Annotated in this window: 57 protein-coding genes and 8 pseudogenes (1 of these 65 cut by a window edge); 37 read left to right on the forward strand and 28 right to left on the reverse strand. The window is 69.9% G+C overall.

The features are described 5' to 3' along the window. Nucleotides 1–306 precede the first annotated feature (306 nt). The gene (locus ACFY0I_RS21615) at nt 307–993 is read right to left on the reverse strand and encodes an HAD-IA family hydrolase (RefSeq protein WP_388898121.1); all 687 of its coding nucleotides are present in this window, start codon (nt 991–993) and stop codon (nt 307–309) included. A gap of 333 nt (nt 994–1326) precedes the next feature. Between ACFY0I_RS21615 and ACFY0I_RS21620 the strand changes: the two genes are divergently transcribed. Beyond that, a complete protein-coding gene (locus ACFY0I_RS21620) occupies nt 1327–1476 on the forward strand; it encodes a hypothetical protein (protein WP_388898124.1) in 150 nt (49 codons plus the stop codon). 67 nt (nt 1477–1543) lie between these two features. Here ACFY0I_RS21620 and ACFY0I_RS21625 read toward each other — a convergent pair whose 3' ends face one another. The 3 genes and pseudogenes from ACFY0I_RS21625 to ACFY0I_RS21635 all read right to left on the reverse strand — a co-directional run. Beyond that, nucleotides 1544–1735: a hypothetical protein gene (locus ACFY0I_RS21625; protein ID WP_388898126.1), complete on the reverse strand. Its 192-nt coding sequence runs from the start codon at nt 1733–1735 to the stop codon at nt 1544–1546. A gap of 362 nt (nt 1736–2097) precedes the next feature. Then, nucleotides 2098–2487 carry a hypothetical protein gene (locus ACFY0I_RS21630; protein WP_388898129.1) on the reverse strand — a complete coding sequence of 130 codons (390 nt, stop codon included), beginning with the start codon at nt 2485–2487 and terminating at the stop codon, nt 2098–2100. A gap of 476 nt (nt 2488–2963) precedes the next feature. Further along, nucleotides 2964–3064, reverse strand: a pseudogene (locus ACFY0I_RS21635) (MerR family transcriptional regulator); the annotation flags it as partial. Between the two features lie 292 nt (nt 3065–3356). On the opposite strand from ACFY0I_RS21635, the gene ACFY0I_RS21640 reads away from it, so the two are divergent. Next, nucleotides 3357–3791 carry a DUF6892 domain-containing protein gene (locus ACFY0I_RS21640; RefSeq protein WP_388898132.1) on the forward strand — a complete coding sequence of 145 codons (435 nt, stop codon included), beginning with the start codon at nt 3357–3359 and terminating at the stop codon, nt 3789–3791. A 538-nt stretch (nt 3792–4329) separates the two neighbouring features. On the opposite strand, the gene ACFY0I_RS21645 is transcribed toward ACFY0I_RS21640, so the two are convergent. Beyond that, nucleotides 4330–4536 (reverse strand): hypothetical protein, encoded by a 207-nt coding sequence (locus ACFY0I_RS21645; protein WP_388898135.1) that lies wholly within the window; start codon nt 4534–4536, stop codon nt 4330–4332. A gap of 451 nt (nt 4537–4987) precedes the next feature. Between ACFY0I_RS21645 and ACFY0I_RS21650 the strand changes: the two genes are divergently transcribed. Further along, entirely contained in the window at nt 4988–5179 is a 192-nt protein-coding gene (locus ACFY0I_RS21650; protein WP_388898138.1) for a hypothetical protein, read from the forward strand. Between the two features lies 1 nt (nt 5180). Here ACFY0I_RS21650 and ACFY0I_RS21655 read toward each other — a convergent pair whose 3' ends face one another. After that, the gene (locus ACFY0I_RS21655) at nt 5181–5774 is read right to left on the reverse strand and encodes a TetR/AcrR family transcriptional regulator (protein ID WP_388898141.1); all 594 of its coding nucleotides are present in this window, start codon (nt 5772–5774) and stop codon (nt 5181–5183) included. A gap of 94 nt (nt 5775–5868) precedes the next feature. On the opposite strand from ACFY0I_RS21655, the gene ACFY0I_RS21660 reads away from it, so the two are divergent. After that, nucleotides 5869–6237, forward strand: coding sequence for an ester cyclase (locus ACFY0I_RS21660; RefSeq protein WP_388898143.1), 369 nt, complete (start codon nt 5869–5871; stop codon nt 6235–6237). Nucleotides 6238–6416: 179 nt separating this feature from the next. Next, entirely contained in the window at nt 6417–7106 is a 690-nt protein-coding gene (locus tag ACFY0I_RS21665; RefSeq protein ID WP_388898146.1) for a hypothetical protein, read from the forward strand. A gap of 415 nt (nt 7107–7521) precedes the next feature. On the opposite strand, the gene ACFY0I_RS21670 is transcribed toward ACFY0I_RS21665, so the two are convergent. Then, nucleotides 7522–8127, reverse strand: a complete 606-nt coding sequence (locus tag ACFY0I_RS21670; RefSeq protein WP_388898148.1) for a TetR/AcrR family transcriptional regulator — start codon at nt 8125–8127, stop codon at nt 7522–7524. A 148-nt stretch (nt 8128–8275) separates the two neighbouring features. Here ACFY0I_RS21670 and ACFY0I_RS21675 point away from each other — a divergent pair. The 3 genes and pseudogenes from ACFY0I_RS21675 to ACFY0I_RS21685 form a co-directional block, all read left to right on the forward strand. Further along, a pseudogene (locus tag ACFY0I_RS21675) lies at nt 8276–8491 on the forward strand (MFS transporter); the annotation flags it as partial. Nucleotides 8492–8800: 309 nt separating this feature from the next. Beyond that, nucleotides 8801–9934 (forward strand): FAD-dependent oxidoreductase, encoded by a 1134-nt coding sequence (locus tag ACFY0I_RS21680; protein WP_388898151.1) that lies wholly within the window; start codon nt 8801–8803, stop codon nt 9932–9934. 161 nt (nt 9935–10095) lie between these two features. Next, a pseudogene (locus ACFY0I_RS21685) lies at nt 10096–10332 on the forward strand (transposase); the annotation flags it as partial. Nucleotides 10333–10601: 269 nt separating this feature from the next. Here the strand turns inward: ACFY0I_RS21685 and ACFY0I_RS21690 are convergent. Continuing rightward, nucleotides 10602–11633, reverse strand: a complete 1032-nt coding sequence (locus ACFY0I_RS21690) for an alcohol dehydrogenase catalytic domain-containing protein (protein ID WP_388898153.1) — start codon at nt 11631–11633, stop codon at nt 10602–10604. Between the two features lie 401 nt (nt 11634–12034). On the opposite strand from ACFY0I_RS21690, the gene ACFY0I_RS21695 reads away from it, so the two are divergent. From ACFY0I_RS21695 to ACFY0I_RS21725, 7 genes are all read left to right on the forward strand, one after another. Further along, the gene (locus ACFY0I_RS21695) at nt 12035–13009 is read left to right on the forward strand and encodes a thymidylate synthase (RefSeq protein ID WP_388898156.1); all 975 of its coding nucleotides are present in this window, start codon (nt 12035–12037) and stop codon (nt 13007–13009) included. A 12-nt stretch (nt 13010–13021) separates the two neighbouring features. Then, nucleotides 13022–13765 carry a class I SAM-dependent methyltransferase gene (locus ACFY0I_RS21700; RefSeq protein ID WP_388898158.1) on the forward strand — a complete coding sequence of 248 codons (744 nt, stop codon included), beginning with the start codon at nt 13022–13024 and terminating at the stop codon, nt 13763–13765. Continuing rightward, nucleotides 13762–14262 (forward strand): nucleoside 2-deoxyribosyltransferase, encoded by a 501-nt coding sequence (locus tag ACFY0I_RS21705; RefSeq protein ID WP_388898160.1) that lies wholly within the window; start codon nt 13762–13764, stop codon nt 14260–14262. Before ACFY0I_RS21700 ends, ACFY0I_RS21705 begins: the two co-directional genes overlap by 4 nt. Nucleotides 14263–14673: 411 nt before the next feature. After that, nucleotides 14674–14856: a transposase gene (locus tag ACFY0I_RS21710; protein ID WP_388898465.1), complete on the forward strand. Its 183-nt coding sequence runs from the start codon at nt 14674–14676 to the stop codon at nt 14854–14856. A 69-nt stretch (nt 14857–14925) separates the two neighbouring features. Beyond that, nucleotides 14926–15471 (forward strand): hypothetical protein, encoded by a 546-nt coding sequence (locus tag ACFY0I_RS21715; RefSeq protein WP_388898163.1) that lies wholly within the window; start codon nt 14926–14928, stop codon nt 15469–15471. A 298-nt stretch (nt 15472–15769) separates the two neighbouring features. Beyond that, nucleotides 15770–17386 (forward strand): MFS transporter, encoded by a 1617-nt coding sequence (locus ACFY0I_RS21720; RefSeq protein WP_388898166.1) that lies wholly within the window; start codon nt 15770–15772, stop codon nt 17384–17386. Between the two features lie 247 nt (nt 17387–17633). Next, nucleotides 17634–18587, forward strand: coding sequence for a hypothetical protein (locus ACFY0I_RS21725; RefSeq protein WP_388898169.1), 954 nt, complete (start codon nt 17634–17636; stop codon nt 18585–18587). Nucleotides 18588–18602: 15 nt separating this feature from the next. Here ACFY0I_RS21725 and ACFY0I_RS21730 read toward each other — a convergent pair whose 3' ends face one another. Both ACFY0I_RS21730 and ACFY0I_RS21735 read right to left on the reverse strand, forming a co-directional pair. Then, nucleotides 18603–18788, reverse strand: a complete 186-nt coding sequence (locus tag ACFY0I_RS21730; RefSeq protein ID WP_388898171.1) for a hypothetical protein — start codon at nt 18786–18788, stop codon at nt 18603–18605. 374 nt (nt 18789–19162) lie between these two features. After that, the gene (locus tag ACFY0I_RS21735; RefSeq protein ID WP_388898174.1) at nt 19163–19702 is read right to left on the reverse strand and encodes an ABC transporter substrate-binding protein; all 540 of its coding nucleotides are present in this window, start codon (nt 19700–19702) and stop codon (nt 19163–19165) included. A 72-nt stretch (nt 19703–19774) separates the two neighbouring features. On the opposite strand from ACFY0I_RS21735, the pseudogene ACFY0I_RS21740 reads away from it, so the two are divergent. Next, nucleotides 19775–20103, forward strand: a pseudogene (locus ACFY0I_RS21740) (transposase); the annotation flags it as partial. Nucleotides 20104–20334: 231 nt separating this feature from the next. On the opposite strand, the gene ACFY0I_RS21745 reads toward ACFY0I_RS21740, so the two are convergent. After that, the gene (locus tag ACFY0I_RS21745) at nt 20335–20670 is read right to left on the reverse strand and encodes a MerR family transcriptional regulator (RefSeq protein ID WP_388898177.1); all 336 of its coding nucleotides are present in this window, start codon (nt 20668–20670) and stop codon (nt 20335–20337) included. A gap of 58 nt (nt 20671–20728) precedes the next feature. Between ACFY0I_RS21745 and ACFY0I_RS21750 the strand changes: the two genes are divergently transcribed. From ACFY0I_RS21750 to ACFY0I_RS21775, 6 genes and pseudogenes are all read left to right on the forward strand, one after another. After that, nucleotides 20729–21058 (forward strand): putative quinol monooxygenase, encoded by a 330-nt coding sequence (locus ACFY0I_RS21750; protein ID WP_388898180.1) that lies wholly within the window; start codon nt 20729–20731, stop codon nt 21056–21058. Nucleotides 21059–21263: 205 nt separating this feature from the next. Beyond that, nucleotides 21264–21510: pseudogene (locus ACFY0I_RS21755) on the forward strand (Tn3 family transposase); the annotation flags it as partial. A gap of 272 nt (nt 21511–21782) precedes the next feature. Beyond that, nucleotides 21783–22910 (forward strand): serine hydrolase domain-containing protein, encoded by a 1128-nt coding sequence (locus ACFY0I_RS21760; protein WP_388898183.1) that lies wholly within the window; start codon nt 21783–21785, stop codon nt 22908–22910. Nucleotides 22911–23242: 332 nt separating this feature from the next. Next, nucleotides 23243–23854, forward strand: a complete 612-nt coding sequence (locus ACFY0I_RS21765) for a hypothetical protein (protein WP_388898186.1) — start codon at nt 23243–23245, stop codon at nt 23852–23854. A gap of 446 nt (nt 23855–24300) precedes the next feature. After that, nucleotides 24301–25296, forward strand: coding sequence for a DUF4344 domain-containing metallopeptidase (locus ACFY0I_RS21770; RefSeq protein WP_388898188.1), 996 nt, complete (start codon nt 24301–24303; stop codon nt 25294–25296). Between the two features lie 274 nt (nt 25297–25570). After that, the gene (locus ACFY0I_RS21775; RefSeq protein WP_388898191.1) at nt 25571–26650 is read left to right on the forward strand and encodes a serine hydrolase domain-containing protein; all 1080 of its coding nucleotides are present in this window, start codon (nt 25571–25573) and stop codon (nt 26648–26650) included. A gap of 42 nt (nt 26651–26692) precedes the next feature. Here the strand turns inward: ACFY0I_RS21775 and ACFY0I_RS21780 are convergent. Continuing rightward, a pseudogene (locus ACFY0I_RS21780) lies at nt 26693–26949 on the reverse strand (IS5/IS1182 family transposase); the annotation flags it as partial. 119 nt (nt 26950–27068) lie between these two features. Continuing rightward, nucleotides 27069–27533 carry a DUF3592 domain-containing protein gene (locus ACFY0I_RS21785; protein ID WP_388898193.1) on the reverse strand — a complete coding sequence of 155 codons (465 nt, stop codon included), beginning with the start codon at nt 27531–27533 and terminating at the stop codon, nt 27069–27071. Between the two features lie 271 nt (nt 27534–27804). Here ACFY0I_RS21785 and ACFY0I_RS21790 point away from each other — a divergent pair, with 271 nt between their 5' ends. Beyond that, on the forward strand, nt 27805–29376 hold the full coding sequence (locus ACFY0I_RS21790) for an alpha/beta hydrolase (RefSeq protein ID WP_388898196.1): 1572 nt from the start codon (nt 27805–27807) through the stop codon (nt 29374–29376). A gap of 323 nt (nt 29377–29699) precedes the next feature. On the opposite strand, the gene ACFY0I_RS21795 is transcribed toward ACFY0I_RS21790, so the two are convergent. After that, nucleotides 29700–30557, reverse strand: coding sequence for an alpha/beta fold hydrolase (locus ACFY0I_RS21795; RefSeq protein WP_388898199.1), 858 nt, complete (start codon nt 30555–30557; stop codon nt 29700–29702). 62 nt (nt 30558–30619) lie between these two features. Here ACFY0I_RS21795 and ACFY0I_RS21800 point away from each other — a divergent pair, with 62 nt between their 5' ends. The 4 genes from ACFY0I_RS21800 to ACFY0I_RS21815 all read left to right on the forward strand — a co-directional run bounded on the left by ACFY0I_RS21800 (nt 30620) and on the right by ACFY0I_RS21815 (nt 34951). After that, nucleotides 30620–31210, forward strand: coding sequence for a TetR/AcrR family transcriptional regulator (locus tag ACFY0I_RS21800; protein WP_388898201.1), 591 nt, complete (start codon nt 30620–30622; stop codon nt 31208–31210). Between the two features lie 243 nt (nt 31211–31453). Beyond that, nucleotides 31454–32383 carry an alpha/beta fold hydrolase gene (locus tag ACFY0I_RS21805; protein ID WP_388898203.1) on the forward strand — a complete coding sequence of 310 codons (930 nt, stop codon included), beginning with the start codon at nt 31454–31456 and terminating at the stop codon, nt 32381–32383. A gap of 466 nt (nt 32384–32849) precedes the next feature. Further along, the gene (locus tag ACFY0I_RS21810; RefSeq protein ID WP_388898206.1) at nt 32850–33494 is read left to right on the forward strand and encodes a LysE family translocator; all 645 of its coding nucleotides are present in this window, start codon (nt 32850–32852) and stop codon (nt 33492–33494) included. Nucleotides 33495–33925: 431 nt separating this feature from the next. Then, complete coding sequence (locus ACFY0I_RS21815; protein WP_388898209.1) at nt 33926–34951, forward strand: LacI family DNA-binding transcriptional regulator; 1026 nt, start codon at nt 33926–33928, stop codon at nt 34949–34951. A gap of 189 nt (nt 34952–35140) precedes the next feature. Here the strand turns inward: ACFY0I_RS21815 and ACFY0I_RS21820 are convergent, their stop codons facing one another. From ACFY0I_RS21820 to ACFY0I_RS21840, 5 genes and pseudogenes are all read right to left on the reverse strand, one after another. Further along, on the reverse strand, nt 35141–37918 hold the full coding sequence (locus tag ACFY0I_RS21820) for a glycosyl hydrolase (RefSeq protein ID WP_388898212.1): 2778 nt from the start codon (nt 37916–37918) through the stop codon (nt 35141–35143). A gap of 399 nt (nt 37919–38317) precedes the next feature. Further along, nucleotides 38318–38446: a hypothetical protein gene (locus tag ACFY0I_RS21825; RefSeq protein WP_388898215.1), complete on the reverse strand. Its 129-nt coding sequence runs from the start codon at nt 38444–38446 to the stop codon at nt 38318–38320. A 42-nt stretch (nt 38447–38488) separates the two neighbouring features. Continuing rightward, nucleotides 38489–38920: a hypothetical protein gene (locus tag ACFY0I_RS21830; protein WP_388898218.1), complete on the reverse strand. Its 432-nt coding sequence runs from the start codon at nt 38918–38920 to the stop codon at nt 38489–38491. A gap of 86 nt (nt 38921–39006) precedes the next feature. Beyond that, entirely contained in the window at nt 39007–39510 is a 504-nt protein-coding gene (locus ACFY0I_RS21835; RefSeq protein ID WP_388898221.1) for an RICIN domain-containing protein, read from the reverse strand. 433 nt (nt 39511–39943) lie between these two features. Further along, nucleotides 39944–40153, reverse strand: a pseudogene (locus tag ACFY0I_RS21840) (spore-associated protein); the annotation flags it as partial. A gap of 169 nt (nt 40154–40322) precedes the next feature. On the opposite strand from ACFY0I_RS21840, the gene ACFY0I_RS21845 reads away from it, so the two are divergent. Together ACFY0I_RS21845 and ACFY0I_RS21850 are read left to right on the forward strand one after the other, a co-directional pair. Continuing rightward, a complete protein-coding gene (locus ACFY0I_RS21845; protein WP_388898224.1) occupies nt 40323–40733 on the forward strand; it encodes a RidA family protein in 411 nt (136 codons plus the stop codon). 599 nt (nt 40734–41332) lie between these two features. Beyond that, the gene (locus ACFY0I_RS21850) at nt 41333–41755 is read left to right on the forward strand and encodes a DUF6924 domain-containing protein (protein ID WP_388898227.1); all 423 of its coding nucleotides are present in this window, start codon (nt 41333–41335) and stop codon (nt 41753–41755) included. A 265-nt stretch (nt 41756–42020) separates the two neighbouring features. Here the strand turns inward: ACFY0I_RS21850 and ACFY0I_RS21855 are convergent, their stop codons facing one another. From ACFY0I_RS21855 to ACFY0I_RS21865, 3 genes and pseudogenes are all read right to left on the reverse strand, one after another. Further along, nucleotides 42021–42509 carry a hypothetical protein gene (locus ACFY0I_RS21855; RefSeq protein WP_388898230.1) on the reverse strand — a complete coding sequence of 163 codons (489 nt, stop codon included), beginning with the start codon at nt 42507–42509 and terminating at the stop codon, nt 42021–42023. A gap of 66 nt (nt 42510–42575) precedes the next feature. Then, nucleotides 42576–42824: pseudogene (locus ACFY0I_RS21860) on the reverse strand (transposase); the annotation flags it as partial. After that, nucleotides 42821–43207, reverse strand: a complete 387-nt coding sequence (locus tag ACFY0I_RS21865) for a VOC family protein (protein WP_388898233.1) — start codon at nt 43205–43207, stop codon at nt 42821–42823. The gene ACFY0I_RS21865 and the pseudogene ACFY0I_RS21860, both read right to left, overlap by 4 nt. Before the next feature lie 358 nt (nt 43208–43565). On the opposite strand from ACFY0I_RS21865, the gene ACFY0I_RS21870 reads away from it, so the two are divergent. Continuing rightward, nucleotides 43566–43769 carry a hypothetical protein gene (locus ACFY0I_RS21870; protein WP_388898235.1) on the forward strand — a complete coding sequence of 68 codons (204 nt, stop codon included), beginning with the start codon at nt 43566–43568 and terminating at the stop codon, nt 43767–43769. Nucleotides 43770–43959: 190 nt separating this feature from the next. After that, on the forward strand, nt 43960–44514 hold the full coding sequence (locus tag ACFY0I_RS21875; protein WP_388898238.1) for an ATP-binding protein: 555 nt from the start codon (nt 43960–43962) through the stop codon (nt 44512–44514). A 171-nt stretch (nt 44515–44685) separates the two neighbouring features. On the opposite strand, the gene ACFY0I_RS21880 is transcribed toward ACFY0I_RS21875, so the two are convergent. From ACFY0I_RS21880 to ACFY0I_RS21895, 4 genes are read right to left on the reverse strand one after another with little or no spacing between them, the layout of a single operon-like run. After that, nucleotides 44686–45537 carry an ABC transporter permease gene (locus ACFY0I_RS21880; protein ID WP_388898468.1) on the reverse strand — a complete coding sequence of 284 codons (852 nt, stop codon included), beginning with the start codon at nt 45535–45537 and terminating at the stop codon, nt 44686–44688. Nucleotides 45538–45548: 11 nt separating this feature from the next. Further along, nucleotides 45549–46481, reverse strand: coding sequence for an ABC transporter ATP-binding protein (locus tag ACFY0I_RS21885; protein ID WP_388898240.1), 933 nt, complete (start codon nt 46479–46481; stop codon nt 45549–45551). Then, nucleotides 46478–46822, reverse strand: a complete 345-nt coding sequence (locus ACFY0I_RS21890) for a transcriptional regulator (protein WP_388898243.1) — start codon at nt 46820–46822, stop codon at nt 46478–46480. The genes ACFY0I_RS21885 and ACFY0I_RS21890 overlap by 4 nt, the downstream gene beginning before the upstream one ends. Further along, nucleotides 46819–47328: a hypothetical protein gene (locus ACFY0I_RS21895; RefSeq protein WP_388898246.1), complete on the reverse strand. Its 510-nt coding sequence runs from the start codon at nt 47326–47328 to the stop codon at nt 46819–46821. Before ACFY0I_RS21895 ends, ACFY0I_RS21890 begins: the two co-directional genes overlap by 4 nt. 415 nt (nt 47329–47743) lie before the next feature. Here ACFY0I_RS21895 and ACFY0I_RS21900 point away from each other — a divergent pair, with 415 nt between their 5' ends. Both ACFY0I_RS21900 and ACFY0I_RS21905 read left to right on the forward strand, forming a co-directional pair. Continuing rightward, entirely contained in the window at nt 47744–48547 is an 804-nt protein-coding gene (locus tag ACFY0I_RS21900; RefSeq protein WP_388898249.1) for an alpha/beta fold hydrolase, read from the forward strand. Next, nucleotides 48547–49830 carry a PP2C family protein-serine/threonine phosphatase gene (locus ACFY0I_RS21905; RefSeq protein WP_388898252.1) on the forward strand — a complete coding sequence of 428 codons (1284 nt, stop codon included), beginning with the start codon at nt 48547–48549 and terminating at the stop codon, nt 49828–49830. The genes ACFY0I_RS21900 and ACFY0I_RS21905 overlap by 1 nt, the downstream gene beginning before the upstream one ends. A gap of 99 nt (nt 49831–49929) precedes the next feature. On the opposite strand, the gene ACFY0I_RS21910 is transcribed toward ACFY0I_RS21905, so the two are convergent. Both ACFY0I_RS21910 and ACFY0I_RS21915 read right to left on the reverse strand, forming a co-directional pair. After that, the gene (locus tag ACFY0I_RS21910; protein WP_388898255.1) at nt 49930–50475 is read right to left on the reverse strand and encodes a hypothetical protein; all 546 of its coding nucleotides are present in this window, start codon (nt 50473–50475) and stop codon (nt 49930–49932) included. 129 nt (nt 50476–50604) lie between these two features. Continuing rightward, entirely contained in the window at nt 50605–51288 is a 684-nt protein-coding gene (locus ACFY0I_RS21915) for a helix-turn-helix domain-containing protein (RefSeq protein WP_388898258.1), read from the reverse strand. A gap of 380 nt (nt 51289–51668) precedes the next feature. Between ACFY0I_RS21915 and ACFY0I_RS21920 the strand changes: the two genes are divergently transcribed. The 4 genes from ACFY0I_RS21920 to ACFY0I_RS21935 form a co-directional block, all read left to right on the forward strand. Beyond that, entirely contained in the window at nt 51669–52007 is a 339-nt protein-coding gene (locus ACFY0I_RS21920; RefSeq protein ID WP_388898261.1) for a hypothetical protein, read from the forward strand. Between the two features lie 450 nt (nt 52008–52457). Further along, nucleotides 52458–54014: a PP2C family protein-serine/threonine phosphatase gene (locus ACFY0I_RS21925; RefSeq protein ID WP_388898470.1), complete on the forward strand. Its 1557-nt coding sequence runs from the start codon at nt 52458–52460 to the stop codon at nt 54012–54014. Continuing rightward, nucleotides 54011–55084: a B12-binding domain-containing protein gene (locus ACFY0I_RS21930; RefSeq protein WP_388898264.1), complete on the forward strand. Its 1074-nt coding sequence runs from the start codon at nt 54011–54013 to the stop codon at nt 55082–55084. Before ACFY0I_RS21925 ends, ACFY0I_RS21930 begins: the two co-directional genes overlap by 4 nt. Next, nucleotides 55081–55174: the start of an STAS domain-containing protein gene (locus tag ACFY0I_RS21935; RefSeq protein WP_388898267.1), read on the forward strand. It continues 332 nt past the right edge of the window; the window shows 94 of its 426 coding nt (coding positions 1–94); the start codon lies at nt 55081–55083; the stop codon falls past the right edge of the window. The genes ACFY0I_RS21930 and ACFY0I_RS21935 overlap by 4 nt, the downstream gene beginning before the upstream one ends.

A 55174-nucleotide genomic window follows, 5' to 3' on the forward strand; every position in this document is an offset into this window, starting at 1 on the left:
GCAGCACACATTTCACCCGGGGGAAGCGCAGCCTCCAGTGGATAGTGGATCGATCCGCCCGGATCTGCGATCACTGCGGAGACGTGGGAAGCGGAGATGCATGCCCGGGGCTTGTGGAGCCGCCACGAGGCGGCCACCAGGGCCACGAGGGCGAGATCTGGGACCCGCGGGGCTACCGGCGGCCCGGCCGCGGGCCGGCGGCCACCCATCCGGGGAGAGGCGGCGCCGAAGCAGCGCGGGCTCAGCCCGGTGCACGGGACTATCCAGGACGGCTCCGACGCCGTGATCACACCAGCCACAGCAAGATCATTCCACTGCGGCTGTGCCCTCCAGCCGGTCAGGATGGGCCCCGGACGCGAAGGCGAGGATCTCTGGGGCTGCCTCCCGCAGACTGCCGAAGTGACGATGCACGCCATCGACTGCCGCGGGGGTGTTGACGCCCCACACCGTCATCCCGGCGCGCAGCCCGGACTGCACTCCGGAGGGGGCATCCTCGATGACCAGGCAGTCTTCCGGTTCGGCACCGAGTTGCGCGGCCGCCTGCAGATACGGCGCCGGCGACGGCTTGCCGTCCGCCACGGCGGCTGCGTCCACGACGACCTTCGGGACCGGCAAGCCCGTCCGTGCGAAGCGTCCACGTACCCGGTGCTCGTAGTTCGAGGTCACGAGGGCCCAACCCCCGGGCTCCAAGGCGTTCAATAGTTCCGAGGCACCGTCGAAGGCCTCATATGAGCCGGCTCGGACGTCCTCGTCCTCCAGCTCGTGCAGCGCGGCCAAGCACTCCTGAGGGTCCCGGTCCGGGGCAACCCGCGCGAACGTCTCCGTCGGCCTCGTCCGCAGCGCCACTCGGTAGACCTCATCAGGGTCGAGTCCGTACCGCTCTGCCCACGTGCGCCAGACCAGGCGCTGATTGTCCACGGCATCCATCAACGTGCCATCGACATCAAACAGGACATACCGCTTCGCACCGGGACGGCCGCGTTCACTGATCACGCCTCGATCATGCCATCGGGCCCTGAGCATGCAGTTTGCGGGACAAGCCTTGACTGGTGTCAGTGGCGCGACCCCCGAGGGGCGAACGCGCAGATCGTGCGGTGCGCCTGGCGACAACTACCTCGACCTCTCACACCTCCCGGCCGGGGGGGTGCCCAGGTGCGCTGGACGGGTGAAGGCCGGACCTGTGGCATACCTGAGCAGCCGGGCAGCGGGTGTGGGTTCAGCGGACCCATCGGACCGTGCGCGGATCACGTCTGCGAGGCGGAGCATGGGACGACACAAGCTGCACAAGCCGCGCGCGCCGCGTGGTGAAGGCAGGCAGCCAACGAAGTGGTTCGGCCCGCGTTCCGCTCCGTCCTGGCCGGGTTGTGCAGGCTGTGCGCCGACGGCACCACGCTCCGCTCGCTACGCCAGCCCGACGTCCCGGTCGACCCGGAGCAGCTCGTCGTCCTGGAGGCCGTCGCCGCCGAGATGTCGTAACCCGGCCCCTTGGGCAAGCCGCCTTGCGGGTGGCTTGCCCAAGGTCGCCTTGGGCTTGCCCAGGCGCTCAGGCTTGCCCGGCGGCCGGCTCCCACAGCGGGCGGGCACGGCCGGTGCCGTCGCAGTGGAAACACCGACCGCCCCTGGGCGTGCTGCGGGCCGCGATGGCGCCGGCGGCGTCGCGCAGGAGCCTGGTGAGGCCATCGACGTGGGCCGGGTGCAGGGCGAGTTCGTGGCGCTTGCCGACCAGGACCTCCAATGCGACCCCAGGCCCGGCGTAGCCCAGTTCCGTGGTGACGCGTGGGTGACCGTGCTCATGAGTTCGTGGAGGTGGCCCATCGTCTCCTTCCCGGACAGCTCCACCCGTGCGGTGAAGAGGAGGTCGTCCGGCTGGGTGAGGGAGAGCAGCGCCTCCGGTCGCTCGAACGGCACGAGGCGGCCGACCGGGTCGCGGTGCGCGGCGTGAAGGCGCGCGCCGGCGCCAGCCACATGTCGCCCGCATCGCTCTGTCCGAGCCCGGCTGGGGCTCGCCGCCATCGTCGAGCGCGGCGGTGAGCCGGAGCTCCCAGCTACCCGTAACGGGCGCTTCAAGGGGCGCGGTCATCCCAGAAGGCTGCGCGATCAGCGCCGGCCGCCGCCGATACGGCGGTCGTCGGCCAGTGCGGTCAGCGGGCCGAACTCGCGGGCGAGCTGGTTCCATGTCAGAACCTCGCCACAGCGGGCAGGGAACTCCTTCGGGTTGAACTCGGGCATGGTCCAGGTGCCAGTGCCCCGGTCCCGCAGCCACAGGTCCCCGTCACCGTCGACCACAGTCGGCGGGACCGGTACGGGCTCGGCCTGATCGACGGGCTCCCAGGTGACCCGGCCCGGGTGGGAAACGCGGCGCAGCTCGGTGGTGGCCAGCCGCGCGGCCAAGTCACGGGCGGACTCTTCGGCGTCCTTGACCGACGCGAGCCGATATGCGTCGTCAAGTACGGGCAGGGCTGGATTCTTGCTGCGCTTTGAGCTCATACGCTGACTACCTCCGGTGGGGGCGTCACATCCGTTATGGCACCCCGTAAAGGAACACGGTATCCGAGGCGGGAGCCAGGCCTGCGACGACGACTGTCCAGGTGGAGGCGCTGGCGCACCGGGCGATGGGGCCAGGCCGGGTCGTTTGGATCACCGAGCCAGGCTGGATTCCTTTTCGCTGCCGCGTCGGCGTCAGATGCTGCCGAAGGGTTCGGGGTGGATGAATTCGCCTTGTACGGACGGATCGCAGGCGGCCAGAGTCCGGCACGCCGGCAGCGGCGCAGCTTCCCGGGGTATGCCGAAGGGCCACCCCACGACGGGAGTGATGAGCGGTGTCGGAGACCGCGGCGCGCCCGCGTCCTTCCTCCTGCTTGCGGCACTGTTCGACCGGCTGGGGCTCCAGACCCGAGCCGGTGAGGTGGATCAGGCCGTAGCCGCCGGCGAGGACCACGGTGCGGGCGGACCGCCGAGGAGGCGACCAGCTCGCGGGCGCGGGCCGCGATCCGCAGCTGGTAGTGGAGTAACGCCGGTGACCGCCCGGCGAGCGAAGCGGGGTGATCAGGCGGGCCTCGCCGATCGCGCAGGGGAACTCCTGGCATACGCCCTGGCCGAGGTGGGCCGGCGACTGTCGGTCACTTCCTCCGGCCTCGGGGCTCATCACAGCGTGACCGCGAGGCCGCCGGTCTCACCTACACAGTCGGCCGCCTCCGTCCGACAGAGGTGTGGCAGAGCGGTCCAGGACAGTGACGTCCGACGAATGCGCTTCCGCAGGCCGCGGACCGACCGCCACGGCGACCTGAGCAGGGTCGGGTTCGGCCAGGGGCCGGGCGCTCCGGACCAGTGTCGTACCTTCGTGGTACTGATGTGCCATGAGCCAGTTCCACGACTTCAACCTCAAGCTGCTCGTCATCGAGGAGCTCATGTACGGCCCCGAGCCGCTCCTCCCGCTCTACGACCTGCCCGCGCGGCTGGCTGAGCGAGGAATCGGCGACCCCGCGTCCTACGCTCTGGACAACGGCCTCCACGCGGAGGTACTGCCGGAGTCCCTGGGTCACTTCGAGGCCCTGGAGATCCCGGACGAGCTGCTCGCCCGCGTCGTCGAACTGTCCTTCGACGCCGGGGCGGAAGCCTTCCGGCACTGCGCCCCCGCCTGGGACGGCGAGGACGATCTGTTCGACGTCCGCTCGCTCGACGACCTCGCCCTGCTGCCCAGCCTACGGAAGGTCACTTTCGTGGAAGACGGTGTCCTTGCCGTCCCTGACGCGGCGGAGGTCTTCGCCGCGCGCGGCATCGACACCGACTGAGCGCTGGCGCCCGTCCGTCGCGCGTCGCCCCGGCCGGGGCGACGTGAGGGACAGACCGGCGGCGCGGGCGCTCTCGGTAGTGGAGAGGGCGGCCCGCGTGCGAGCCACCGCTTCCAGGACGCGACCAGTGGGGCGGAACGGCTTGGTCGGACAGCTGCTGGCAGCGCTGCTCTGTCAGCTGTCGTCGGCCGGGATCGGATCGGACACGTGATGCGGGCAGGCACGGTCATGCCAAGTCATTGTCAGGGACTCGCCCTCAGCGCGCAGCGTCCGCACTCCACCAGTGGCCGCGCCGGCCCGGCACCAACCGCACCCGAGCAATCTTCAGCGGAAACAAGTCCGCCAAAGGGCGGGCGCGCGTCGTCGGTTCCACCGTTCTGCTCCCGAGTGCCGACACCGGCGATACGTCACAGGGCTTCAAGAAGAGCGCTTACCCCGCCGATGATCCCAGCACCGCCCAGCCCCAGGCCAAGAACAGCGAAAACCCCGGCACAGGATCCGGCGCGGCTTGGTTCTTCGCCTGTCGTGGGGGTCCGGGTCAGTGTGGAGTGTTGGCGCGGATGTGGGGGTGGCTGCGGAGGGTGATGTTGTGGTCGGTGACGGCCGAGAGGTCACCGGACGTACGGGCCAGTCGGCGTTGCTCGCCCGCTTCGGTGCAGATCTCGCATCCGGAAGAGGGGGCGGGGGGCCGCCAGTCGTGGTCGGGGAGATCGATCGGTGTTGGCTGAACGCTGTTGTGGTCCATGAACCTGCCCTTCGCCGGCCCCCTTCGGCAAGCTACCGCCGGTAGCGGATCTGACGGAGTGTGGTGTGCGGAACCGGCCATTTCTCCGGCCGAGATGCACAGATCCGGGGCCGTACGGGTTTGGGGCCGAAAGGCCGGGCGTGACCGGGTCGGTGCACTCGTCGGCGCACACCGGGGCGCCGAGACCCGGCGGCAGGCCGGCGCCGAGCGATACGTCGGGCTGCTCGACCTAAGCGGCACTGCCCGAAGGGAGCCCCTCACACGGATGCAGGCCGAGCGGGACCGGCTTCACGCGGACGGCCGTCACCGGATCAACCGGTGACCGTACGGGCCGGACAAGTCCTTGGCGGTATCGGTCCGTACGGCGGGGCCGGACTCACCGGCCGGCTGCGCGTCGCCCTGCCCGACCTGCTCGCGGTCCCGCTGACCGGCCGGCCCGCTGGCCCGCGGTGTGTGCTGGACGAGCCTGCCGCACGTCCAGGCCCTCGAAGCCTGGGCCGACCAGTGGGGCTGGGGCTCTGCCGGTCGACGGGCCATGACCGCCGAAGCCCTGGACGAACGCGCCCACCTCGCCGGCCAGGCCGTCACCACTGGGCAGATCATCCGCACCGCCCTGGAAAGCAGGCTCCACGGCCGCCCCTGACTCAGGAACGCCCGACCGCAGGGACGAGTTGCAGCGGTGGGCGGAGGCCGGCGGTGATGACCGCGAGCATGCGCTGCGCGGCCCCGCGGTCCTCCCCGGCGGCGCCGGCCACGGCGGTCACGAGGGCGAGGACCTCGGGCCAGGACAGTGCCGGGTCGACCAAGTCCTGCTGCTGCGCGCGGATGAAGAGCGGCTCGGCGGCCACACTGATGCGCTCGTGCCACTCGTCCACCTCCGCGGTCGACTCGTCGGGCGCGAGTGCGTAGGCGGCGATGAAGGTGTCACGCAGGCCCCGGCTGGCCAGCATGTGTTCCACGACGGCGCCGAACCAGACGAACAGGGCATCGGCGCCGCCCTCCTCGGCCCGTGTCAGGGACTCGGCGCAGAGCGCGTCGATGGTTCGGGCATAGACGGCGCTCACCAGCAGCCGGCGGGTCGGAAAGTGCCGGTACAACGTCGCGTTCGCGACGCCGGCACGTTCCGCGATCAGGTCGAGGGAGGCGTCGGCACCGGCTTCGTGGAAGACCTGGGACGCGGCGTCGAGCAGCCGCGCACGGTTGCGCTGGGCGTCCTGGCGAGGGGGTCGGCCTGTCATCTCACTCCCGTTGCTTATCCGGGGACTGTCCTCGTATTGTGGCACGGACAGACAACCGGGGACACTCCCCGTTTACTGGAAGGCAGGACTACGCATGTCAACTCCTGGCCCGACCGAGGTGGTTCACGCCATCAACGCCCTGCGCGCCCGCGGCGATTTCGACACCGCCCTGCAGTACATCGCGCCCCTGTCCCTCGACCAGGGAACCGAGAGCGACCGCACGCGGTGGCGCGACAAGTGGGAGAGCATCCTTGCGGGCGTACCCGACTTCGACATCGCCACGGTGCGCAGTGTCGAGGACGGCGAATGGGTGGCGAACCACTACCGGATCACCGGCACCCACACCGGGGACTTCTTCGGCCGTCCCCCGACGGGCCTGCGGTTCGAGGTGACGGGGATGGACATGGTGCGCGTCGTCGCCGGGCAACTGGTGGAGCACTGGGTCGTCGCCGAACCCTTCTGACCGACCACGTCACATCCGCCCCCGACATCTCGGTCCGCGCGTTCAACCACCTTGGTCCCCCACCCGCCCTGCCCGCCTTCCGGCAGGGACTGACACCATCGGGCCGCTCGTACCTCGACTCGGTCGCGGCCTGGCCGTTGTGCCGGGTGACGCACCGGGGACACAGTGTCGGACTCCTGATGCGCAGCGCCCCGTCCCGCATGTCGTGGCGGACTCCTGCGGGGACCACCAGGCTGCTCGAGTTCGGTTACCTCCTGCGGCCGCCCGGGGCGGGATTCCGTACTGCTCCGCAGCCCACGCCCGGGGAACGGCGCACGCTGGCCTTGTCCTTCGCGCGGGCCGTCCATTGGTTCCACACCTCGGGGATCGTTCTGGACGACATCTCTCATGCCAACGTGCTGTGGACCCTCGGTCCCGAGCCGGGCGTCCACTTCCTGGACTGCGACGGCTTCGGCTTCGCGGGCGGCCCGGCCACCCAGCCGCGCGCCGAGACCCCCGACTGGACCGATCCCCGGACGCCGCACACCCACGGCGCCGACATCGACAGCGACGCCTACAAGACGGCCCTCGCCATCGGACGGATCGTCAGCCAGGATCCGTACGTCGTCCCCGGGCAGCCGCTGGAGCCCGTGGCGGGCTGTCTGGACGACCGGTACGCGGCGACCGTGCGAAGGCCCTTCGCGGAGGCAGCAGGCGAGCGGGGCACGCGACCACCCGCGAGAAAATGGTGCGACGCCCTGCACGGCGACACTTTGACTCCGCCCGACGCGGGGCAGCCGCCCCTCGCCCGGCGGTTGACCGCCCGGTCCCGGACGGGTTCCGGGACCGGAAGCCGATCAACTTGCGGAGGTCGGGCCGGTGGCGCGTGAAGGTCGGGCCGGAGGCCGCCACCCTGCCCCTACCGAGGGCCCGCGCCACGTCACGAAGCGGTACGGCGCCTCCCCCGGCGGGATCCGCGCAGGGCGCCCACGGCGGCCCCCACGGGCGCGAGCTCGCGGCGCCCCGCAGCGTGGAGACCAGGGATCGGGACGGAGGTCAGGCAGTGCAGGGCTCTGCCCGACCAGAGGGCCGCGCCGGGAGACCTGTAGGAAGCGACGGCACGGGCCAAGGCCGCGCCGAGGGCCGTGGCCCCGGTGAGGACGAAGCGGAAGGTGGCGTTCATACGGCCACTTGCCACCGCATCCGCGGCTCGCGCGCCCCGGTACCACGCCCGTCCGCCCCGCCTCGCGGCGTCCTCATGAACCGCTGATGCCTTGTGCTACCCGGTGGGGCGCGGGGTGTGGCTCATCGGCCAGAGGCGAGGGTGTGCCAGCCGCTTTCGAGGAGGTCGAAGGCGCGGGTGATGGCCTGACGGGGGTCCTCGTGGCCGCGGGCGGCGCGGGGGGCTTCGAGGGCGAAGTGGGCCAGGGCGGTGCACGCGGGGTCGGCTTCGGGCAGGCCGCGGTCCTCCGCGATGGCCTGGGCCAGGGCGGAGGTGTGACGCAGCCACATGCTCTGGAGGTAGTCCCGTAGAGCCGGGGCGTTGTTCACCAGGTCGGCGAAGGCGGTGAAGCGGGCGTCGCTGTCGGCTGCGGCGATGCGATAGCGCAGCGCGTGTTCGCACAAGGCGGCGGGGATCGACTGACTCTGTGGGCGTTCGCGTACGGCGGCGAGCAGCCGGGCCTCCTGATCGGCGTCCTCGTCGAAGACGAGGGCCTCCTTGACCGGGAAATGCTTGAACAGCGTGGTGGTGGACACGTCTGCGGCGTCGGCGATCTCGCGGATGCCTACGTCGTCGTATCCGCGCTCCAAGAACAGGCGCAGGGCGGCATCGGCGATGGCCTGGCGGGTGGCGGCCTTCTTGCGCTCACGACGCCCCATCGGCGCGGGGCCAGTCTCGGTCTCGGTCATACCCAGAGACTACCCCCCTAAGTTGCACAACTCCAAAAGTACAACCGTTGCACTTAGTGGACTGATGTGCTCTTCTGAAGTCAGGTCGCGAGGCACTGCCCGGCTCCCCTTCTTCTTCGCTTGCTCTGCCCGAAAGGAGTGATCAGCCATGCCTGCGTCCCTCTCCTCCTCCAGTACGGCAGCGGCCACTGCGGTGCCGAACAACGTGCGTTGGGTCCTGCTCGGCGTCATGGTCGCCCTGCTCCTGTCGATGCTCGACAACATGGTCGTCAGTACCGCGCTGCCCACGATCGTCAGCGATCTGGGCGGCCCGGAGCACATCTCCTGGGTCGTCACCGCCTACACGCTCGCCACCGCCGTGACTCGCCGTTCACACGCGCCATCCAGGGCACCGGCGGTACCGACACCGACGCGAACGCCCTGCAGAAACTCCCCGCCGGAGCCAAGGACGCCTACCTGCACGCCGTCGCCCAGGGCACCAGCCACCTCTTCACCACCGCCGCCGTCCTGTGCGCCCTCGCCTTCATCGCCGCACTGTTCGTCATCGACGTACCACTGAAGAAGGCGGGCCCGCCTGCGCCCGCCCCCGACGGCAGCAAGACCACTCCGGCCGCCACGGCCGACTGACCCACCCCGCACAGCATTTCTGTACGAACCCGAACGGAGCACCACTATGACCACCACCCCCACCCCCCGCATCGCGATCATCGGCGCCGGCCCCGGCGGCCTGACCTGCGCCCGCATCCTCCAGCGCCACGGCGTACCCGTCACCGTCTACGACGGCGAAACCGGCCCCGAAGCCCGCAACCAGGGCGGCACCCTCGACCTGCACGAGGACAACGGCCAGGTCGCCCTGCGCGACGCCGGACTCCTCGACGAGTTCTTCCGGCTCTCCCGCCCCGAGGGGCAGGAGATGCGCCAGATGGACCCGACCGGGAAGATCCTCTTCCACCACATCCCCGATGAAGGTGAACGCTTCAAGCCGGAGATCGACCGCGGCGACCTCCGCGACCTCCTCCTCAACTCCCTTCAGCCCGGCACCGTACGCTGGGGCCACACCCTCGAGTCCGTCGACGGCCCCGCCGAAGGCCCCCGGCAGCTGCACTTCGCCGACGGCACCACCATCGAAGCCGACCTCGTCATCGGCGCCGACGGCGCCTGGTCCAAGGTCCGGCGTGCCATCTCCGACGCCCCGCCTCAGTACAGCGGCATCAGCTTCCTCGAAGCCTGGTTCCACGACGTCGAAAGCCAGCACCCCGACATCGCCGAACTCGTCGGCCAGGGCGGCGCCGCCGCGGCCGACGGTCGGCGCGGCCTGTTCGCCCAGCGCAACAGCGGCGACCACGTCCGCGTCTACATCATCCAGCGTGTCACCGCCGACTGGATCACCGACGCCGGCCTGACCATCCAGGACACCGACGGCATCCGCGCACTCCTCCTGGAGCGCTACCGCGACTGGTCACCCCGCCTGCGCCGGCTGCTCACGACCAACGACGGCCTGTACGTCCACCGCCCCATCTACGCCCTGCCCGTCCCGCACACCTGGGACCACAACCCCACCGTCACCCTGCTCGGTGACGCCGCCCACCTCATGCCCCCGCTCGGCGTCGGCGTCAATCTCGCCATGCTCGACGCCGGCGAACTCGCCCTCGCCATCGTGAACAGCAACACCATCGACGACGCCATCCACACCTACGAGAAGACCATGCTCCCCCGCTCCACCCACACACAGCAGCTCCTCGAACACGGCGCCGAAGAACTCCTCTCCACCGAACTGCCCGACTTCGCCACCGACGACACCCACTGACCACTGCAGCGTCAGCCGATGCCGGGTCCCCTTCACTGTCCACCGTTTCGGTGGCAGAAGCCGCCGAGGACGAACAGCAGCCTGTGCAGTGCCGACTCCCAGCACAAGGCCGATGCCAGACCCTCCTCCACGGATTTACTGATCGTTTCAGAACGAGTTGAGTGGGGGTCTTGTGCTCGACGATCTTGGTCGGCAGGGCGTCCGGGGTGCGCACTGATCTTGTTCCGGATGACGTGTGGGAGCGGGTTGCTGCTCTGCTGCCGCCCGCTCCCGAACGGCGCCGCCGCCACCCGGGCCGACTGCGTGTTCCGGACCGGGCGGCCCTCGGGGGTGTTACGTACGTGCTGCGAACCGATGTCGCGTGGCGCGATGTCCCCGCCGAGACGGTGGGCACCAGCTCAAGCGGCTCCGCGTCCGCTACGGACCTCGGCACGGGCTACTCCGCACCCCAGCCGGCCGGCGCCCCCGCCACCGCCGGCACCCGCCACCGAACGCGGCCGCGCGTCCGGCACCTACGGCGTCCACGAATCCATCGGCTACGCCCTCGGCCGCTCCTCGACGTCGGCGTAGCCGCTGGGCGGCACTCGCGGCACCCGTCGTGCCGCTCTGACCCGCAAGCCGCGGAACGTCACCGACCTCGCCCACCGACTGACCGACCGCTTCTCACTCAGAAAGTGACGACCAGGCGTCCCGTGACGTTGCCGGCGGCGAGCCGGGCCAGGGCCTCGTTGACCTGCTCCAGACGGTATTCGGCTTCCACGTACCCGCGGATGAGGCCCTCTTCGGCCATCCTCATGACGGTCTGGGCGTCGGCGAGGGTGGCACCGACGGAGCCGCGGATCTCCGTCTCCCGTACGACCACATCGAGGACGTCGAGGGTGGAGGGCTTTCCGGTGTAGCCGACGAGGACGACGCGGCCACGGGTCCCGGTCATGCGTACGGCCTGGCCGGGGGTGTGCCTGTTGCCGACCGTGTCGACCACCACGTCGCAGCCCTCGCCCGCCGTCGCCGCGTGGACGGCTGCGACCGGATCACCCGCCAGCGGGTCGATGACGGCGTGTGCCCCGTAGCGTCGGGCCTGTTCCCTGCTCGGGGCGTGGGGATCGACGGCGATGACGCGCGCTCCGTCGGCGACGGCCACCTGGACGACGGCAAGGCCGACCCCGCCCGCACCGATGACCGTGAGGGTCTCACCGGAGGCGGTACGGGCGACGGACCGGACGACGCGTACGGCGGTCGTTCCCGAGCAGCCGAGGACGGCTGCTTCGGCGAAGGAGACCGTGTCCGCGATCGGTACGAGGGAGCGGGCGCGGGCCAGGTGGTACTCGCGGAGTCCGCCGTCGGAGTCGAACCCGACCTTGGCCGCGGGTGTCGGGCAGAGGTTCTCCGAGCCGGCCGCGCACCACGTGCAGTGACCGCAGCCTTCGTAGTAGTGGGCGAGGACCCGTTCACCGGCAGCCGCCTCGACACCGGGTCCGACCTCGGCGATCTCGCCGGCGATCTCGTGTCCCAGCACGATGGGCAGCGGCGGGGTCACGGCGGAGCCGTCGGCCAGGTGGAGATCGGTGTGGCACAGGCCGGCCGCCCTGACCCGCATGAGGACCTGGCCGGGGCCCGGCACGGGCCGGGTCCTGGTTTCGATTTCGATGGGCTTGCCCAGGGCCCGCAGCACCGCTGCCGACATCGCACCGCTGGCCATCGTCGACCTCCACCAAACCGCCGCCCGCCGCCCGCCGAGGATTCGAAGGGCTCCGGCCCAAGATCGTCACACGGCCACAGGGGCGACACCGCCTGATATCAACCGCTTGGTAGCTGAATTGACGTTTCTCCCGCTCTTGAGCTGCGGAAATGTCCTGCTGCTGGATCACTGGTTCACCCGATGGGCGGACGGTATCCCGCATGTCGAGCAGGGGCTCCTCTCTGCCATCGGAGTGAGCCGACCGCTTCCGACCTGGGATTCCTCCCCCGGTTCGAGGATGCGCAGATCCTGCCGCAGGAGAGGGCCGAGGGCCGGCGGCCAGTACGTTCCGACGGAGTGGATCACCGTCGGCAGAGAGCGACCCCGTGGACTTCGACACCTTTCACCATGCCTATCCGCACATGCTGCGATCGCTGATCGAGGAACCCGCCTACCGCAACGCTCCCCGCGGGTACGCCAGCCGCGAGCAGCTCGGTGTCCGCTTCCGGCTCGCACGGGCCGACCAGCGGGTACCGCACGTACCCGCCCGTCGCCTGAACATCGTCTTCAACTTCGCCGAAGCACTGTGGTATTTGGCCGGCCGTGACGACCTCGACTTCATCGCGTACTACGCCCCCAGCATCCGCAAATATTCTGCCGACGGGCGCCGGTTGACGGGCACCGCCTACGGACGCTCGCTTTTCGGCGCGTCCGAAGGCAGGCCCGACCAGTGGCCGGCCGTCGTGGAAACCCTCCGTGAGGACCCCGACTCCAAGCGGGCGGTCATCCAGATCTTCCGCGGCGAGGAACTCCGGATCGCCGGCAATCCGGACGTCTCCTGCACCCTCGGCCTACAGTTCCTGCTGCGCGCAGGCGCCCTGCACGGGGTCGGGTTCATGCGGGCCAACGACGTCTACCGCGGCATGACCAGCGACGTCTTCTCCTTCACCTTCCTTCAGGAGATGCTCGCCCGTGAACTGGGCGTCCCGCTGGGCAGTTACGTCCACCAGGTCGGATCCCTCCACCTCTACGATCCCGACCACGCCCGCGCCCTGGAAGTCCTCGCCGACCCGGCCTGCGACGAGCCCCCAGCACGGGACTTCCCCTCCATGCCGGAGGGTGACAACTGGCCCTACGTCCGAGAGGTCCTGGCCCTGGAGGAGCAGTTGCGCACCGGCCGGTACCGGCTGGCCGCCGATCCGCGCACCCATGGTCTGCCCGAGTACTGGACCCAGGTCCTGGTCCTCTTCGAGATCCACCGCCGCATCCGTAGCGACGAATCCGTCGGCGAAGAGCGCCTGACCCTCCTGTGGCCGCTCTATCGCCGTCTGGTCGAAGATCGCTGGCCGAGCATCTCACCCGCACCCGCACCCGTCCCCGCACCCGTCGCCGGCTGAAAGGCCCCCGCCATGACGACCAGCACCCACTGGCAGTCCACGCCGTCGATCGCCGACGGTTTCGACGCCTACGACGACCTCCCCGAGCGTCTCATCGGCTACCCGACCGTCTTCCGCGCCCTCGGCATCGGCACCCCTGCCGTGCGGACGGTGCTCGACTACGGCTGCGGTCCCGGCAAGGTCGCCACCCGCGTCACCGAGGCCTGCGAAGCACAAGTGGTGGCCGCCGACATCTCCCCGCGCATGCTGGAGATCGCCCAGGCCCTGCGTCCGCACCCCCGCATCGACTACCGGCAGATCGACAGCGGCAAGCTGACCTTCCTCTCCGACGACTCGATCGACGCGGCCATGTCCTGCTACGTCTTCATCAACGTCGGCGAGATCCCCGTCCTCCACGAGATCGCCGCGGAGGTCCACCGCGTCCTGCGTTCCGGTGCCCGCTACGCGGTCCTCGACACCAATCCCGCAACCACGGGCGTCCGCTTCTCCACCTTCCGCAGCGGCGAACCCGGCCGCACCTACGCCCCCGGCGAGCGCCGCCAAGTCCTCCTCGACCGGCCCGGCGGCCTTGAACCGCTGGAACTCATCGACCATCACTGGCCCCGCCAGACCTACCTCGACGTCCTGACCGAGGCCGGCTTCACCGACCTGACCGTCGAGGAACCCCTCCTCACCGACCCCTCGGCCCTGCCCGGATGGAATCCGGCCGAAGCCACCCGCCCGCCGTTCCACATCGTCACGGGAGTCAAGCAGTGACCACCACCACAGCCGTTCAGCAGACCCGCAGCGTTTTCCTCGCCGGCCCCTTCAAGGCCCTGGTCGACGCGGACGGCGCGATGAACACCGAAGCCCGTACCCGCTTCGAGACGCTCATCGAGCGTCTCGAAGCGGAGCACTACCACGTCCACAACGCCCACCGCCGCGAGTCCTGGGGCGCGAAGTTCCTCACCCCCGACGAGTGCACCCGCCTCGACTACGAGGAAATCTCCGCCAGTACCGTCTTCGTCGCCTTCCCCGGCCACCCCGCCTCCCCCGGCACCCACATCGAGATCGGCTGGGCCAGCGCCCTCGGCAAGCCCATCGTCCTCCTCCTCGAAGACGGTGTGGATTACGCCTTCCTCATCCGCGGCCTCCACACCGTCGCCAACGTCACCTACCTCACCATCGGCGACACCGACACTTTCGCCACCGAAGTGATCGACACCGTCAACCGGCTCGCCGACACCGGTACTGAAGCCGGCGCCGGCATCTGACCACCCCGAACTGCCGACCGCCCGCATCCCGGCCGCCGCCCGCGACCGAGGCACAGCCCTGAACCTTGGGTGAGCGCGCTCCCGTGGACCGACCTCGTCGATCCACGGGCTCTGCCCGGCCTCGCTTCACACCGCCTCTACCGCCCGTCGGCACTACGGGCGGAGCCGGCCCCGTACAGCGTGCCGTGACGAGGCCAAGGCACGCACCGACCAGGACGGCGGCCACCCCGACCGCCACGGCGAGGCTGGAGGGGCCAGCGGTGAGGAAGCCGATGCCGCCGGCCGCGGTGCGTGCGCGCGAGCTCGGCGAAGGCCTGCTGACAGGAAACGCCGTAAGTACGGCAGCTGTCGGCGAGCAGCCGCTCCAGGCTTGCCCCGCTCTGCCTGGCCGCGGACCGCGCGAACGGTCCTCTGTCGCCTCGGTCGGACCGAGGGAGGAAGGGGCTGGACGACCGGACGGTCCTCAACGGAATCGACTGGAAGTTCCGGACAGGAACTGCTTGGCGGGACGTCCCCGAGAGGTGCGGATCCTGGGCGACGCTGCACACCCGATTCCGGCCACCCCCACCCCGCAGCAGCCGGCGGCACGAGTAGGCCCGGCCCGACCCGCGTTGTTGCGGGACTGCCCCCGCGCCGGCCGGCATCGGCGTACCGTGGTCCGGCATGAGCGACGCCGTCCAGGCCAAGGGCCCCCAACTTCCGCCGACGTATCCGCCGAAGTCCCCGCCCCCGCCGAAAAGGCCCGTCGAGGCGCCACGCCCACAGCCGACGACGAAGCCGGCGGCGGCGGTTGAACGCCCCCGCCCGAGGATGACGATCCGCAACCGGCCCACGCGCGCGCTCACCTTCCGCTCCGACCAATGGGCACCGGCCAAGGCCGCCGCCGCCGCGATCAAAGCCGCCCACGAGTGGGGCCACACCCACATCAACACCGACGACCTGACCACCTCCGTGCGCATCCTCGCCGAAGCGGCCGTCGCCGCCGGAGGGCGTCGACTCAGCCTCCACCTGGCCGACCAGGACCAACGACTCCTCGCCCTCGTCCTCGCCCACACCCCCGCCCACACCAACGAAACCACGCTCCACACCCTCGGGGCATTGCGGAGCGTTGCAGCCTGCGGCACCGACACCGACGACGCGGACGGCCTGCGGCTATGGGCCCTCCTGGAAACCCAGCCACCGAAAGCCTCCACCACACGGTTCACCTGACCGACGGACCGACCGCGGCGACTCATCGCACCCGTACCAACTCCTTCGCGGCGCCACCGGGGCCGTCCAGAGCCCAACAGGATGTGTCGGTCCAGAAGGGCGGGCAGGGGGTGGCGGCGGGCGCGGCAGCGAGCTGGTCGCGACCCCTCGCCTCCCCGGCATCAGGTCGGAGCCGAGCACCGGCCACTCCCGGTCCGCGACGGCGCGGTGCGCGTGGAAGCTCTGCGCCTCCAGCCGTCCGGCCGACAGTGCGGCGGGTCGGCTTTCCCGGCCCCTGGGCGGCTGGGAGCATGCATGCATGTCATCCCGGGCAGGCACGGCCGACACTTCGGCGAAGGCGCGATTGGTCCTGTTGACGCTCGCGTCCGGGCAGTTCCTGATGGCCCTCGACAGCTCCGTCATGAACGTCTCCATCGCGACGGTGGCCGAGGATGTGGGCACGACCGTGTCGGGCATCCAGGGCGCGATCACCGCCTACACCCTGGTGATGGCGATGTTCATGATCCCGGGCGGCAAGGTCGGGGCGCTGATCGGTCGTAAACGCTCATTCATGATCGGCTGCTGCATCTACGGCCTGGGCTCCTTCATCACGGCGCTCGCACCGAACCTTCCCGTTCTGCTGCTGGGCTGGTCGTTCCTGGAGGGGATCGGGGCGGCGCTCATCCTGCCCGCGATCGTGGCGCTGGTGGCCGGCAACTTCTCCGTTGAACGTCGTCCCGCCGCCTACGGACTCGTCGTGGCGGCGGGTGCGATCGCGATCGCGGTCGGGCCGCTGATCGGCGGCATCGCGACGACGTACTTCTCCTGGCGGTGGGTGTTCGCCGGGGAGGTGCTGGTGGTGCTCGCCATCCTGGTCCTCGCGCGCCGTATCGCGGACGCCCCGCCCGCCGAACGGACGAGCGTCGACTACGCCGGCGCCGTCCTGTCCGCGGCCGGGCTCGGCGTCTTCGTCTACGGTGTGCTCCGGTCCGACGAGTGGGGCTGGTTCCAGCCGAAGCCCGACGCGCCCTCCTGGATCGGGGTCTCCCTGACGGTGTGGCTGATGCTGGCGGGCCTGATGCTGCTCTGGCTCTTCCTGCGCTGGGAGGCCAGGGTCGTGCAGCGGGGCGGGGATCCCCTCATCGATCCCGGCATGCTGCAGAACAAGCAGCTCACCGGCGGCCTGACGATGTTCTTCTTCCAGTACCTCGTCCAGATGGGCGTGTTCTTCATCATCCCGTTGTACCTGTCCGTCGCTCTGGGCCTGTCGGCACTGGAGACCGGCGCCCGTCTCCTGCCGCTCTCGGTCAGCCTGCTGGCGGCGGCGACCCTGATTCCGCGCTACCTTCCGGACATCTCCCCGCGGCGCGTGGTCAGGTTCGGCATCCTCGCGCTGCTCGCGGGTGTGGTGGTCCTGATGGCCGCGCTCGACGCGGACGCCGGCGCGGCGATCGTCACCGCCCCGCTCCTGTTGATCGGGCTGGGGATGGGCGCGCTGGCGTCCCAGCTCGGATCGGTCACCGTCTCCGCGGTGCCACAGTCGCAGAGTGCGGAGGTCGGTGGGGTGCAGAACGCCGTCACCAACCTGGGCGCCTCGCTCGGCACCGCACTCGCCGGATCGATCATGATCGCCGCTCTGGCGACATCCTTCCTGGCCGGCATCGAGCAGAATCCGGCCGTTCCGGACAGCGTCACGAGTCAGGCGACCGTCAATCTCCAAAGCGGCGCGCCGTTCCTGTCCGACGCCCAGCTCGAGACGGCTCTCGCCGAGGCCGGGGTAAGTGCGGAGGTGTCCCGGGCGGCACTGGATGCGAACGCCGCGGCGAGGCTCGACGGCCTGCGCGCGGCACTTGCCATCCTGGCCCTCGCGGCCATCCTCGCCCTGTTCTTCACCCAGCGGATCCCGGCGGCCCAGCCACGCTCATCGGATTCCTAGCCCCTGCCCGCACACGGCTGCCGCCCCCTCACGCCCGACCGGAGCCGCGCATACACCGATACGCCCCCGGGTGAGGAAGAGAAGGATCCGCGAAGACATCAGGACGGTCAGAGGTGAAGCGCGCGTCGACCCTCTCATCGAGGCACCCCGACCCGGCCAGGACTCCGCCGGTCACAGCGCTCCACGCGGCTGGACGGGTCGGTCACCCGATCCGGAAACGGCGTCAAGACAACGGAAGGTCCCCACGATGGGCGCACCGGAGCCGCCGGCTCCCGAACGGCACTCGCTGCCGCGCTCGTTCCTGCACGCACTCACCGCGGACCCTGCGCACCTCCCGGAGCTACTGGCCGCACTCGTCGTCGAACAAGTCGGAACGACGGCCGGGCGAAGCGTGGCCAAGCTGCGCGAACGCCGGCCCGACGCGAGCCTGACGGACCTCCGAGCGGCCGTAATCGTCCGCGGCCGACGACGCAGCCAGGTCGAGGGCGCGTGCGTGGGTGGACCCTTCATGCTGCTCGTACCGGTCGCGTTCTGCGCGGCGCTGATCGAACAGCTGCGCATGGCCCTGGAACTGGCCTGCCTGGCCGGGCGCGATCCTTCGGACCCGGAGAGGGCCGCCGAACTGCTCGTTTTGCAGGGTGTCCATCCGGACACCGACCGGGCCCGGACGGCACTGCTCGCGGTGTCGCGTCAAAGACCTCGCACGAACCGAAAGGGCCGGGGTAGGACGCGGACAGGCTGGGCCGTCGTCTCCCGCATGGCCCGGCTGCTGGGGCTGGTCACCCCCGACGACGCCGTCCCCAGGCCGAGCCGTCCGGCCCGGGCCCGCCAGTGGGCAACGTTGATCCTGGTTGTCCTGGCCGGCACCGTGGTTCCCCTGATCTGGCTGCCGTATCTCGGCTTCGCGTATCACCAGTCGACGAATCAACTTGCCGGACGTGCCGTCCAGTTCTACTTCGGCGACGGAGCCGGGGCCGAGCACCTGGCGAGTGAACGCCCCCAACTGGGTGTCGTGGCAGCCCTGCTGAGGGCAGCGCTCGCACTGCTGATCCCCATCGGCGCGATCGTGATCGCGTTGGCGCTCGACCTGCGGATCGACGGCTCCCACTGGCCCGTCATCGCCGTCGTCCTGATCGCCGTCTCCACCCTCACGGGCATCGCCTGGTACATCCACCATCGACGCGCCCCTCGCAAGGAGTAGGACAGGCACGGTTGGTCACTGATCCCCCGGCTCCGACATGGCCCCCGCCGGCGGAGAGGGTCCGTAGGCCGGTCCGTGACTCTCGGCCGGGGTGAGGAAACTCTGGTGGCGCAGGTACGTACGCAGGTGACTGGCGCCGAGTTGCAGGTTGTCGACGCCCTTGGGGTGGATCGGGGCGTCCGGGGTGACCTCGAGGATCATGGGTGTGGTGGAGGTTTTCGTCCGCAGCAGGTAGGTGCCGAGGTTGTGGCGGCGAAGTCCACCGTGCTGACTGGTGAGAGGTGAGCAGTGCGGGGCCCGCCCAGGCATCCGGTGGAGACATGCAGCTGTCCGATGGTGGGGATGGCGTCGATGCTCCTGGTGATGTGCGCAGGTACATCGGCTTTCCGCCGGCGCGGCCCTGTCCCGGGTGCTCGGGCGCTCCCGGGCGCGGCTCCTCGCGGAGCTCACCGTACCCGCCGGGCGGGGTCCTCACGATGGCCGCCGCTCCTGGTCGGCGGTTGGGGCCGCCGCCTCTCCCTCAGCCCGACCCCGTCGGCCCGCAACACCGCACCGGAGTGGCCCGCGGGTCGCCGCTACTCACTCTTCGCTACAGGCGCTCCGCCTTCGTGTCGGCTCCCGGCTTCGAGGAAGGTCAGCACCGCCTCGAAGCCGTCGCTCCGCAGCATGCTCTGGATCAGTTCCTTCTCCGTGCCGAGCACCGAGACTCCTTCAACGTCCATGTCGGTAAGTCGCAGGTACGTGCCGTCGGCGTCCGACTTGAGCCGGTAGGTCACGACCGGCGTGCGGGAGGGATTCCCGGGGTATCGGGCGGCCGTCGCGCTCACGCGGTGCGCCGTGGGCTTGTCCGCGGAGGCGGTGGTGGGGGTGACCGGTCCGATGTCGAGGATGACCGCGGCGACCTTGGCGGTCCAGTACGGGGCGAAGGCGCAGAGGTAGCGCTCGCGGTCCGCCGCGCTGAGGGCGCGGGCCTCCCTGCGTCCCATCGCGAAGGCAGCGGCGTACTTGGCCCTCAGCGCGGGCTCCAGCACCGCGGCGCGCGCGTCCGCATCCGCATCCGCGTTCAGGACGTCGGCGACGAGAGCGGACACGAAAGCCACGGGATCGGTTGTCACCCTCCAGAACCTAGTACCGCAACGGGTCTTTCCTTGACGGTTGGGCAGTTCTGACGTTGTGGCGGATACGGGGTGGGAGTCAGAGCGGCGGATGCCCGTGTGTGGTCGGCGGGACAGTCGCAGGCGCATGAGCGGTTCGCTCATCGGTTCTCGAGGGGGAGCCGTAGGAGTCGGCGCTGGCCTATCTGCGTGGTCATACAGCCCAGTTGGAGCGGAAGAGCGGTTGAGCGCCGGCTGAGGAGGCAGGGCATGCGGGTCCTGACCGCGTTCACCGGTTGCTCAACCGGATCGATTGGGACGCCGAAGAGGTCCTCGACGACGTCCGGGACCATGCGGTCGAGCACCTCGGCGACCCGGACGCGGTTCTGATCGCGGATGACACCGGCTTCCTGAAGGAGGGCGATCCCGTTCCGGTGGGTGGCCCGCGACGTTCTGGTCCAGCATCCCCATCGCGGTAAGCGCGGCGTGGCCGCAGGACATGGCAGCCGCCGCGTCACCGGTGCTGTTGGCCACGATCGCGTGGCGCAGGGCGAGGACGGCGAAGAACGCGTAGATGTCCGCGACGTCGTGATCCCTTGCTCGTTGGGTTCCTGGGTTCGAGTTCCGGGAACCGCTCCAGCAGACACACGCGGTCAGCAGGCGGAGATGAGCCCGGCCAGGGAGGCGCGAGTTTCCGACAGCGCTGCGATCCGGTCATCCAGACCCTGAAGGTGTTCTTGGAGGGTCTCCAGCTTGCAGCCGGCGACCGTACCGTCCTGGCGAACGCACGGCAGGAGATCGCGGATGACCCGGGTCGGAAGGCCGGCGTCCAGCAGTGCGCGAATACGACGGACTGCGGCGGGGGCACTGTCGTCGTAGCGGCGGTGGCCGCTGTCGAGACGGTAGGACGCCAGGAGGCCCTGCTCCTCGTAGTAGCGCAGGAGCCGGACGGATGTGTCCGTCGCCGCGGCGAGCTCGCCGATCTTCATGTGGTGCCCCTCACAAACCCTTGAACCTCACATTGATGTGAGATCTTAGCGTGAGGTCATGACGAACACGGTTCACCCCATTGCCCTCTACGGCTTCCTTCGCCCCAGGCCCGAGCGCGCGGACGAGGTCCGGCGCATCCTCTCCTCCTTCGTGGAACCCACGCGGCAGGAGCCCGGCAACCTGCAGTACCACCTCCACGAGCACAACGACGGCCGCTTCTTCCTTTACGAGGTCTGGCGCTCCCAGGAAGACCTGGACCGGCACAACGCGACGCCCCCGCTGCGGGCCTTCCTGGAGAATCTGTCGACCTTTTTGGAGGAAGCACCGGAGGGCTACTTCGACACCATGCTCAGCCCGTACGCCGAGGCGGAACCCATTCCCGCCTGAGGCGGATACCCGCGACCGGCCCTGTGCGGCGAACAAGTGGAGGCTCACATGTCCCGTCGCACTGCGGCTGTCAGATGGTGGGCCGCTCACGAGCCGGGTTGCCAGGTCGTTTGCGGCCGAGACAGCCTCCGGCGGTCGGACGGTGGCGAAGGTGCCGGGGTGGTGGCGGGCGGCAGCGGAGGAAGGGGCGAGCGAAGCCTGCCTGACCGGAATTCCGGACGCCTTCGGCGCTTGGGCGACGGCTGGACCCGCATGAACGACCTGACCACCTCGGTCGTCGCGCTCCTCGTGAGCGAAGCGTGCAACATCGGCATGACCCCCGTCATCCACCCGAACCACGAGGCGCTCACCCGGCCCGGCTCGTCCACGTCGACCAGTACTACCCGCGCGCGGAGACCATCGCCGCGGCGAACGCCGCGCTGATCGAGGCCCAGGCCCGGCTGCCGGTCGTCACCAACCGGGCATTGAGCCCCAACCCCGGTCGTCCACCCAGCCGACGGGGGGGTAACCCCACCTTCAAGCGGGTGGTTGGCGGCATCCCGGGTCGGGACCTTGATCGCAAATACTGGGCCCTGATCAGGTCGTCACCCGCCAGCGACAGGAGTTTTTCGTGTACGAGCACGGACACGCAGCCAACGGGTCACATACGTCCACGACGGGTGGACGCAGCCGCGGGGAACGCAGGCTGCGGATCGCTGTCGTCGGGGCGGTCGCCACGGTCGTGATGAGCGCCGGTCTCGGCCTGCCGGCGTCGGCTGCCGGCACCGCGGACGCTTCGGCGGCACGAGGCGGCCACGCGGCCACCCGGGCGGCCCTGGACTCGGTCGTCCGGGACGGGGCACCCGGAGGCATGGTGCGCGCCGAGCAGGGGCACGACACCTGGGCGGGACATGCGGGCACTGCGGATCTCGAAACCGGCCGCAAGCCGCGGGCCGATGACCGCTTCCGGGTCGGATCGATCACCAAGACGTTCGTGGCCACGGTGATGCTCCAGCTTGAGGAGGAAGGGAAGCTGAGCCTGGACGACACGGTGGACCACTGGCTGCCGGGCGTCGTGCAGGGCAACGGGCACGACGGCAGCAAGATCCGGCTACGGCAGACCCTCAACCACACCAGCGGCATCCACAGCTACACCGACGACGAGGAATTCAAGCGCAAGGAGTTCGGCACCGACTTCCTCAAGCACCGCTACGACACGTGGACGCCCCGCCAGATCGTCCGGCTCGCCATGACACACCGGCCTGCCTTTACCCCCGGCGACGATTGGGGCTACTCCGACACCAACTACGTCATCGCCTCCATGGTGATCCAAAAGGCAACCGGCCACTCCTACGCCCACGAGATCGAGCAGCGCATCCTGAGCCCCCTGCACCTGGACTCCACCACTCTGCCGGGCACCCGCACCCGCGTCCCCGGCCCCAGCGGACGCGCCTACTCGAAGCTGACCGGGGAACTCGCCGGACCGGGAGAGCCGAACAGCGCGATCTACGACGTCACCGAACTCAACCCCTCCTTCGCGGGCGCCGCCGGAGAGATGATCTCCAACACCCAAGACCTCAACCGGTTCTACCGGGCCCTGTTTTCCGGTCGGCTCCTGAAGGGGCCTCAGCTGAAGGAGATGATGACGACCGTCTCGATCAAGGACATGCCAACCTTCTCCTACGGTCTTGGCCTGATGCGGATGACGTTGTCGTGCGGTACCGAGGTATGGGGGCACAACGGCGGCATTCAGGGCTCCATCTCGCAGACCATGGCGACGGCAGACGGAGGTCACGTGCTGTCGCTGAACTTCAACGGCGACTGGAACGTCCACGAACAGCGGCTCGTCGACGCCGAATTCTGCGGCGCCTGAGCTTGGATCGGGGATCTCGGAGCGTCGAGGTCGGATGCCACGGCGTCGGGACTTGCCCTGGCCATCACGCTCGCGGGCAGCCGGCCGACACCTAAGGGCAGTTGCTGCCCTTGCTCGGCAGAGGAGCAGCACGAACGACGAACCCCAGGACCGGTGGTCCGCACGCCGCCCAGGGCACCCGGCGCCGGGGGGTTTCTGCCGGTGATGGGGCTGGTCGTCTCGGGCCGGTCGGCAGGCGCGTGTGATCGGGTTCCGCAGTGTCATGACGCTCGGACGCGTCCCGCGGTTTGTCCCAGGGCTGTCGCTCCGCCGAAGTGGAGCGGCAGTTGGCAGTGTCCGGGCACCTGCCGCACCTCCTGACCGTTGCGAAGGTTGTGATCGAACTCAAGCGCGTCACCGCGACCCTCGCAGTTGCCCTTGTCGGCGCCGCGACCCTCACCTCACCCAGTGCAGCCGCCGGTACCTCCCCGTACGAGCCCACCTACCCAGGGCCGCGTGTGGTGAGCCGCCTGGCGGCACCCGCTGCCGCGACGGTCACGGAAGGGCAGGTGAAAGAGGTCGCACCTGGGGGCGTGATTACCTATCCGAGCGTCACCAGCTGCCTCACCGTGACCGTGCGGTTGAGGAGCGGCGGCCTCGCCGGTGCTCACGCCAGCCTGTTCCAGGTACCGGGTGAAATGCGATCCGATGAGATTCTGGGCGCGCTCAAGCAACTCGTCGGCGGGCGCCCGGTGGCCGCGATCGAGGTCAGGGGGGCCGTTGGCGCCTGGCATCCGAGCTACTTCGTCAAAGCGCTGGAGAGCTACGGAGAGGGGGAGCAGATGCCGATCCCAGAAGGCCGGGACTTCAACGGGATTGCCCAGGCGGTGTCGCGGGGCCTTGGAACGCCCCGCGTCCTTGTCACGGTCGAGGACGTGCCTGACGGGGACCAGATCATCAGGTGACGAAGCCGATCATCACGCCGCGAGGAGATGCCCTCCGGGATCGCGCGGGACACCGCCGACGCCGCGTTCGCCGAGAACCGCGCCGCGGCCCGGGCCTCCTACGACCTCCACGGAACGCTCGGCGCGACGCGGCACGTCACCACGCTCGACCGGGCCGTCGGACAGTGGCTCACCAACAACGCCGCCCGAAGGGCTGGTCAAGTACCCCGTCCTCGATCGGGACCGGAACCCCGGCAAGCAGGGCTGGATCTCGCTCACTGCGACGGCACGTCCAGGTCGTCCTCGTCGGGATCCCTGATGCTGCGGTTGTCGATCGGGTCGAACCGGGCGGCCTCCCGAAGGTCGCCCGCACAGCGAACGGTCCCCCGTACGGACGGCTCGACGGGCACCCGCCTCCGGACGGCCGGAGGATCAGTGCGGGGACACATGACGGGAGCCGATCAAGGATGCCGAACACCGCCGGTCGCTCGAAGAGGGCGCGCATCGTCCTGCCAGGTGTGCTGCTGCTCCTCGCCGGGGTCGTCTCGACCGGGTGCGGCGGCGAGGCGAGCGACGCCGGGCAGAGGCCTGGAGCAGGGCCCCGCCCCCAGGCGGCGGCCTCCGGCAAGGTCACCGTCGTCTACGAGGCCCGAACGGTCAAACCGGAGGACCGGGAGGCCGTGGCACTGATCCGGAACTCCCGCGTGCTGGAGCGTACGGCCGACTGGGTGAACAGATCACTCACCCTCCCGCACGACATGGTCGTCAAGGTCACCGCCGCCGTGCCGCCCGGCGTCACCGACGCCGTCACCCAGCCCGACGGCAGGACGATCTTCGTCCCGCCACCGTTCCTGACCGAGATCGGGAAGGCCCTCGCAGACGTCGTGAAGACCGTCGAACGGCCCGCCCCGTTCCCCGCGTCCGAGTACAACACCGACGACCTGACCGTACTGTCGACCGAATTCATCTTCGGCCACGAGATGGGCCATGCCCTGCAGCGCCAACTCCTCCTGGCCAACCTCGGTCTCGAAGAGGATGCGGCGGACGGCTTCGCATCCTTCTATACCGTCAACGAGGTCGGGCCGGGCCCGTCGCTGGCCGCCGCGATCCTCTTCGATGAGATCGCACGCAAGGAAGGCACGCCGACCCTGGAGGGCATGTCGAGCGACCACCCCGTCACCCAGCAGCGGGCCTTCAACTTCCTGTGCTACCTGGAGGGCAGCGACCCGAAGAAGTACCAGCAGTCCCTGGTCGACAGCGGCTATCTCCCGAAGACCCGCGCCCCCCTGTGCCCACAGGCGTGGGCCATGCTGGACTACGGCTGGTGGACCCAGCTCCAACCCCACTTCAGCGAGGCGTTCAGGGCCCGGGGTGCCGAGGAGCAGAAGAAGGCGCACGAGCGGCTGGTCGCGGAGACACAGGCTCTGGCGAAGCACATCGACGAGATTCGCAGCGGTCAATGAGGCAAATGACGCCTACCCAGCCGATCTCGTCCGCGTCGTCGCCCAGCAGGGTTCCGGGGACTATCGCGGGATCGGCGCTGAGGCGGTGACCCTTACGGCAGGCCCCTGGGCAGCGTCTTCCGGATCATGCCGGGGCGCTCGGGCCCTCACCCCGATCGGGGTGAGTTCAGGGGTGGTTCAGGGTGATCACCCATGATCGACAGGCGGTGCGGGGCGAAGGTTGGTCCTGCGCGGGTACTGATCCGAGCGCCCGCCCCGTTCTCAGGAGCCACCGATGCCCAAGCGTCCCCGCGCCGCCCGCCGTCTCACCGTCAGCTGCGTGGCGCTGGCCGCACTCGCCACTGGTCTGGCTGCCGCCCCCACGGCCACGGCCGCGCCCGGCGTGCTCGCCTCCCACAACTTCCGCGACACGCACGACGCGACCGCGGTCCGGGCGTTGCTGGCCACCCTGCCGGACGGGGTGACGGACACGGCCGTGGTGCGGGTGGCCGGCCGGGGCATGCGCGGCCTGTACACCGGGACGGCCGGAGAGGTGGAGGCGGACGGGCGCTTCCCGGTGGGCAGCGTGACCAAGGTCTTCACCGATGCCGTGGTGCTCCAGCTGGTCGCTGAGCACCGGATCGCCATCGACGAGCCTGTCCGCCGCCACCTGCCCGAGCTGCTCCCGGCGGACTACGCCAGCGTGACGGTACGCCAGCTCCTGGACCACACCAGTGACCTGCCCCGGCCGGCCCGGGTGCCGCTCGACCCCCGTGGAGTGGTGGACGCCTCCTTCGCGGCGGACGCGGCGGGCCGCCCCGGCCGCGTCCCGGCCCCGGGAACCGTCCAGCAGTACAACGGGCTGAACAGCTTCGTCGCCGGGCTGCTCGTGGAGGAAGTCACCGGCCGCCCCTACGTCCATGAGCTCGACCGGCGGATCCTCCGCCCGCTGGCCCTGCGCGGCACCGGGCTCTCCGAGGACCCGGCCATCGCTTGGGCCTGGTCGGAGGGCGGGCTGACGTCCACCCCTGGCGACCTCGACGCGTTCCTGAAGGCCCTGCTGGGAGGACGGCTCCTCCCTCCGGCCCAGCAGCGGCACCTCTTCGAGGTTCCCGCGGTCCCCGGCGCCCCCGAGAACACCAGCTGCCCCACCGGCACGGCCTGCTTCAGCGCCGGCGGGCTGATGGGAATCGAGCTGAACGGAACGAAGGTCTGGGGCAAGAGCGGCTCCAGCGGCGGCTGGACGAGCGGCGTCTTCGCAAGCAGCGACGACCACCGCCGGACGGTCTACGCCCTGCGACCCCACCCCCTGGCCACCGCCCAACAGCAGCGCACCCGTGTCGAGGCAGTGGTCAAGGCAGCCCTCACCGACTAGGCCAGCTTCTTTAGGGTCATCTTGCCGACCAGATGAAGATGGGGCAGCGAGGTGGAGTCCGGCGAGGTGGTGGTGGCGGTCTTGTCATAGCGGGTCGCCGGGCCGCATCACTACTTGAGTTTGTTGATGCACCGCTCGACGGTGTTGCGCTGCTTGTAGGCCTCGCGGTCGAAGGCCGGCGGACGGCCACCGAGCCGGCCGCGCCGCTTGCGGTTCGCGGCCTGGTCGGCGGGCTGCGGGATCGCGGTCCGGATCCCACGCGTCCATCCACGGCGTGCCGGTGCGGTACCTGAACGCGATCGCGTCGATCACGGCCGGTGATCACGCCACCGCCCACCCCGCTTCGGCGTCCGGTCCGGCAACAACGGCTTGCTCCGCGCCCACTGCGCGTCAGTCACCTACACACATAAACCAACAATCAGATGATCCGACGGAAGCCCCCCAGAGCGAACCCCAGCCCCATCGCGACGAACAACGCGCCCAGTGCGCCGAACAGCCACCAGAAGGCGGTGCCCTCGGCCGGGAGGGTCCAGCGTGACGGGTCGGCCGCGTCGTACCGGACCTCGACGCGGGCTCCGACGGGAAGGGTCCTGTCCATGGGGCGAGCGACGTTCGTCCTGGTTTCCATTGCGCGGCCGTCCCCCGTGCTCCAGGTGATGACCGGGTAGTACACGGTGGTTCCGACGCTCCGGCTGGTGCTGCCGGCATCCGAGGCCGGCGCGATCCGGGTCTCCTCAAGACGGATCACCACGCCCCGCGCAGTACTGCCCTCCCTCAGCAGGACCCGGACGCGTCGGATCTTGAGGGAGGCGACGACGCCGATGACCGACCCCGCGGCGGTGAACACCGATGCGAAGAGCCAGAGGATCTGGGAAGCGGACACAGGGTCGTCTCGATTCTGGAGCCGAAGAACTCCTGACAGCATGCCAGCGCGACGATCTCCCCCTTGCCGCAGGGGCGTGGCCGGGACGGCCCTCAGCGAGCCCCGCCGACGGTCTCCTCCCGGAGGAGGAGGCCGGACCGGGCCGCAGGTCCCGGACCAGGGGTGGATGGGACCGGGGTCCTCCTGCCCTTGGGCGATGTGCCGTACCGGGTCGGTTTCCTAGCCTCGGGGCATGCGATCACACGAAGCGGACGACGCTCAAGGAGACCCCGTGACCACTGTCAGCCCCGCCGCACGCCGCGCAGTGGCCGTGGGTCTCACCCTCGCCGCCTGCCTCACGTCCTCCCCCGTCCTGGCCACGGCCGCCGAGACCCCCGCGCAGGACAGCTCCGGGGCCGGACTGGACCGGTACTACCGCCAGCACCTCGGCTGGGGCAGCTGCGTCAAGGGCCCCGACGACACCACGGGCCGCGATCTGGACCGGGCAGGCGTGCAGTGCGCGGACGTGACCGTGCCCCTGGACTACGCCGACCCCCGGGGGCGCACGATCACCGTGGCGATCTCCCGGCTCAAGGCCACCGACACCCGCCACCGCATCGGCGCGATCCTCCTCAACAACGGCGGTCCGGGCGGTCCCGCGCTCCAGTCCCCGCCGCAGGCCCGCGCGTCGATGAAGGAGGTCGGCGCGCGCTACGACATCGTCGGCTTCGACCCGCGCTTCATCGGGCGCAGCACCGCGCTGGACTGCGGGTTGCCCGTGGGAATGACCTGGCTGTCCGCCGGCACCGGCCGGGCGGGCTTCGACCGCCAGGTCGCCCTGCAGAAGAGCCTGGCCGACAAGTGCCGGGCCACCGACGCCGCGGTGCTCCCGCACATCACCACCCGCAACACGGCCCGTGACATGGACGTCATCCGCGGCACGCTCGGCGAGCGGAAGATCTCCTTCTTGGGCTACTCGTACGGCACTTACCTGGGCACGGTCTACACGCAGATGTTCCCCGGCCGCCACGACCGGATGGTGCTGGACGGGGCGATCAACCCGAGCGACTACCGCCCCCGGCTGCTGAAGGGCACCGAGTACGAGAACGAGAAGGCGTTGTCCGACTGGGCCGCCTGGGCCGCGGAGCACCACGACACCTACGGCCTCGGCCGCAGTCGCGCCGAGGTGCTCGCCTCCGTCGACCGCATCGTCGCGGCGGCCGCGCGCGGTCCGCTGACCATCGGCGCCGGCGCCGATGCCTTCCGGGTCGACGACAGCCAGGTGCCGCTCCTCCTCTTCTCGGGCATCGCGGACGACACCGCTCCGGCGCGGGCGTCGTTCGGCGAGCTGCTTTCCGTACTGGCCGAAGCCGCGGCGGGCCGGCCGACGACGGTGCCGGCGATGCTCGTCCCGGAGCTCCGGTACGTGCTGCGCGGTGAGGGCGAGCCCACCGGCGCGCAGTCCGCCGTCATCTGCGGGGACGTGGCCGCCGCGCGCGATCCCGAGCTCTACTGGCGGGACATCGAGCGCAACCGCACCGCGCACCCGCTGTTCGGCGCTCTGACCAACAACATCAACCCGTGCGCCTTCTGGGACCCGCCGCGCGAAGAGCCCACCCGGGTGCGGCGCGATGCACCCGCACTGATCGTCGCCGCCACCGGTGACCCGCGTACGACGTACAGGGGAAGCGTGGAACTGCACAAGCAGTTGCCGAGCTCCAGGCTGGTCACCCTCGAGGGCGCCAACCGGCACGCCCTCTTCGGGCGCTACGGAAACGCGTGCGTGGACGACCAGGTCAACCGGTACCTGGCCACCGGCACGTTGCCGGCGAGGGACCGGACCTGCGTCAAGCAGGCGGGGTAGCGGCCCGCGGTTCACGTTCGGAGTGCGCGGGCCGTGGTCTCGCTGAGCAGTCGTGCGGCCTCCCGGCGGGCGGCCAGGCCCTCGGGTCGCACCGGGGGCCGGGATCGGCTCCCCGACGGTGATGGTCCAGTTGGTGAGCGCCCGGGCCGGCAGCCTCGCCTCCCTGCCGGTGACACCCACCACCTCGCGTCCTGCACGCGACGGTGCTGCCGGGTGGTCCGGTGCGTCACTTCACCCGGCGCCGAACGGTACCGGATCGGCTTGCGGTTTCGACCTGGGAGGCCGGCGGTGGTGTCTGTCGGATCAACCTGCCGCCCTCAGGTTCAGCAGGCGCGTCGGGCCGGTTCCGCTCCGGTCTGGATCAGGAAGTCGGTGAGTGCTCGAGCCAGTCGTTCGGGCTGATCCTCAGGGATGAGGGTGGACGAATCGGCGATTTCGATCAACCGCCCCTGCGGGTACAGCTCGGCCAGCCGGGGGCCGTGCTCACGCGGCATCAACCGGTCCTCGGTCGCCCACACGACCAGAACCGGGCGGTCGAAGTCACGCAGTCGATCGGTCCAGGCGAGCAGGGTCTTGCGTGCGGGTGCCCCGGTGGCGAATTTGGCGAAGTCCCTGCGGATGGCCTTGCTGCGGGTGGCGGGCGCGAACCAGTCGTCCATGATGTCGTCGGGGACCCCACGCAGGCTCATCCCGCCATATCCGCCACGGTTGTGGCGGAAGGCGGGAACGCGCATGAGCCGCGTCAGGAGCCGGACGCCGCCGGGAACCCTGCACACCCGTGCCATGGCCTTGGCCGGTCCCGGGGGAAAGTTGTCGAAGGCCTCGCAGGCCACCAGCACCAGGCGGGCGATGTGCTGGTCCCGTCCTTCCGACACCAGGAACTGACCCCCGCCCCAGTCATTGAGGACGAGGGTCACCCGGTCCAGACCGAGCCTCTCGATGAACTCGCCCAGCAGCAGGGCGACGCCGCGCTGCGACAGGTCGGCATCCGGGTTCATCGGCTGACGGTGACCGCCCAGGGGCAGCGTGGGCAGGACGCAGCGGTATCCGTCCAGCAGCGGGACCACCTTGCGCCACTGGGTCTCGTTCATCGGCAGACCGTGGCCGAACACCAGGACGGGCCCTTCGCCGCCGGTGTCCTGGTAGTCGATCGGTCCGGACGACAGTTCGATCCTCGGCATCCCAGCCCCTCACTTGATAGATCGTTCTACTGTAATCTTGGCGGGGAAAGGGGTGGAAGGCAATGGGAGAGTCGAACACGCGAGTCAGAATTCAGAGGGCCGCCACGGTGCTGTTCCGCCGGCACGGCTACTCGGCCACCGGCCTGAAACGGATCGCGGTGGAGGCGGACGCACCGTTCGGCTCGATCTACCACTTCTTCCCCGGCGGCAAGCAACAACTGGCCGAGGACATGATCCGCACATCCGGAACCGAGTACGGCCGAATGGTCCTGGCTCTGCTGGACAGCGTGCCCGATCCGATCGAGTCCCTCGTGCACGCATTCGAAGCGGCCGCAGATGACCTCGCTGCGGCCGACTACGCCGACGCGTGCCCGATCGGGACCGTGGCCCTGGAAGTCGCGAGCAGCAACGAGGTGCTGCGCACCGCGACGGCGGAGGTTTTCGAGGAGTGGGTCGGCGCGGCGGCGCAGTGGTTCGGTCGTTGGGTCGCCGAGCCGAGGACGGCTCGGTCCCTCGCTTGCTCGATGGTCATGATGCTTGAGGGTGCGTTCATGCTCAGCCGGGCTGCCCGAGATCCGGAACCATTGCGGGTGGCCGGCCGATCCATGGCCTCCTTGATGCGCACAACCATCGCCGAGGCCGGCGAGGACTGATCCCGGGCAGCGAGGGGGTGGCCGGGGGCGGCGGCAACCAAGTGCTCGCCGACCAAGCCGAGCGCGATCCGGGCCCCGGATCCCCCACGCGACCTTCCCGCGATGGGAGACGGCTGCGGCACCCTTCGAGCACCCGACCGGCGACGAGACGAAACGTATTGCATCCATCCGAGGTGTGCGTCATGCTGAACAGGTCACGAGACGAGCCGTCTCGTCTTTGTCGTGGATGTGGGGAGCGGTGCCATGAATCAGCGGTTCGTTGAGGTCGACCCGAAGGTACGGCTGTGGTCCGAGGTGCGGGGGGACCCCCGGAATTCCACCCTGCTGCTGATCATGGGAGCCGGGGCGTCCGGGCTGGGCTGGCCGGAGGAACTGGTTGACGCGTTGGCCGTGCGCCACCGCGTCATCCGCTACGACCACCGGGACACCGGCCGCTCCAGCCTGAGTTTCGACACGCACCCGTACCGCATCGTCGACCTCGCCTCGGACGCGATCGCCGTCCTCGACGCGCACGAAGTCGAGCGGGCGCACGTCGTCGGTCACTCCATGGGCGGCATGCTCACACAACTGCTGATCGCCGATCACCCCGAACGACTGCTCAGCGCAACAGTGATGGGCGCCGGCGCCCTCAGCAGCACCCCGCTATCGCACCCGGACGGCTCCCGAACTCCCGTGGACGGACTCCCGTCCATCGACGCACGGCTACTCGAACTGTGGTCCCAGCCCCACGAGGACCGCGGGCTGGAGGGCGAGCTGGACCACCGCGTGGAGCACTGGCGGCTGCTCAACGGTGACCAGATCCCCTTCGACGCGGAGGAGTTCCGGGCCTCGGAGCGCCGCATCATCGAGCACGCCGGGCGCTACGAGGCACCCATGACCCACGGGCGCGCGGACCACTCCGGCATGGACCGCACCGAGGAGCTCGCGCGCACCGAGGTGCCTACCCTGGTCATCTCCGCCCCGGCCGAGCCCGTCTTCCCACCGCCGCACCCCGACCATGTCGCCCAAGTGATCGCCGGGGCAAGGCTGGTGGAGATACCGGGCATGGGGCACGCCCTGCCCCGCGCCGTCCACGCACCCCTGGCCGCAGCCGTTCTCGACCACACCCTGGCCACGGACACCAACGCCCGACCAGGGGCGGGAACCCAATCCACTCGATCTCCTGCTCGGTGAAGCGCGGCACCCGGCGAGGAAGATCCAGGCCGGTTCGTCAGCCGGAGGCGGACGGTGTGCCGTCACCAGCCGTGCTCAGCCCCCCGGGCGCGCGATGTTCGATGAACGCGGGCGATTGGCGCGCGCCGTCCGGACGCGCGGCTCGTGCGAACCCGGACGCCCAACACGGGTGTCAACGCTCGGGTGGGACGGCTGATCCGCGGCCGGTGCATGCTTCGACTCAACCTGTAAGGGGCTCCGCGATGTCGGCGCATTCGCCGCGGATGGCGGACTGAGCAGTTCACAGAGCGCGGCGAGTTCCCACCTCCTGCGACCCCGACGACGGCTCGTTGACGGCTGAAGTAGGGGTGTTCGAAGGCCTCGCACGCCTGGGCCGTACCCTGAGGCGGGCGGGGGCAGGCACTCGCAAGACATCGCGCCGAGCGCCGCCCACACCGAATCGGTTACGAAAACGGGGAGTTGACCAGTGATCAGTCTGGCCGCAGTGGGGGGTGTGGCCCTGGTCGAACTGGGCATGGCGCTGACTCCGGGACCGAACATGATCCACCTCGCGTCCCGCGCGATTGCCCAGGGCCGCAGGGCGGGCCTGGTCAGCCTGAGCGGGACCGCCGTGGGATTCCTGTGCTATCTGCTGGCCGCGGCCGCCGGCCTGTCCGCGTTGTTCGCCGCCGTGCCGCTGGCCTTCACGGTGGTCAAACTCGCCGGCGCCGCCTATCTGGCTTATCTGGCCTGGGGCATGCTGAAGCCGGGTGGTCGCTCCCCCTTCGCCCCGGTCCAGGACCTGGCTCCGGTCTCCGACGCCCGACTGTTCTCGATGGGCCTCCTGACCAACCTGCTCAACCCCAAGATCGCTCTCATGTACGCCGCTCTCCTGCCCCAGTTCATGGATCCGCAGGCGGGTCCGGACTGGGCGCAACTGCTCCAGCTCGGTGGTGTGCAGATCATCGTGGGGCTCTCCGTGAACGCGCTGATCATGCTGGGCGCGGCACGGATGTCGGGGTTCCTGGCCGCCCGGCCCCGCGTGATGGCCGCTCAGCGGTTCGCCGCGGGAGGCCTGCTCGGCATCTTCGCTCTGCGCACGGCGCTGTCCCGTACACCTGTCTCGGCCTGAGTCTGCGTAGCCTCGGTCCGTCCCCGAGCGCAGGCCCCCCCGGCCGCCCATGACCGGCTTCTGCGGCCGCGTCACCCACCGCCTCCACGGCGGCACCGGCCGGACCACCGCACGCGCCGGCGCCGCCGCTGCACGCCGTGCTCGATGAGCAGGGTGCTCGACGGAACAGGGGCAACGGGGCCGACGCGGTGCAGTGGCCCTCAAGGGCGACGGACCGTAGGCACAGGTCACTGCGCCGACGGTGGTGGAGCAGCCGGGCGACTCGTGCGTCGCGGTGGAACCGATCGGAAGCGTGGCGGTGACCGGTCCGGCTGGGAGCGCTCTCAAGGCGGCCGGCGTACGGATATCCTGATGCGCGCCGCGCGCCCGCGGTGCGTGTGCGTCGTTGACCCTCACCGCAGCCCACCCCGCACAGTCGAGGAGCGCCCGCCTTGCCCGAGCAGACCACGGGGTCCCGCCCCACGCTGGAAGCCGTCGCCGCTCACGCCGGCGTGTCCCGCGCCACGGCCTCCCGGGTCGTCAACGGGGGTGCGGGCGTGCGCCCTCCGCTGGTCGAGAAGGTGCGCAGGGCCATCGACGAACTCGGCTACGTGCCCAATCACGCCGCCCGCACCCTGGTCACCCGTCGCAACGGCGCGGTCGCGGTGATCATCGCGGAGCCGGAGTTCCGGATCTTCTCCGACCCCTTCTTCGAGCAGCAGGTGCGGGGCATCAGCCGGGAGCTGACCGCGCACGACACCCAGCTGGTACTGCTGTGGGTCGAGGGCCCCGGGGACCACGAGCGGATCGCACGCTATCTGGGCGGTGGGCACGTGGACGGGGCGCTGGCCTTCTCGCTGCACAACGACGACTCCCTCTCGGCCGTGATCGCCGGGGCTCGTATCCCGGCGGTCTTCGGCGGACGGCCGGCGCCCGGGACCGGCCCGACGGTCCCCTTCGTCGACTGCGACAACCGCGGTGGCGCCCGGGAGGCCGTCCGCCACCTGGTGGGGCTCGGCCGCCGCGCCATCGCCCACATCTCCGGACCGGGCGACCAGACCTCGGCGCTCGACCGGATCCTCGGCTATCGGGACATCCTCGTCGACGCCGACCCGGCGCTGCTGTGCCGGGGGGACTTCACCGAGGAGAGCGGGGTTCGCGCCATGGCGGAGCTGCTCGACCGGCGGCCGGACGTCGACGCCGTGTTCGCCGCCAACGACCTGATGGCATCGGGCGCCTTGCGGACGCTGCGGGAGCGCGGTGTTCGCGTCCCGCAGGACGTGGCGGTCGTCGGGTTCGACGACATGCAATCGGTGGTCCGCAGCACCTCTCCGTCCCTGACGACGGTGCACCAGGACATCGAAGGCATGGGTCGGCTGATGGTGAGACTGCTGGTGCGACTGCTCGAGGGGACGGGGCCCGAGGTCCCGGCCTCGGTGATCACCCCCACGTCGCTGGTGCTACGCGACTCGGCCTGAGCCGCCGCGCGGTGCCGATCGCCGGCCCCGTTCGAGCCGCGACCCGCGTGCGCCGGCCGAGGCCCACGCCTGCCGAGCGCGTGGGCCGTGGCACGGCGGGCCCGGCGAGGGGGTGCCCGAGACCACCGCCGGACACCGAGGGGTGCGCCCGGTCGCCGACCCCGCGGGAGCCCGGGCTCGGGATATCGGTCAGCTGTAGGGGATGACGACCACGGAGCGGTCGGTCCCCGTCCGAACCCGGGAGTCGCCGTTCCCGATCGCGCTCCAGAGCTCCAGACGGACCGTTCCCCGGGTCAGGTTGCCGAGCGTTCCGGTGGCGGACTTCAGGCCGCGCGACTGGGCGTACTCCTCCCAGCCCGTCACCGGGTCGGTCGCGAAGTACTGGTACGTCTCGGTCCGTTCGAAGGTGCCGTCACCGGTGAGGTCGTAGCTGATCCGGGCCTGCTGGCCGAATCCGACGCCCGTGCCGGCATCGACTTGGAGGCGGAAAGCGGTGGAGCCGCCCGCCGACAGGGTGCCGGTGACGCCCCGGGCCTCGTAGACGAGCGGCCGGTTCGGGGTGCCGTCGTGGTTGGCACCCTGCGCGGAGGCGATGGTGTCGCTGCCCGGCGCGGCGCCGGTGGCGGTGGTGAGCGCCCCTCCGGTGCGGAGTTGGAAGGTATTGCCCGTGCCGGGCTCCGGCTCGGGGTCCGGTCCGGGGCCGCCCACGCCGGTACCGGTGGAGGTGGAGCGCGCAGGCACGAACAGGGACGCGCCGTCGGAGAAGGTGACGGTGCGAGCGGTGGAGCCGTGGTTGTGGGCCACGTACGTCCGGGTGCCCCCCTTGGCGAAGGCGGCCGACGTGGGGATGGATCCGGTGACGGTCGCATCGGGGGCGCCGAGCGCATCGAGCGCGGTGAGCCAGTGGTAGGTGTGGGCCTTGGACTCGCCCGCCTCCGGGTCGTAGTCCGCGTGGCCGGCGTCCCACTTGGCCTTGGCCGCGCCGGGGTCGGCGAGGGACTGGAACTCCCAGAGGATGTCACGCCATTCGACGGCGGAGCCGCCGTTTTCGCGTTCCATCTCGGCGATGTTGCGCCGGACGGCGTCCTTGTGCCCGCCGAGATGGAGCGAACCGCCGGTGACCGGGAGGACGTTGATCCCGTGGATCTCCTCGGGGTTGGCGGTCCACCAGGTGGCGTAGGCGCCCCCGCTGCCCCACACCATGCCGACGGTGTCGTGCTGGAAGGAAGCGGGGAAGACCTGCTGGTCGGCGTCGAACCAGTACTGGGCGACGGCCTCGCCCTCGGTGGTGAGCAGATAGGTGCCGAGGTCGCGGAGCTGTGTGTCGCCGGTGGCGGCGCCCCAGAGGACGAGGGCAGCACTCAGGTTGGTCGACTCCGAGGAGGACTCCTGGTTGTTGCCGGCGGCGAATCCCTGGTGGCCGCTGGCCCAGCTGTGTCCGGCGTAGACGTCGAAGCCGCGGAGGAAGGGGAAGGCACTGTCGGTGCGGCTGGGGTTCGCGGTGTCGCGGACCAGGATCTTCACCATGGCACCCCAGGCGGAGTCGGCAGCCCAACCCACGTCGTACTGGGCGACGATCGCGGCGGCGTACACGTAGTAGCCGTAGTGGAAGTGGTGGTCGTTGAGTTCGGTGTCGCTGCCGTACGAGGCCGGGTAGCCGGTGAGGGCCTTCCATGCGGGGTCGTACGAGAACTCGGTGGCGCCGCCGGCCGTGAACCACTCCTGGAGGCGGCCCTTGATCAGGGCGAGGAGCTTGTCGCGGAGCGCGGTCTCGCCGATCTGGTCGGCGACCGGGATCAGCTGCGCGAGCTTTCCGAGTGCCTTGCCGGTCCAGTAAGTGTCGACGGCCCCCGAGAAGGGGTCGGCGGAGTTCGCGACCTCGTTGAGGTAGCCGCGCAGCCGCGCGGTGTCCGTGCCGGCGGCGCCCGGGAGTCCAGGCAGGGTGGCGGCCGCCTTCTGGGTGGTGGTGAAGGAGGTCGACTCGCGGACCTTCATGGTGCCCCGGGGAGACACGTAGGTGTACGGGGTCAGCGGGTCGGTGGTGTGGAGCCACTGGTGCCGGTAGAGGGCCTGGAGGGCGCCGCGTTCGGTGCCTTCCTTCGCCTCGGTGGTGAGGGCGTAGGTGGCCCGGACGGTCCCGGCGTCGTAGCTCCAGTTCACGGTGGAGCCGGTGACGAAGCTGAAGGCGTACGCGCGGTAGGTCGCGAGGGCGTCGGTGGAGGGCAGGACGGCGAGGGAGAAGTAGTCCTTGCCGCCGAGTCCGGCGGTGATGGTGGAGCCGGAGACGTTCCAGTCGGTGCCCGTGGGCGCGAAGAGGGCGTAGTGGTGACCCCCGACGGTGATGCCGAGGACGTTGCCCTGGTCGGAGAAGACGGTGGGCGCGGTGGCGGTGGTGACGCGGGCGTCGCCGCCGGTGCCCTTCGCGTACACGAAGGGCATGCCGTGGCCGATGACGGTGCGTAGGGTGCGGGAGCCGTCGGACCAGTAGGGGGTGACGGTCCAGTCGGACCACGCGTCGGCCTTGGTGTCCGGAGAGTTGAGTCCGGTCAGACCGAGGGTGAGGTCGCGCTTGTGGGCGAACTCGTACTGGCGCCCGTCCCCGACGACGGCGGGGGTGGTCGGGTAGCCGACCTCCAGGCCGCCGGCGACGGCCTGGTAGGTGAGTGGGTGGCCGTACATGGGGGTGGACCAGGGGTTGTCCCCGTAGCGTTGGAAGGCGAGGGAGGACCACCAGTCGTTGGTGGGGACCGGCTTGCCCTGGGCGGCGGCGGTGACCTTGGGGGTGACCGGGGCACCGGTACTGGTGGTGGGGCCGGAGGTTCCAGCGGGCCGGGTGTCGGAGTAGCTTCCGGCGCCCGCGGGGACGGCGGCCGCGCCCGCGGGGACGGCGGCTGGGCCGAAGCCCAAGGCGGCAAGGGCCGAAGCCAGGACCAGCACGGCGGCCGGTCTCGTGTGGGGGACAGCCATGTGCGGCACCTCATGTCGTCGTGACGAGTGGGGGGCACGGAGGTACGGAGTCGCAGTGAGCTTTGAGAGCGCTCTCAAGACGCCGTGAACGTAGGCCCGCGCAACGCGTGTGTCAAGAGCTGCAACACCGGGCCGAGTTGACGGCGCGACCCGGTCACCGCACCGTCGAGCCTTGACGGACGGGCTCCCCGGCGGGCACGCTCCCCCGCACGCTTGAGAGCGCTCTTAATCCGCTCTCGTTCGTTCAGGAGCCAAGGGAGCCGCCTCCCCCTGTCCATCGCCCCAGCCGCCGCCACCGCCGGGAGAACCACCGTCCGTCCGCCCTTCCGTCCGGGGCGGTCGCGCTCGCCGTGGTGAGGCCCTGGACGGGGACTCATCGCCTGCCGGGCCACCTCGACGTCAGAGGATGACGTCCAGGGTGCCCCAGCCGATGCCGACCGGACTGCGGGTTTCGAGGAAGTCGAAGAGCTTCCCGTTGTTGGTCACGCCCACCTGCTCAGCCTCGCCGTCCCTGTTGAGGTCGATCACGAAGAGGTTCCATGATCCGTTCCACCAACCGGTGTCGTGGGCCTACAAGTTGTCGAAGATGATGGTGCCATCGGTGCTCATGGCGTTGACGTAGCCGTGGAGATCGCCCTTGTCGGCGCGACCGATGATGTCGATCTTGTGGTCATCGTTGAGGTCCGCCAGGCGGATGGTGGTCCAGTTGGCGGGCCACCAGCCATTGCCGATGAAGACCCGACTGTCGAGGGCATCGGTGCCCGTGTCGCCCTTGTGCGGGTAGACCCACAGGTCGCCCCCGCTGTCCCGGCCGACCGGGTCGGTGCGACCGTCGGCGTTGACGTCGCCGAAGGCGAGGGTGTCGTAGGTGTTCCAACCGTTGCCGATGAGGACGCAGCTGGAGACGGTGTTGGTGCCGGTCTTCCCGGTTCCCGGGCAGAGGTGGGGCCGCGCCGGGACGGAGACCTCCCCGCCGTGCCGCCTCCGGGCGGAAAGGGGCACGGCGGGGAAGGGGCACGGCGGGGAAGGACCTCATCGACCGGTGTGGGAGGCGTGCGTACGCCTCAGGCCGTGCGGCCGATGGCGGATCAGTGCCAGTACATGCCGCTCTGGTAGGCCTGGCGCCATGTCTGGGCCTTCGCACCGTTGGCGGTCGAGGAATTCTCGATCTCCAGGTACTTGTCGCTGTGGACGTTGCGGATGACGTGGGTGGCGCCGGTGGTGTTTATCACCTGCCAGCGCTGGCCGCCCACGTTGGCGCAGGACCACTGCTGCACGCGCGCACCGTCGGCGGTCGAGGAGTTCGAGACGTCCAGGCACTTGCCGCTGCGGTTGTTGACGATGCGCACCTCCCAGTTGTTGCCGAAGGCGTGCTCGAGGTACCAGTACGAGCCGGACTGGCCGTTGCAGTCCCACTGCTGGGCCTGGGCGCCGTTGGCGGTCGAGGAATTCTCGATCTCCAGGCACTTGCCGCTGCGGTTGCGGAGCTGGATGACCCCGGAGCCGGGCGAAATCGACAGGGCGACCGCGGACTCGGCCGACGGTACCGAAGCCGGCGCGGCGGTGGCAACGGATGCGGTGGTAGCGGTCAAGGCAGTCACCGAACAGAAAACCAGCAGTGCGCTAAAGGCGTGCCTCATGAACAACCCCCCAATTGAACGAACTTAAGACGTCACGCAGGATACACATCCTTGATCAACACTGGCCGTGACTTGTTCAGTTGCTCGACCATGCCCGGCCCCCACCGACCGCAACACCCGTCCGCAAAGCCCTTCCAGCTCTCCACTGACGCCATCAGCCAAGCGCAGTGGGGCCGGCGACGAGATCACCGACCGTCCGGGCCGTGACCATGGGCCACCGGCGCCCGGTGCGGGGTTCCCGAGGTCACCCGGGAGGCGATATGGCCGTGCTCGTCGCAGACGCGTCGATGGCACGGGCCGGGCGGGGTCTCCCTGCTCCGGGCGCAGCGTCACCGTGCGGCCGACCGTGCGCAGTCGGCACGAGACATCGTGGTGGCCGAGGACCAGGAGCTGCGGGCCACAGGGCCATGTCCACGGCCGCACCCGGGTTGTTGCGGATCGTCGCCACACAGTTCTTGCCGTTCGCGGCGTTGTACGTCAGATAGACGGTGCCCAGCGAGCCGACGGCGGCCGAGTTCACCGTCTTGTAGCCGCTCCCGCAGACCTTCTGCGGCGTGGGCGGCTCAGTCACTGTCGTCTGCCATGATCTCGTCACGACCTGGACTGCGGCTGACTGCCCCGACAATTCATGGGCCAGCAGGTCCCCCGCTCGCCGAGGTCGAACGGCAAGCTCAGCTTGTTCTTCGACCCCAGGTTGCTGCGCAGTGCTTGCCGGTGGGGAAATTGCGGTGCGTGCCGGCACCGCGCTGGGCAAACTCGCGGACATGACTGAGAAGATCACCCGCATCAATCCCGAGCACCTACATGAGACACCCGGCTACCACCACATCACGGTGGTAGAGGCCGGGCGTACGGCCTACTTGGCGGGACAGTGCCCGCTTGATCGGAACGGTGACCTCGTCGGTGCCGGTTCCCTCGAGACGCAGGTCGACCAGGTGGTGGCGAACGCGCTCACGGCCCTGGCAGCGGTGAGTGCCCGGCCGCAACACGTGGTGCGGTCGGTGATCTACGTGCGGAGCGACGAGAGGGACATGCTCGGAGCCGCATGGCGTCGGCTGACCGAGTCTGCCCTGGGGCCGGCGTTCACCACCGCCAGCACGCTCTTGGGCGTCGCCCAGTTGGGCTTTCCCGGACAGCTCGTCGAGGTGGATCTCACCGTGGCGCTGCCTGACTGACTTCGAACGGCGTATCGAACGGGGTAGCCCAGCGAGACATTCGCCGGACGCTGGGGCGGCCTTCGTCTGATCATGTGCTCCGACCAAGGCGCACGTGCCCACGACGAAGGCGGTCAGGCTTGGCCCGGCCGACGATGCCACCGCGGTCACCGCCGCCCAGCCCCGCGATGTCGTCGAACGGCTCGTCGCGGCAGGCCAGTGGGTGCCGGAGGCGGCGGACTGGTGGACGTGGCTGCTCGTCCGGTCGCCTGCGACCTGCGGCATCCCTGGGAGAAACCGGCGGCACCGCACCGGCTCACACCCGCGGGAGTCCGGCGGACGTTTCGGAACCTCCGCATGCCCTGTCCCGCCATGGCTCCGAAACCCCACCGGCCCGGCCCTGTACGGTCGGCCGGCACCCCGAACAGGCACCGGGCGCCCCGCTACGACGTGCGCAAAACCGTCCGCCTCGAGAGGACCCTCATCGCCCCACAACGGCCGAAGTGAGGGTGTTAGGTAATGCCGACAAGCCGGTCAGGTCCGGGAGGTCACGTCGACGCGTGGGATGCCCTGACCTTGCCGAACGGGCGATGTCAGTGTGAGGTGAGAGGATCACGATCATGTCCCTACCTCATCCAGATGATCTGACTTCGCTGGTCCTGCGCACCGACTTCGGTGACGAGGGAGCCTGGGATGTGGTCCGAGCCGCACTCGACGCTGCCGGCGAGTATCCCCATGCCACGTATGTCAGCGACCTTCACTTCGCGGGCGTGGATATCCAGGCACTCCTGGCCGAAGAAGCTGCCGCGGAAGAAGAAGACCAGATCGTTTATGTGTTCCTGGCCGACGCGACCACCATGGATGATCCGGGCCACCCGGTTCTGGCCGTGGACCTCTCGGACGAACCTGGGCGAACGTTCAGGGTGCCGGTTCAGTGGTTTCCGGACGTGGCCGCCAACCTCAGCATCGCCAACATGGACTTTGCGGACTTCGCCGATGCCGCTGATGGATCAGGGACCTTCCGCGGCTTTGGCGGGGGCTGACGCCTCACCGTTGAGGCACCTCCGGGGCGAGCTGTGTGTCTCGCCGGTCAGCGTGACCTCGCGCGTGAGCGTCGCCTCATCAGGTCGGTCAACGCGAGCGGATCATCGCTTCGGAGCGGTGCGGGTGGGTCTCGAAATTGCGGGCCGGACACCGATGACGCATAGCCGATGCGAAGTCGACAGTGTCCTCGACGCCGCGAAACGAGAGGCTCTTCCGGAGACGGAGAATGTCTCATTCGGCGGGGTCCGCCGTCCGTCGTGTCGGTCAGCTGGGCGCCGACTCAACGGTCACTGCTACTGAGCGGTGCCGAAGTTGAGTTGCAATGAGCTCCATCTCGACGAGAGTGCCCACCAACCCGGTCGTTCTCAGCTCCTCTGCCATCGCTCGAGCTTGTGCCAGAGGCTGCTCGTGCACTTCTCGCAGCACGCGGAGGACGGTCACGCGGCTCGCTTCGGGTTCCATCAGGCGGAGCCGGGCGGGCCCGTGTTCCGTCAAGAGTGCCTGGCGGATCGCCTCGGGAGTCACGCCGCCGCTGTCCTCCTCGCACCAGGCAACGGGGCAGGTCTGGCAGGTCCCCTCCGTTCCCCACCACAGCCTTCCGCGGTCGATGAACTGGCCGGCGTCACGTATGAGGATGCCGCCGCAGGCTTCGCATACCGTCGTGATCTTCACGCCCTGGGTGATCACCGTGCTCCTCGTCATCGGGCCCGCGGCCCGGATCGTGCCGTACCGGTTCACCTTCTGCGATGGCATTTCCTCGCCAGTGCCTCGGATCTGGAAGGGGTGATGTCACGGCTCCCCATACTCCAGCATCCGGGCCGCAGTCGGTTGAATCACCCTCGTGCGGTCGGTGGCCAAGTCGAGACGGCGCGAGGTAAGGATGCGCAGGTCTACGGCGGTGTCGTAGCCCCGGTGCATGCTCTGGAGATCGCGTCGCATGCGGGCCGGGTCCTCGATGACGAAGGCGTTCTTCGCGTCCGCCTTCCCGTCGCCTCGGTAGGAGCCGGAAGCGTGGTGGACGGTACGGAGGCCCGAACGGGCGACTGCGCGCTCTGACGGTCCGATCAAGGGCGGTAGCGGAGCGGGTGGTCCGCAGGGACCTCCACGACGGCGATCCGTACCCCGTCGGGGTCGGCAACCCACATCTCGATCAGCCCCCACGGCTCGCGTTCGGGAAGGCGCAACACCTCGGCGCCCCGGCCGCGCAGTTCCTCGTACGCCGCCTGCACGTCGGCGACCTGGAGCCACAGCCGCAGTCCGGGGGCGGGAGGCTCCTGGGCGCGTCCCGACACTTCAAGGAAGCCTCCACCGAGGAAGTAGACCGTTCCCCGCTCCGGGCCGGTACCGAACTCACGGTAGACGGCGAGTCCCAGCGTGTCGCCGTAGAAGGCCCGCGAGCGTTCGGGATCAGTGGGACGCAGCAGGATCCTGCTGCCCAGTACGTGCACCATGTCACCACTCTCCCGCATTCGGCGTACGCCCGATGCCGGTTTGGGCGACAAGGGGCGGTCAAACGGACCCGGGTCGGTCGCCGGACCAGGCCGTTCCCTCACGCCGCAGCCCCCTCTCGTTGTCCGTTGTTCCGGTCGGGTGGCCTGCGCACGGCGTACTGCACGGCACGGCACGGCACTGCACAGATGCGACCGGCTCAGGCAGGAGGGAGGATGCACTCGCCACCGGGCCTTTCCACCGCTGGAGGCAACCTGTGCTGGAACGCCTGTCCGGGGTTGCGCTTCCGCGCTCACCCCTTTCGGCTGAAGATCACGGAAGACGCCTGACGTACTGCGCCCGGAAGCGAATGCGGCGGTCATGGCAACGTTTCCCGACGGTAATTTCACGATCGTCAAGAACGAGACCGGCCGCTGTGTCCGCGTACGGCTGGGCAGGACGAAGGACGTCAGCGACTGGCAGGCGGGCACCCAGTACCCGCAGCACGTCACCGAGAAGCCGACGCTGGAGTTGGTTGCCGAAACTCCGGTCGGCAGGATGTACTGGGCCCAGGAAGGACGTTGAGCAATCCGGCCGTGGTTGCCTCGCTCAACGCCTTCGGCATCAGGGGCGTCTCCGGCCTATCAGCCGTTCGAGGATCCGCCTGCGTCCCCCATCACCATCTCCCACGGCTCCACGGGCTCGTTGCCTCCGCCGGAGGCCCGAACGGTGACCAATGGAGCTGTCTCGACCTGCAAGGAAGGGTTCTCGAATCATGCGACGGTACGTTCTCACCGGCACGCCGGGCGCGGGCAAGACATCAATCCTGCGGTGCCTGGACAAGCTTGGCTACGGCGTAGTCGAGGAGGCGGCAACGGCGGTCATCGCACAAGCTCAGGCGCTGGGCGAGGATCAGCCATGGACACGAATGTCCTTCATCGACGAGATCGTCGCCCTTCAGCGACAGCGACAGTTGGAGGCCACCGGCTCCGTTCAGGTGTTCGATCGGTCACCGGTCTGCACCCACGCCCTCGCCACCTACCTGGGGTGGCCGGTGTCCCCGGCGCTGGCCGCGGAGCTCGAACGGATCACGTCGGAAGGGGTCTACGAGCGGCAAGTGCTCTTCGTCCGCAACCTGGGATTCTGCGAGCCGACCGCGGCCCGGCGGATCAGTTTCCGGGAATCATTAGCTTTCGAAAAGATCCACGAAGAGAGCTCCCGCGCGTTCGGCTACGAACTCATCGACATCCCTGCCGGCGACCTGGCTCACCGCGTCGCCACGGTGAACTCGATGATCGCCCATGCCCCGCCCCGGACACCCGCAGGGTGAGCCGCATCACAGCGGCCCTCCCAGGGCTACGTCGCGGTCTTCGCCGAGGGCATCGTCCGGCACTACCAGAAGTTCCTGAACCATCGGCGGAGCCGGCGGCCGGTCGGCGCATACGTCCCCACCAACGAGGGTCACAAGATCGCCGTCCCCGTGGGGACAGAGCGGTGACAGCTACGCGGCAGGCGCGCTGCTCTGTGCCGCCTTGCGGTGGCGGGCGGTCAGCCGCGAGCCGGATTCGCGGCGGGCGGCGCGGCGCAGGAGCGGCACCGCGAGGAGGAACCCGAGGACCGCCCAGACCGTGAGGACCAGGGCGACCATGGGCAGTTCCCAGGAGCCGGCCGCCTCGGCGGTCCGTGCCGCGTCGGGGAGCAGCGCCGCCCGTAGGCCCTGCGCCATCCATTTGAGGGGGAAGACCGAGGCCACGTGCTGGATCGGCACGGGCAGTGCGGTGATCGGGTACACCGTCCCCGAGGTGAGCAGTAGTGCCATCGTCGGCAGCATGATCAGTGCGAGGGCCTCGCGGGGGTTGGGCAGTACGGCGCCGATGGCCGCGCCGAGCGGTATGACGGCGAGCAGCCCGAGTGTGGTGACCCACAGCAGGGTGAGCCAGTCGCCCGGCCCGTGCGGTAGTGGCCCGTTGACCAGCAGGGCCCCGGCGGCCAGGAGCAGCGTCAGGGTGCCGACCGCCAGGGCGACCACCAGCAGGCACTTGGCGATGAGGTAGGCCGGTATTCCGCCGGGGGTGGCGCGCAGTCTCAGGAGGGTGCCCTCCTCCCGTTCGGTCACGAGGATCTGTGGGAGGTTGATCAGCCCGGCCTGGAACAGCAGGTAGGCGGCGAAGCCGGCCAGTACGAGATGGGTCATCGGGGTTTGTGTCCCGGGTACGTCGTCGCTCATGTAGGCGGCGACGAGCAACGCGACGACCACGTTGGTCAGATGGCCGGACATTTCCTTGCCGTTGCGCAGGAGGTGCCGCAGTTCGATTCCTCCGCGCTGTAGCCCGGCACGCCGGCTCTTCGTCATGGGTGTCCACTTCATGCGACCGGTGCCTCCAGGGCGTGTTCCTTGTCCGTGCCGTCGGCTTCGTCCGGGCTGTCGGCCGCCTGGTGCACCATGTGCAGGTAGGTGTCCTCCAGCGTCGGGCGGCGGACCTCCAGGTCGGCGATCGGGCCGTCCGCGCACCGGTGGAGTTCCCAGACCAGCCGTGAGGGGTCCTGGGTGCGTTCGTGGCGGGGCGTCCCGTTGTCGGCCGTCCAGCGGACCTCGGCCCGGGCGGCGGCTTTTCGGGCCAGTTCCGCGGGTGTGCCGCAGGCTCGGATCCGGCCGCGGACCAGCATGGCGATCCGGTCGGCGAGCCGCTCGGCCTCCGCCAGGTCGTGGGTGGTGAGCAGGACGGTGACGCCCTCGTCGCGGGCCAGCTGTTCGACCAGGGCGTGGAACTCGTGCCGCGCCTGAGGGTCGAAGCCGGTGGTCGGTTCGTCGAGGAAGAGGAGTTCGGGGCGGCCGATGATGCCGAGCGCGACGTCGAGGCGGCGGCGCTGTCCGCCGGACAGGCGGTCCACCTGCCGGCCGCCTTGGTCGGTGAGGCCGACCAGGGCCAGGAGTTCGGCCGGGTCGCGCGGGTCGGGGTAGTAGGTCGCGAAGTGGGTCAGTAGCTCGGCGACCCGCCAGCGGCGGTGGTCGCGCCAGGATTGCAGGACCAGGCCGATCCGGGCTCGCCACGCGTCGCCGCCCCGCTGGGGATCCGTGCCGAGGACGCTCGCCTCCCCTCCGGAGCGCTGACGGAAGCCTTCCAGGATCTCGACGGTGGTGGTCTTGCCGGCGCCGTTGGGCCCGAGGAGCGCGAAGACCTCGCCGCGGTGGATGTCCAGGTCGACGCCGCGCAGGACATCGACATCGCCGTACGCCATGGTCAGATCGCGTACCTGGATCACGGGCCGGACGTCGGTGCGTCCGGACGTCGTCATCGGCCCGCCTCCGCGTGGGGCTGCTGTTGTACCGCCCCGGTCGCGGGTGCGGCGCTGTCGACGATGGCCCGGAGTGCCGCCACATGTCCTTCGAAGGCGGTGCGGCCGCGGTCGGTCAGCCGTACCTTCGTACGGCGGTTGCGGCCGCCGCCCTCCTTCTGGATCGCCAGGTATCCGGCCCCCTCCAAGGTGTGCAGTTGCTTGGAGAGCGCGGAGTCGCTGAGCGAGAGGCTGTCGCGGATGAACGCGAAGTCCGCCCACTCGGTGGCGGCGAGCAGTGCGACCACCGACAGCCGGGTGGCGGGGTGGATCAGTTCGTCGAAACCCGCGGGGGTGCTCATCGGCCCGCCTCCTCGTCCGCGTCCGCCGGTTCGCCGCCGCTGCGCACCGAGTCGGCCGCCCAGCGGTTGGCGGGACCGAGGAACAGCAGGTACACGGCCACCGCGACCGTGGCCTGGATGAGGCCGGCGTGGAGCGGCTCCAGTGACTCGGTCAGGTGGTCCGCCAGCACGATCGTCCCGCCGACCAGCACCCCCGCCGCACCGAACGTGGCCCACATACGCCCCGTGCACCGAGTGTGATGCAGTTGCATCCGGCTCCTGCGGCTGCTCGCCACGATCAGCACGCTCAACAGGCCGACGTAGGCGACCAAGAACAATCCGACGCCCCACCCGGGCAGGTCCATGCCGACGCCGGCGAGGAACACCCACATCAGCGCGGCCGTGCCGTAGGTCACGCCCCGCCCTCCGGACGCGGCGCGCTCGAACTCGTCGTACACCCGCTCCTGAGGCACTCGAATGCGCTGAAGATCTTTCCATGCCTGTTCGGCATCCACCGGAACGCTCACGGCCGTCCCCTTCCCCACCTCGATAACTTTCCCACCAGGAAAGCTACTCTTGACTTTCCCAGTAGGCAAGTAGCATTTGTCGGCATCGGGAGCCGAGATCCGCGAAGTCCCCCCACACGGTGGGCGGGATCGCCGAGGCGAGTACGGGCGACGTTCGCCTCGCGGAGGGCCTCCTCGCCCAGGCGCCCGGATGCGGACGGACCCACGAGAGCCGCATCGTCGGCGAGGACGGCGTGCTCCCGCACGTGTTCCCGGGAAGGTCGCAAAGGACACGGTGCGCTCGTACCTGACGGAGGACGCTCCGCAGGCTCCGAAATGGCGTGAGGCGTGAGGTTTTCGCGTTCCTGGAGGGAAGAGGGATTGCCGGTCGGTTCGGTCTCCTCCCTGGCCGGGCGGGTGATGCGAGACTGACGGGATGGATATTCGTCGCAGGAACAACGTCACCGTCACCGGACGTGCGGATGGGCCGGTGCTCCTGCTGGCGCACGGGTTCGGCTGTGACCAGAACATGTGGCGTCTGGTCCTGCCCGCGCTCGTCGAGGACTTCCGGGTGGTGCTCTTCGACTACGTGGGCTCCGGAAACGCGGAGCCGTCGGCCTGGAACGAACAGCGCTACAGCTCGCTCGAGGGCTATGCCCTGGACGTGCTGGAGGTCTGCGAGGAGCTGAACCTGCGCGAGGTGATCTTCATCGGGCATTCGGTCAGCGCGATGGTCGGGGTGCTCGCGGCGGCGAAGGCGCCCCAGCGGTTCTCCCGCCTGGTGATGGTCGCTCCCTCGCCGCGCTACATCGACGAGGACGGATACCGGGGCGGGTTCGGCGCGGACGACATCGACGAGCTGTTGGAGTCGCTGGATTCGAACTACCTCGGCTGGTCGGCGGCCATGGCCCCCGTGATCATGGGCAACGCGGATCGACCCGAGCTCGGTCAGGAGCTGACGACATCGTTCTGCGCAACCGACCCGGCCATGGCGCGGGTCTTCGCCCGTACGACGTTCTTGTCCGACAGCCGCCAGGATCTGAAAACGGTGACGGTGCCGACGCTGGTCCTGGAATGCCGGCAGGACGTGATCGCTCCTCGCGAGGTGGGCGCCTACGTCCACGCCGCGATCCCCGGCAGCCGCCTGGTGACGCTGGAGGCGACGGGGCACTGCCCGCAGCTGAGCGCCCCCGAGGCCACCGCCGAGGCGATCACCGCCTTCATCAGAGCTTCCCGATGATGTGCCGCACCGACCAGGACTCGGACAGGGATCCGGACCTGGACACCACGGACGCGGCGTTCATCTCCCTTCTGGAGGACAGCGCGGAGGAGCTGTACGACCAGGCGCCGTGCGGCTACCTGTCGACGCTGATGGACGGCACCATCGCGAAGATCAATGCCACCTTGCTGGACTGGCTGGGCCTGGAACGCTCCCAGGCGGTGGGGCGGATGCGGTTCACCGACCTGCTCACGGTGGGCGGCAAGCTCTACCATGAGACCCATTTCGCCCCCATGCTGCAGATGCAGGGCGAGATCAACGGCATCGCCCTCGACATCAAGGCCGCCGGTAGGCAGCGGATGCCGGTGTTGGTCACCTCGAAGGTGAAGACGAGCGAGGACGGCGAGCCGATGCTGGTCCGCACCACCGTCTTCGACGCCCGTGACCGACGTGCCTACGAGACCGAACTGCTGCGCAGCCGCCAGGTCGCCGAAGAAGCACGGCGTCATGCGGAGGCCGATCGCGCACGGCTCCAGGAGGCTCTGGCCGTCCTCCAGCAGAGCCTGCTGCCCGCCGAGCTGCCCGCCGTGCCGGGGCTGGAGGCCGCCTCCTACTACCACACCGCCTCGCCGGACCTGCTCGGCGGAGACTTCTACGACCTGTTCCCCGTGGGCACGGACCGGTGGGCGTTCTTCCTCGGCGACGTGTGCGGAAAAGGACCCCAGGCCGCAGCGGTCACCTCTCTGGTCCGCTACACCCTCAGGGGCGCAGCCCTTCACGACCTCGATCCCGTCAACGTGCTGAGCACGCTGAACACCGTGCTGCACGAGCGCTACAGCAGCGGGGACGCCCGCTACTGCACCGTCGTGTTCGGGTTCCTGGAGCCGGGCAGCGACCGTGTCGATGTCCACCTGGCTTCAGGCGGCCATCCTTCCGCGCTGATCCAGCGTGCGGACGGCACCGCCCACTACCTGCCCACTCCCGGTGGGATGCTCGTCGGGGTCCTGCCAGGCGCCCGGTTCACGACCGCCCGCACGGAGTTGCTGCCCGGCGACACCCTGCTCCTCTACACCGACGGCCTCACCGAGGCCCGCATCGGTCCCGACCGCGCGCTCTACGGCGACGACGCCCTGCACGACTTCACCAGCGCCCGGCCGCCCGCCGGACCCCAGGCGCTCATCACCGCCCTGCGCGAACTCCTCTCAGGCTTCGGCGACGGGCTCGACGACGACACCGCACTCCTCGCCCTCGGCGTACCCGCCTCGCCCACCGCCCCCGTCCCGCCCTCATCAGCGAAGACCTGACATGAGTGCGCCTCCGAAAGGCCGTGGGCCGGCTCACCCTGACACCGGGCCGGCTGCGATCCGCGATCAAGAGCGGGCGCCGTCACCAGTGCCCCGCCATCAGGACGCCACCCGCTCTCCCGTCGGCTCGGCCACCACCACCTGGACGTGGGACGGGGCGTACTTCCGTGCCTTGCTGAGCATCTTGTCCAGGTCGAACTTGTGGCGCTGCACGGGCACGTGCAGCGGCGCCGGCATCGCCGGATGCGTCGGCCGGACCCTCGTACCGGCCGGCGCCGTCGCCCCCTGCCGCAGCCGTACACCGATCAGCGCGTGCTCACTGCCCTCGGGCGTGGCCACGACGAACTGAGTGACGTCGTTCCAGGGCAGCAGCACGTCGTCGACCCGTACGCCGGCTGCGTCGAACTGGAACAGGATGCGACGTGAGTCGAACCAGGACGAGATGAACGGGATCGCCGCGACGATCACCACACCGCCCTTCATGTCGAGTGCCCACCCGAGTAGGAGAGCGAGGGCCACCACCCCCAGGATCGAGCCCCACAGACCGGCCAGGTCCTGCGGCGAGAACGGGCGCGTCACCTTGAACCGCTCCCACCGGCCGCGGCGTGCGGGCTGGTTGCCCGACCTCGGATTCGGCACCGACATGCGTATCCCCTTGATGTAGCTGTGCGGAACGACTGCGTACTCTCCAGGGACCTTAGAGAAGGCGCGGGCGGCCTTGCTTGGACAAATTTGATCTCGCCGCTCAAGGTCGGCCCGCTCGAACCTCGCCGCTCACAGCTCGTGGGCGCCCTCCACACGGCGAGCGGTCGCCATTTCGGCAGGGGTGACGTCGGCCAGGGCGCGGAACTCGCGGTTGAGGTGGGCCTGGTCGTAGAAGCCGCAGGTGGTCGCCAGTTCGCTGAGGTCCCTCCACCTGTGGGACAGCAGCTCCACCGACCGGTGGAAGCGCAGCACCCTGGCAGACATCTTCGGCGTCAAACCGACTTGATGAGTGAAGCGGCGGATCAAGTGGCCGTGGCTCCAGCCAACTTCGGCGGCGATTCGGGCGACGGGGATCGTTCCCGCCGACCGCGTGAGCAGCCGCCAGGCCTGCGCGACCTCGGGCGAGGGATCGGGGCCGCGATCCAGCCGGGCCAGCAACGCGGCGTCCAGCAGGTCGAACCGCTGAGCCCAGTCACGGGTCGCCGACATCCGCTCCACCAACTCATCCGCCCCGGGACCGAGGACGTCCCGCAGCTCGAACACCATGTTCGTCAACTCCCGCATGGGCACGGCGAAGAGTCGGTACGCACCGAGCGGAGTCAGTTCGAGTCGTATCGCCTCCTGGCCACCCGGGTGGTCGCACACCCGCGGCCCGTCTTCGAGCCCCGCGACCAGCGACCCGACCACGCGCACGACGGGACCCGTCTCCCTCAGCCGGAACACCTGGGCGAACGGCTCCCCGAGATTGATCACTACGACGGCCCGCCCCCTGGGGACGAGCCGAACCCGGTATGAAATCGCCGCCGCCACCCGGTATCCGTCGTAACTGTGCACGTACGGCCGCAGTTCTTGCGGCCAGGGCCGGGTCACCTGCAACCGATCGCTGAACCGGGACGTCACAGTTCCCGTACCGGCCGCTCCTCCGTGGCCAACTCCCGTCACACCGTGCCCCTTTCCTCTACGGGACCACCCCTGATCGCAGCCGTCCCCTTACTGCCGAGGCGGGCATGATGACACGCTTGACCGAACGGCGAGTCCTGGTGGGCACTGCGGCTCCTGCCACTTCAGCCAACGGCTACCGCGTGCGAGGATCTCCGAAAGTTCCACCTTGTCCGCTTTCGCAGAGGTCGCACATGAACAGCAGATTCCTCCCCTTCCGGCGCAAGCGCGGGACCAAGGTCGCCTACGAGGTGACCGGCACCGGCTCCTTCGAGGTGTCCTATTCCGTCGGCGACCCTCTGAAAGGAGAGCAGAAGCAGGTCAAGGTTGGCGTCACGCCGTGGAAGCAGGACGTCGTGATGTCGGGCATCGACGCGATGCCGATGCTCACTATCATCACGTCCAACCCCGAGCATCCCGACGGTTGGCTCCAGTGCACGATCTCCATCGACGGAGAACTCGCAGTGGAAGGGGCGGTGTCCTCGCGGTCGGCCAGCGCGACCTTCGCGGCTCTGCCCGGCGCGACGGGCTGACGACCGCGGGCATCGACGCGGGGCCCGGCGGGCCCTCACGCGGTGGGTGCGAACCGGCTGCCACGGTTCGTGCGCGGTCGCCGTCCCCGGCGGCGGTCAGGGCGCGGGCGTCGCAACGGGAGTTCGCGCTCTCGTGGAGGCTCTGCGGGAGGACCGGCGGAGCCTGCCGCTCCCACGCCGGCCCGGTGTGTGAACACGGTGTGTACGCCAGGTGTGGATGGACGTGGGGAGGGGTGGCCGGTTGCCAGGAGGGTGGCGGATGGAGGATGGTTGCTATGAGGCAACCAATTCTTCGAGAGGCTATGAGGTGAGGGGTCCGCCCAGCGGGCCCTCAACAATTTGGTGAATACCACCCAGGAAGCCGCCACCGCGGTGCGCGCGCCGTGGAGTGAGGCCCCCTACCCCGTGCTGGTCGCGGACAGGCGAGGGTCCCTGCTGTTCGCCAACGAGATGGCCGGTCTGCTGTTCCCCGCCGCGCGCCCCGGGGCGCCGATGTCGGACGCCGTGCCCGCATGGCTGTCCGACGCCCACACCCGCTCCCTGACACCGGCCCCTGCCGAGCCCGTGGTCGGGCCCGCGGCGACCGAGGCCGAAGCGCTGGTCGAGGGTCCCGTCGGGGAGCGTTCGTACGAAGCGCATCCGACGGTCCGCGGCGACGGGACAGTGGTGTGGTGGCTGGTCGACGACACCGACCACCGCCTGGCCCGGGAAGCGCTGCGCATCGAGCGGGAACGCACCGCGTTCCTGGGGCAGGCCTCGAACCTGCTGCTGTCCTCGCTGAACCTGGAGCGGTGCATGGACGTCACCGCGCAGATGGCCGCCGAGCACCTCGCCGACGCCGCCCTGGTCGTCTCCCCCGCCCGCGGCCGCGAACTCCCGGTCGTCTCCTGCCTGCGCGGCGGGATGCCGACGTCGTCGCGGATCATCGCGCTCGCCGAAGACGTGCCGGGGCTGGCCGAGGCGCTGCAGGGGTTCCCGCCCGTGCCGTCACGCTGGATCGATCCGGCAACGGCTCCCGCCTGGCTGGTGCCCGAGGGCTTCGGGACGGTGGGATCCATCGTGGTCACCCCACTGCCCGGGCACGGCGTCCCCGCCGGCGCCCTGATCCTGCTGCGCCGCACCGGGGGCGCCGGATTCTCGGAGGAGGAAGAGGTATTCGCGCGTCTGTTCGCGGCCCGTGCCGGTGCGGCGATGTCGGCGGCGCGGCTGTACGCGGAGCAGGCGTCGATAAGCGAGACCCTGATGCGGGACCTGCTCCCGCCCTTCCTGCACCAGGTGTCGGGGGTCGAGTACGCGGGCGGCTACCGGGCCTCGCAGGACCACGAGCGGATCGGCGGGGACTTCTACGACGTGCACCCCGCCGCCGTCGAGGGCGACGCCTCCCTCATCGTCCTGGGTGACGTGTGCGGCAAGGGACTGGACGCGGCGGTGATGACGGGCAAGATCCGCAACACCCTCCACGCCCTGCTTCCCATGGCTGGTGACCATCAACGGATGCTGAACCTGCTCAACACCGCCCTCCTCAGCACCCACAACGCCCGCTTCGCGACCATGGTCCTCGCCTCGGCGGTACGGGAGGGGGGCGCTGTGAAGCTGCGGCTGACCAGCGCCGGGCATCCCGCGCCGCTGATCGTGCGCGCCGACGGCCGTGTGGAAGAGGCGCCGACCCGGGGCACGCTGGTCGGAGCCCTGCCTGATGTGACCGCCGCGACGGCGGAGATCATGCTCGCGCCGGGCGAGACGTGCGTGCTCTACACCGACGGGATCACCGAGGCCCGCGGCGGGCCGATGGGCGACGACATGTTTGGCGAGACCCGCCTCAAGCGGGCCCTGTCGGAGTGCGCCGGGATGCCGGCCGAAGCGGTGGTCGAGCGGGTGCAGATGCTCGCCTCCGAATGGGTCGGCACCAGCAGCCACGACGACATGGCCGTCGTGGTCATCGCCGCACCCCGAACCAACCACCTGAGCGCGGTCGACGGGCACACCCGGGGCAGGTTCACCGCGTGAGTATCGATCAGATCACCGGCAAAGCACTGGTCGACAGTTTGTGGGCCGCGGTCCTGGCCGGGGACGAGCGGGCCGCGGCCGACGTGATCCGCCAGGCGCTGGACGACGGGGCGGACCCGGAAGGCGTGCTGTTGGACGTGATCGGCCGGGTGCAGGGCCGGGTCGGCGAGGAGTGGGCGGCCAACCGGATCACCGTGGCCCAGGAGCACGCCGCGACCGCGATCAACGAGCGCGTCGTCGCCGTCGTCGCCGGCCATCCCGTGGCCGCCGCCGAGCCGTCCATGGGACGGGTCCTGGTGGCCTGCGTCGACGGCGAATGGCACGGACTGCCGGCCCGCCTCGTCACCGAGGTGCTGAAGCTGCGTGGCTGGAACGTCGACTACCTCGGCGCGCACGTCCCGACCCCGCACCTCGTCGCGCACATCCATCGCACCGGGCCGGACGTCGTCGCCCTGTCGGGTTCGATCCCGACCCGGCTGCCGACCGCGCACGCCACGATCACCGCCTGCCAGGCCGCCGGCACCCCCGTCCTCGTCGGCGGAGCCGCCTTCGGACCCGACGGCCAGTACGCGCGCCTGCTCGGCGCGGACGCGTGGGCGCCCGACGCCCGAACGGCCGCGGACCGGCTGGAACGGCATCCCCTGACTCGGCCGCAGCCCGACCACCAGCCCATCGACGACCTGCCACACCTCGCCGACCAGGAATACACCATGGTCGCCCGCACCCGCCGCCGGCTCGTACGGACGGTGTTCACCGGACTGGAAGAGCGGTACCCGCCGATGCGCGGCTACACCGAGGCGCAGCGCGAGCGCACGGCGGAGGACCTGGCGCACATCGTGGACTTCCTCGGCGTCGCCCTCTACACCGGCGACGAGGAACTGTTCACGCGCTTCCTGCTGTGGACGGCCGGCATCCTCCAGGCCCGGGGCGTTCCCGCGCGGAGCCTGCCGCCCGCCCTGGACATCCTCGGCCGGGAGCTGAAGGACTTCCCGCGCGCGACCGACATCCTGCGTCACGCGACCGTCCGGTTGACCAGTAACCCTCTGAGTGTGGGCGGAGCCGCCGAATGAACCCGACACCCGGCCTGCTGCGCCTGGCCCGCATGGACGAGGGCGGTACCGTCCGCGTCGAGCTCCACGGCAGTTTCGACCACCACAATG

Source organism: Streptomyces sp. NPDC001568, from assembly GCF_042893755.1.
Taxonomy (GTDB): domain Bacteria; phylum Actinomycetota; class Actinomycetes; order Streptomycetales; family Streptomycetaceae; genus Streptomyces.

Coding starts and splice junctions, on each gene's coding strand:
- ACFY0I_RS21660 (WP_388898143.1), top strand. CDS start 5,869: ATGTCAACTCCTGGCCCGACCGAGGTGGTTCACGCCATCAACGCCCTG.
- ACFY0I_RS21805 (WP_388898203.1), top strand. CDS start 31,454: ATGAATCAGCGGTTCGTTGAGGTCGACCCGAAGGTACGGCTGTGGTCC.
- ACFY0I_RS21865 (WP_388898233.1), bottom strand. CDS start 43,207: ATGGTGCACGTACTGGGCAGCAGGATCCTGCTGCGTCCCACTGATCCC.
- ACFY0I_RS21640 (WP_388898132.1), top strand. CDS start 3,357: ATGAGCCAGTTCCACGACTTCAACCTCAAGCTGCTCGTCATCGAGGAG.
- ACFY0I_RS21775 (WP_388898191.1), top strand. CDS start 25,571: ATGCCCAAGCGTCCCCGCGCCGCCCGCCGTCTCACCGTCAGCTGCGTG.
- ACFY0I_RS21730 (WP_388898171.1), bottom strand. CDS start 18,788: ATGATCCTCGAGGTCACCCCGGACGCCCCGATCCACCCCAAGGGCGTC.
- ACFY0I_RS21745 (WP_388898177.1), bottom strand. CDS start 20,670: ATGAAGATCGGCGAGCTCGCCGCGGCGACGGACACATCCGTCCGGCTC.
- ACFY0I_RS21630 (WP_388898129.1), bottom strand. CDS start 2,487: ATGAGCTCAAAGCGCAGCAAGAATCCAGCCCTGCCCGTACTTGACGAC.
- ACFY0I_RS21855 (WP_388898230.1), bottom strand. CDS start 42,509: ATGCCATCGCAGAAGGTGAACCGGTACGGCACGATCCGGGCCGCGGGC.
- ACFY0I_RS21760 (WP_388898183.1), top strand. CDS start 21,783: ATGAGCGCCGGTCTCGGCCTGCCGGCGTCGGCTGCCGGCACCGCGGAC.
- ACFY0I_RS21885 (WP_388898240.1), bottom strand. CDS start 46,481: ATGACGACGTCCGGACGCACCGACGTCCGGCCCGTGATCCAGGTACGC.
- ACFY0I_RS21925 (WP_388898470.1), top strand. CDS start 52,458: ATGGCCGGTCTGCTGTTCCCCGCCGCGCGCCCCGGGGCGCCGATGTCG.
- ACFY0I_RS21750 (WP_388898180.1), top strand. CDS start 20,729: ATGACGAACACGGTTCACCCCATTGCCCTCTACGGCTTCCTTCGCCCC.
- ACFY0I_RS21680 (WP_388898151.1), top strand. CDS start 8,801: ATGACCACCACCCCCACCCCCCGCATCGCGATCATCGGCGCCGGCCCC.
- ACFY0I_RS21655 (WP_388898141.1), bottom strand. CDS start 5,774: ATGACAGGCCGACCCCCTCGCCAGGACGCCCAGCGCAACCGTGCGCGG.
- ACFY0I_RS21870 (WP_388898235.1), top strand. CDS start 43,566: ATGGCAACGTTTCCCGACGGTAATTTCACGATCGTCAAGAACGAGACC.
- ACFY0I_RS21770 (WP_388898188.1), top strand. CDS start 24,301: ATGCCGAACACCGCCGGTCGCTCGAAGAGGGCGCGCATCGTCCTGCCA.
- ACFY0I_RS21890 (WP_388898243.1), bottom strand. CDS start 46,822: ATGAGCACCCCCGCGGGTTTCGACGAACTGATCCACCCCGCCACCCGG.
- ACFY0I_RS21715 (WP_388898163.1), top strand. CDS start 14,926: ATGAGCGACGCCGTCCAGGCCAAGGGCCCCCAACTTCCGCCGACGTAT.
- ACFY0I_RS21875 (WP_388898238.1), top strand. CDS start 43,960: ATGCGACGGTACGTTCTCACCGGCACGCCGGGCGCGGGCAAGACATCA.
- ACFY0I_RS21795 (WP_388898199.1), bottom strand. CDS start 30,557: ATGCCGAGGATCGAACTGTCGTCCGGACCGATCGACTACCAGGACACC.
- ACFY0I_RS21690 (WP_388898153.1), bottom strand. CDS start 11,633: ATGGCCAGCGGTGCGATGTCGGCAGCGGTGCTGCGGGCCCTGGGCAAG.
- ACFY0I_RS21820 (WP_388898212.1), bottom strand. CDS start 37,918: ATGGCTGTCCCCCACACGAGACCGGCCGCCGTGCTGGTCCTGGCTTCG.
- ACFY0I_RS21920 (WP_388898261.1), top strand. CDS start 51,669: ATGAACAGCAGATTCCTCCCCTTCCGGCGCAAGCGCGGGACCAAGGTC.
- ACFY0I_RS21645 (WP_388898135.1), bottom strand. CDS start 4,536: ATGGACCACAACAGCGTTCAGCCAACACCGATCGATCTCCCCGACCAC.
- ACFY0I_RS21900 (WP_388898249.1), top strand. CDS start 47,744: ATGGATATTCGTCGCAGGAACAACGTCACCGTCACCGGACGTGCGGAT.
- ACFY0I_RS21845 (WP_388898224.1), top strand. CDS start 40,323: ATGACTGAGAAGATCACCCGCATCAATCCCGAGCACCTACATGAGACA.
- ACFY0I_RS21725 (WP_388898169.1), top strand. CDS start 17,634: ATGGGCGCACCGGAGCCGCCGGCTCCCGAACGGCACTCGCTGCCGCGC.
- ACFY0I_RS21910 (WP_388898255.1), bottom strand. CDS start 50,475: ATGTCGGTGCCGAATCCGAGGTCGGGCAACCAGCCCGCACGCCGCGGC.
- ACFY0I_RS21905 (WP_388898252.1), top strand. CDS start 48,547: ATGTGCCGCACCGACCAGGACTCGGACAGGGATCCGGACCTGGACACC.
- ACFY0I_RS21700 (WP_388898158.1), top strand. CDS start 13,022: ATGACGACCAGCACCCACTGGCAGTCCACGCCGTCGATCGCCGACGGT.
- ACFY0I_RS21665 (WP_388898146.1), top strand. CDS start 6,417: ATGCGCAGCGCCCCGTCCCGCATGTCGTGGCGGACTCCTGCGGGGACC.
- ACFY0I_RS21695 (WP_388898156.1), top strand. CDS start 12,035: ATGCTGCGATCGCTGATCGAGGAACCCGCCTACCGCAACGCTCCCCGC.
- ACFY0I_RS21720 (WP_388898166.1), top strand. CDS start 15,770: ATGTCATCCCGGGCAGGCACGGCCGACACTTCGGCGAAGGCGCGATTG.
- ACFY0I_RS21670 (WP_388898148.1), bottom strand. CDS start 8,127: ATGACCGAGACCGAGACTGGCCCCGCGCCGATGGGGCGTCGTGAGCGC.
- ACFY0I_RS21850 (WP_388898227.1), top strand. CDS start 41,333: ATGTCCCTACCTCATCCAGATGATCTGACTTCGCTGGTCCTGCGCACC.
- ACFY0I_RS21800 (WP_388898201.1), top strand. CDS start 30,620: ATGGGAGAGTCGAACACGCGAGTCAGAATTCAGAGGGCCGCCACGGTG.
- ACFY0I_RS21880 (WP_388898468.1), bottom strand. CDS start 45,537: ATGACGAAGAGCCGGCGTGCCGGGCTACAGCGCGGAGGAATCGAACTG.